The organism is Lewinella cohaerens DSM 23179 (genome assembly GCF_000379805.1).
Taxonomy (GTDB): Bacteria; Bacteroidota; Bacteroidia; order Chitinophagales; family Saprospiraceae; genus Lewinella; species Lewinella cohaerens.
In genome coordinates this window covers 115,343-173,013 of the sequence record NZ_KB903542.1, presented here as the reverse complement: position 1 = coordinate 173,013, position 57,671 = coordinate 115,343, and the positions used below count along the sequence as shown (strand labels likewise).

At 45.0% G+C, this 57,671-nt stretch carries 48 protein-coding genes (2 of these 48 running past the window's edge); 16 read left to right on the top strand and 32 right to left on the bottom strand.

Annotation, left to right across the window (positions count from 1 at the left end; all coding sequences use genetic code 11):
• From A3EU_RS0111970 to A3EU_RS0111945, 6 genes are all read right to left on the bottom strand, one after another.
• Positions 1-1,501 carry the 5' portion of a hybrid sensor histidine kinase/response regulator gene (locus A3EU_RS0111970; RefSeq protein ID WP_020536407.1) on the bottom strand. The gene continues 461 nt to the left of window position 1, outside the view, so only the first 1,501 of its 1,962 coding nucleotides appear in the window; the start codon lies at positions 1,499-1,501; its stop codon lies beyond the left edge, outside the window.
• Between the two features lie 5 nt (positions 1,502-1,506).
• Positions 1,507-1,890, bottom strand: coding sequence for a hypothetical protein (locus A3EU_RS0111965; protein ID WP_020536406.1), 384 nt, complete (start codon positions 1,888-1,890; stop codon positions 1,507-1,509).
• A gap of 54 nt (positions 1,891-1,944) precedes the next feature.
• Positions 1,945-3,360, bottom strand: a complete 1,416-nt coding sequence (gene rlmD, locus A3EU_RS0111960; RefSeq protein ID WP_020536405.1) for a 23S rRNA (uracil(1939)-C(5))-methyltransferase RlmD — start codon at positions 3,358-3,360, stop codon at positions 1,945-1,947.
• A gap of 111 nt (positions 3,361-3,471) precedes the next feature.
• On the bottom strand, positions 3,472-3,858 hold the full coding sequence (locus A3EU_RS0111955; RefSeq protein ID WP_020536404.1) for a hypothetical protein: 387 nt from the start codon (positions 3,856-3,858) through the stop codon (positions 3,472-3,474).
• A 208-nt stretch (positions 3,859-4,066) separates the two neighbouring features.
• Positions 4,067-6,601 carry a polynucleotide kinase-phosphatase gene (locus A3EU_RS0111950; protein ID WP_020536403.1) on the bottom strand — a complete coding sequence of 845 codons (2,535 nt, stop codon included), beginning with the start codon at positions 6,599-6,601 and terminating at the stop codon, positions 4,067-4,069.
• A 30-nt stretch (positions 6,602-6,631) separates the two neighbouring features.
• On the bottom strand, positions 6,632-8,032 hold the full coding sequence (locus tag A3EU_RS0111945) for a 3' terminal RNA ribose 2'-O-methyltransferase Hen1 (protein WP_020536402.1): 1,401 nt from the start codon (positions 8,030-8,032) through the stop codon (positions 6,632-6,634).
• A gap of 96 nt (positions 8,033-8,128) precedes the next feature.
• Here A3EU_RS0111945 and A3EU_RS0111940 point away from each other — a divergent pair, with 96 nt between their 5' ends.
• The gene (locus tag A3EU_RS0111940; RefSeq protein WP_020536401.1) at positions 8,129-9,151 is read left to right on the top strand and encodes a helix-turn-helix transcriptional regulator; all 1,023 of its coding nucleotides are present in this window, start codon (positions 8,129-8,131) and stop codon (positions 9,149-9,151) included.
• Positions 9,152-9,192: 41 nt separating this feature from the next.
• On the opposite strand, the gene A3EU_RS0111935 is transcribed toward A3EU_RS0111940, so the two are convergent.
• On the bottom strand, positions 9,193-10,620 hold the full coding sequence (locus A3EU_RS0111935; RefSeq protein ID WP_156825739.1) for a hypothetical protein: 1,428 nt from the start codon (positions 10,618-10,620) through the stop codon (positions 9,193-9,195).
• Between the two features lie 190 nt (positions 10,621-10,810).
• Here A3EU_RS0111935 and A3EU_RS0111930 point away from each other — a divergent pair, with 190 nt between their 5' ends.
• Together A3EU_RS0111930 and A3EU_RS0111925 are read left to right on the top strand one after the other, a co-directional pair.
• The gene (locus tag A3EU_RS0111930; RefSeq protein ID WP_169433344.1) at positions 10,811-13,780 is read left to right on the top strand and encodes a T9SS type A sorting domain-containing protein; all 2,970 of its coding nucleotides are present in this window, start codon (positions 10,811-10,813) and stop codon (positions 13,778-13,780) included.
• A gap of 436 nt (positions 13,781-14,216) precedes the next feature.
• Entirely contained in the window at positions 14,217-14,690 is a 474-nt protein-coding gene (locus A3EU_RS0111925) for a GNAT family N-acetyltransferase (RefSeq protein WP_020536398.1), read from the top strand.
• A 67-nt stretch (positions 14,691-14,757) separates the two neighbouring features.
• Here the strand turns inward: A3EU_RS0111925 and A3EU_RS0111920 are convergent, their stop codons facing one another.
• Positions 14,758-16,755, bottom strand: a complete 1,998-nt coding sequence (locus A3EU_RS0111920) for a carboxy terminal-processing peptidase (protein ID WP_425412679.1) — start codon at positions 16,753-16,755, stop codon at positions 14,758-14,760.
• Between the two features lie 478 nt (positions 16,756-17,233).
• Between A3EU_RS0111920 and trhO the strand changes: the two genes are divergently transcribed.
• Both trhO and rsmI read left to right on the top strand, forming a co-directional pair.
• Positions 17,234-18,277 carry an oxygen-dependent tRNA uridine(34) hydroxylase TrhO gene (gene trhO / locus A3EU_RS30225; protein ID WP_020536396.1) on the top strand — a complete coding sequence of 348 codons (1,044 nt, stop codon included), beginning with the start codon at positions 17,234-17,236 and terminating at the stop codon, positions 18,275-18,277.
• Positions 18,278-18,529: 252 nt separating this feature from the next.
• Positions 18,530-19,204 (top strand): 16S rRNA (cytidine(1402)-2'-O)-methyltransferase, encoded by a 675-nt coding sequence (gene rsmI, locus A3EU_RS0111910; RefSeq protein ID WP_020536395.1) that lies wholly within the window; start codon positions 18,530-18,532, stop codon positions 19,202-19,204.
• Positions 19,205-19,262: 58 nt separating this feature from the next.
• Here rsmI and A3EU_RS0111905 read toward each other — a convergent pair whose 3' ends face one another.
• Positions 19,263-19,664, bottom strand: a complete 402-nt coding sequence (locus A3EU_RS0111905; RefSeq protein WP_020536394.1) for a lipocalin family protein — start codon at positions 19,662-19,664, stop codon at positions 19,263-19,265.
• A gap of 130 nt (positions 19,665-19,794) precedes the next feature.
• On the opposite strand from A3EU_RS0111905, the gene A3EU_RS30220 reads away from it, so the two are divergent.
• The 3 genes from A3EU_RS30220 (at position 19,795) to asnS (ending at position 22,884) form a co-directional block, all read left to right on the top strand.
• Entirely contained in the window at positions 19,795-20,370 is a 576-nt protein-coding gene (locus A3EU_RS30220) for a TetR/AcrR family transcriptional regulator (protein WP_020536393.1), read from the top strand.
• A gap of 21 nt (positions 20,371-20,391) precedes the next feature.
• Positions 20,392-21,318: an alpha/beta fold hydrolase gene (locus A3EU_RS0111895; RefSeq protein WP_020536392.1), complete on the top strand. Its 927-nt coding sequence runs from the start codon at positions 20,392-20,394 to the stop codon at positions 21,316-21,318.
• 132 nt (positions 21,319-21,450) lie between these two features.
• Positions 21,451-22,884, top strand: a complete 1,434-nt coding sequence (gene asnS / locus A3EU_RS0111890; RefSeq protein ID WP_020536391.1) for an asparagine--tRNA ligase — start codon at positions 21,451-21,453, stop codon at positions 22,882-22,884.
• Positions 22,885-22,977: 93 nt separating this feature from the next.
• Here the strand turns inward: asnS and A3EU_RS0111885 are convergent, their stop codons facing one another.
• Positions 22,978-24,648, bottom strand: coding sequence for an FG-GAP-like repeat-containing protein (locus tag A3EU_RS0111885; RefSeq protein ID WP_425412678.1), 1,671 nt, complete (start codon positions 24,646-24,648; stop codon positions 22,978-22,980).
• A 265-nt stretch (positions 24,649-24,913) separates the two neighbouring features.
• Positions 24,914-27,040: an elongation factor G gene (locus A3EU_RS0111880; RefSeq protein ID WP_020536389.1), complete on the bottom strand. Its 2,127-nt coding sequence runs from the start codon at positions 27,038-27,040 to the stop codon at positions 24,914-24,916.
• Between the two features lie 358 nt (positions 27,041-27,398).
• Between A3EU_RS0111880 and A3EU_RS30215 the strand changes: the two genes are divergently transcribed.
• Together A3EU_RS30215 and yjjG are read left to right on the top strand one after the other, a co-directional pair.
• A complete protein-coding gene (locus A3EU_RS30215; protein WP_020536388.1) occupies positions 27,399-27,986 on the top strand; it encodes an HD domain-containing protein in 588 nt (195 codons plus the stop codon).
• Between the two features lie 8 nt (positions 27,987-27,994).
• Entirely contained in the window at positions 27,995-28,687 is a 693-nt protein-coding gene (yjjG, locus tag A3EU_RS0111870; RefSeq protein ID WP_020536387.1) for a pyrimidine 5'-nucleotidase, read from the top strand.
• Between the two features lie 8 nt (positions 28,688-28,695).
• Here the strand turns inward: yjjG and A3EU_RS0111865 are convergent, their stop codons facing one another.
• The 16 genes from A3EU_RS0111865 to yaaA all read right to left on the bottom strand — a co-directional run bounded on the left by A3EU_RS0111865 (position 28,696) and on the right by yaaA (position 42,005).
• Positions 28,696-29,247, bottom strand: coding sequence for a DUF6940 family protein (locus A3EU_RS0111865; protein ID WP_020536386.1), 552 nt, complete (start codon positions 29,245-29,247; stop codon positions 28,696-28,698).
• Positions 29,248-29,293: 46 nt separating this feature from the next.
• A complete protein-coding gene (locus tag A3EU_RS0111860) occupies positions 29,294-30,553 on the bottom strand; it encodes a sterol desaturase family protein (RefSeq protein WP_020536385.1) in 1,260 nt (419 codons plus the stop codon).
• A 58-nt stretch (positions 30,554-30,611) separates the two neighbouring features.
• Entirely contained in the window at positions 30,612-31,130 is a 519-nt protein-coding gene (locus tag A3EU_RS30210) for a DinB family protein (protein WP_020536384.1), read from the bottom strand.
• 199 nt (positions 31,131-31,329) lie between these two features.
• Positions 31,330-31,530: a hypothetical protein gene (locus tag A3EU_RS0111850; RefSeq protein WP_020536383.1), complete on the bottom strand. Its 201-nt coding sequence runs from the start codon at positions 31,528-31,530 to the stop codon at positions 31,330-31,332.
• On the bottom strand, positions 31,530-32,243 hold the full coding sequence (locus A3EU_RS0111845; RefSeq protein ID WP_020536382.1) for a YqjF family protein: 714 nt from the start codon (positions 32,241-32,243) through the stop codon (positions 31,530-31,532). Before A3EU_RS0111845 ends, A3EU_RS0111850 begins: the two co-directional genes overlap by 1 nt.
• Positions 32,244-32,254: 11 nt before the next feature.
• Complete coding sequence (locus A3EU_RS0111840; protein WP_020536381.1) at positions 32,255-32,671, bottom strand: hypothetical protein; 417 nt, start codon at positions 32,669-32,671, stop codon at positions 32,255-32,257.
• 68 nt (positions 32,672-32,739) lie between these two features.
• Complete coding sequence (locus tag A3EU_RS0111835; RefSeq protein ID WP_020536380.1) at positions 32,740-33,705, bottom strand: MFS transporter; 966 nt, start codon at positions 33,703-33,705, stop codon at positions 32,740-32,742.
• Complete coding sequence (locus tag A3EU_RS0111830) at positions 33,698-34,069, bottom strand: VOC family protein (protein WP_020536379.1); 372 nt, start codon at positions 34,067-34,069, stop codon at positions 33,698-33,700. The genes A3EU_RS0111835 and A3EU_RS0111830 overlap by 8 nt, the downstream gene beginning before the upstream one ends.
• 187 nt (positions 34,070-34,256) lie before the next feature.
• On the bottom strand, positions 34,257-35,546 hold the full coding sequence (locus A3EU_RS32740) for a glycine-rich domain-containing protein (protein ID WP_020536378.1): 1,290 nt from the start codon (positions 35,544-35,546) through the stop codon (positions 34,257-34,259).
• 340 nt (positions 35,547-35,886) lie between these two features.
• On the bottom strand, positions 35,887-36,069 hold the full coding sequence (locus tag A3EU_RS0111820) for a hypothetical protein (RefSeq protein ID WP_020536377.1): 183 nt from the start codon (positions 36,067-36,069) through the stop codon (positions 35,887-35,889).
• 115 nt (positions 36,070-36,184) lie between these two features.
• Positions 36,185-37,726, bottom strand: a complete 1,542-nt coding sequence (locus A3EU_RS0111815) for a hypothetical protein (protein ID WP_020536376.1) — start codon at positions 37,724-37,726, stop codon at positions 36,185-36,187.
• 11 nt (positions 37,727-37,737) lie between these two features.
• On the bottom strand, positions 37,738-38,646 hold the full coding sequence (gene porD, locus A3EU_RS0111810) for a type IX secretion system protein PorD (RefSeq protein ID WP_020536375.1): 909 nt from the start codon (positions 38,644-38,646) through the stop codon (positions 37,738-37,740).
• Positions 38,647-38,655: 9 nt separating this feature from the next.
• Positions 38,656-39,864: a bifunctional phosphopantothenoylcysteine decarboxylase/phosphopantothenate--cysteine ligase CoaBC gene (gene coaBC / locus A3EU_RS0111805; protein WP_026211357.1), complete on the bottom strand. Its 1,209-nt coding sequence runs from the start codon at positions 39,862-39,864 to the stop codon at positions 38,656-38,658.
• Between the two features lie 78 nt (positions 39,865-39,942).
• Positions 39,943-40,284, bottom strand: a complete 342-nt coding sequence (locus A3EU_RS0111800) for a DNA-directed RNA polymerase subunit omega (protein WP_020536373.1) — start codon at positions 40,282-40,284, stop codon at positions 39,943-39,945.
• Positions 40,271-41,089 carry an outer membrane protein assembly factor BamD gene (locus A3EU_RS0111795; protein ID WP_026211356.1) on the bottom strand — a complete coding sequence of 273 codons (819 nt, stop codon included), beginning with the start codon at positions 41,087-41,089 and terminating at the stop codon, positions 40,271-40,273. Before A3EU_RS0111795 ends, A3EU_RS0111800 begins: the two co-directional genes overlap by 14 nt.
• A 154-nt stretch (positions 41,090-41,243) precedes the next feature.
• Positions 41,244-42,005: a peroxide stress protein YaaA gene (yaaA, locus tag A3EU_RS0111790; protein WP_020536371.1), complete on the bottom strand. Its 762-nt coding sequence runs from the start codon at positions 42,003-42,005 to the stop codon at positions 41,244-41,246.
• A 303-nt stretch (positions 42,006-42,308) separates the two neighbouring features.
• Here yaaA and A3EU_RS0111785 point away from each other — a divergent pair, with 303 nt between their 5' ends.
• The 5 genes from A3EU_RS0111785 (at position 42,309) to A3EU_RS0111765 (ending at position 48,380) form a co-directional block, all read left to right on the top strand.
• The gene (locus A3EU_RS0111785; RefSeq protein WP_020536370.1) at positions 42,309-43,838 is read left to right on the top strand and encodes a hydroxymethylglutaryl-CoA synthase family protein; all 1,530 of its coding nucleotides are present in this window, start codon (positions 42,309-42,311) and stop codon (positions 43,836-43,838) included.
• Between the two features lie 16 nt (positions 43,839-43,854).
• Positions 43,855-46,389 (top strand): CHAT domain-containing protein, encoded by a 2,535-nt coding sequence (locus A3EU_RS0111780; protein WP_020536369.1) that lies wholly within the window; start codon positions 43,855-43,857, stop codon positions 46,387-46,389.
• A 13-nt stretch (positions 46,390-46,402) separates the two neighbouring features.
• The gene (locus A3EU_RS0111775) at positions 46,403-46,918 is read left to right on the top strand and encodes a class IV adenylate cyclase (protein WP_020536368.1); all 516 of its coding nucleotides are present in this window, start codon (positions 46,403-46,405) and stop codon (positions 46,916-46,918) included.
• Between the two features lie 7 nt (positions 46,919-46,925).
• A complete protein-coding gene (locus A3EU_RS0111770) occupies positions 46,926-47,804 on the top strand; it encodes a mevalonate kinase family protein (RefSeq protein WP_020536367.1) in 879 nt (292 codons plus the stop codon).
• 309 nt (positions 47,805-48,113) lie between these two features.
• Positions 48,114-48,380: a hypothetical protein gene (locus tag A3EU_RS0111765; RefSeq protein ID WP_020536366.1), complete on the top strand. Its 267-nt coding sequence runs from the start codon at positions 48,114-48,116 to the stop codon at positions 48,378-48,380.
• A 65-nt stretch (positions 48,381-48,445) separates the two neighbouring features.
• On the opposite strand, the gene A3EU_RS0111760 is transcribed toward A3EU_RS0111765, so the two are convergent.
• The 5 genes from A3EU_RS0111760 to A3EU_RS0111740 all read right to left on the bottom strand — a co-directional run bounded on the left by A3EU_RS0111760 (position 48,446) and on the right by A3EU_RS0111740 (position 54,449).
• The gene (locus A3EU_RS0111760) at positions 48,446-50,170 is read right to left on the bottom strand and encodes an erythromycin esterase family protein (RefSeq protein ID WP_020536365.1); all 1,725 of its coding nucleotides are present in this window, start codon (positions 50,168-50,170) and stop codon (positions 48,446-48,448) included.
• Between the two features lie 63 nt (positions 50,171-50,233).
• A complete protein-coding gene (locus A3EU_RS0111755; protein WP_020536364.1) occupies positions 50,234-51,121 on the bottom strand; it encodes an SIMPL domain-containing protein in 888 nt (295 codons plus the stop codon).
• 25 nt (positions 51,122-51,146) lie between these two features.
• Entirely contained in the window at positions 51,147-52,190 is a 1,044-nt protein-coding gene (porQ, locus tag A3EU_RS0111750) for a type IX secretion system protein PorQ (protein ID WP_020536363.1), read from the bottom strand.
• 2 nt (positions 52,191-52,192) lie between these two features.
• The gene (locus A3EU_RS32735; protein ID WP_169433343.1) at positions 52,193-52,810 is read right to left on the bottom strand and encodes a toxin-antitoxin system YwqK family antitoxin; all 618 of its coding nucleotides are present in this window, start codon (positions 52,808-52,810) and stop codon (positions 52,193-52,195) included.
• A 325-nt stretch (positions 52,811-53,135) separates the two neighbouring features.
• Positions 53,136-54,449: a UDP-glucose dehydrogenase family protein gene (locus A3EU_RS0111740; protein ID WP_020536361.1), complete on the bottom strand. Its 1,314-nt coding sequence runs from the start codon at positions 54,447-54,449 to the stop codon at positions 53,136-53,138.
• 2,708 nt (positions 54,450-57,157) lie between these two features.
• On the opposite strand from A3EU_RS0111740, the gene A3EU_RS0111730 reads away from it, so the two are divergent.
• A protein-coding gene (locus A3EU_RS0111730) for a hypothetical protein (RefSeq protein WP_020536359.1) crosses the window boundary here: on the top strand, positions 57,158-57,671 show its beginning. It continues 626 nt past the right edge of the window; 514 of the gene's 1,140 nt are visible here — the first part of the coding sequence; the start codon lies at positions 57,158-57,160; its stop codon lies off the right edge, out of view.

Here is a 57,671-nt window from a genome sequence, read left to right as displayed (position 1 = left end):
CAATCGTGAATTTTGATCCTTTTCCTAGTTTAGCGCTTACGCTAATTTGCCCTCCCATACGCTCTATGAGTTGCTTGGCAATACTTAACCCTAGCCCTGTCCCCTCTTGCCGCTTTCCTGTAGTATAGATACGATGAAAGGGTTGGAAAATGGCGGCTTGTTGGTCTTCTTTGATGCCGGGCCCAGTGTCCTGAATGATTAATTGCACATTAATTCCTCCTGAAGGCGCTTCTTTCCAGTTGATTTGTAGGTCTACCTGGCCTTGTTCTGTGAATTTGACCGCATTCCCGAGGATATTATACAAGACTTGGCTAATCCGCTGCTTGTCTCCTTTTACGCGATGTGCTAATGGAGGTGAAAGATCATAACGGAGTACTAAGCCTTTGGCAAGTGCTTTGGGCTTGAGCACATCAACGATTCTACGAATAGTTAGCGGCAGGTCAAAAGAGTCTCCCTCCATGCTTAGCGCATCATTCTGTAAACTAGAGGTGAGTAGGATGTCATTTATTATCCCCAGTAAAAGATGAGAGGCTTCTTGTACGGAGTATACATACTCCTCTTGCTCTTTGTTTAAAGGGGTTTTTATAAGTAAGTTGCTCATCCCTACAATGGCATTCATCGGAGTCCGCAGCTCGTGACTGACGGTAGCAATAACTTGTTCCCGTACCCTGGCAGTTTCTTCTGATAATTGCTGGGCCAGCTGTAATTCTTCTGTTCTTTTTTGTAGGGTAATATCTTGAAGAGTGCCCACGTAATAGCTTTCTTGTTCATTCCGTTCTACTCGCCGGCTATTTAAAAGCACATGGACGGTCCTTCCATTCTTTTGCTGGAAAGGGCTGTCCTGTTGAAAAGCTAGTTGAGCAGGCTCATGATCTTCCTGTGCTCGCAATAAATAAAAGGGGCAATCAGGTGACTGGATATCATTGTAGGTGTAAGTACATTCACCGTGGTTCATTCCTAGTATTCGATAAACTTCTTTGCTGGCAAAGAAAAAACCGTCAGAAGGCCGAAATTCCCAGTTGCCAATGCGGGCAATCTGCTGAGCCTCTTCCAAGCGCATTAAAATTTGCTTTCGTTCGATCGAAAACCGGAGTACCCGATATAGCTGAGGAGGTTCGAATTCGCCTTTTACCAGATAGTCCTGAGCACCAGCTCCCACTGCTCGTACGCCTTGATCGCGGTCACTCGTTCCTGTAAGAACAATAACGTTGGTGTTCGGAAAGGCATCAATTAGCCGCAAGAGGGTGTCGATGCCCGTACTGTCGGGAAGGCTGAGGTCCAATAGGACGGCATCAAAATCCTTCTCTCCATTTAATTGTTCCAGGCCTTGGGCGAGTGTGGCTGCAATAGTCGTTTCACAATCCTGTTCAGGATTAGCAGAAAGTAATACGCTGACTAGGCCCGCATAACTAGCTTCGTCTTCGATCAATAATACTTGCATCATCGCTCGTTTATCAAGCAAAGGTTGCCGTAAAGAACGCTGTGTAAGCTTATTGTCCATGGTTTCTAGTCTTCTACTATCTCGGCAGGGCCAGCGTCGGTAGCGGGTATAAATACGAATTGGGCGTTGCCTTCGTGCCAAACCAGACAGCAAATAGCACCTTCATTCGTCTTGTATACGGTAGTAAAGCGCTCAACGTTCTCCATTGCGACCACTTTTTTTGCAGCCAGCTCTTCTAAGGTCGAAGCATTAACCGACCAGCCCTCTGTTGTAGCCTCTGCAGCTACAACAGGTATACCTAAGCCAGCGGCTTCTTCTTCCTGGTAAACAACGAATACCGGATAGTTAGAAATATCCTGATCTTTAATGGTATTAGCAGTCTTTACCAAGAGCAATAAATAGGGGTGTAATTGCTTTTTTAAATCATGTAAACCTTTCTCACTCAACATAAGCAGTCTTTAGGATTTTGATTCCCAATTGCCGCAAGATACAGACTATTTCCCTTACGAACGTTTTACCAATAAGGCTACATTCTCTATGTGGGAGGTGTGTGGAAACATATCTACCGGACGCATTTTCTCTACGCGGTAAACCTCGTCTAACAATTGCAAATCGCGGGCTTGGGTAGCTGGATTGCAACTCACATACACTAATTTTGGAGCAGCCAGCTGGATAAGCATTTGTACGACCTTAGGGTGCATGCCGGCTCTCGGTGGATCAGTGATAAGTACATCAGGAGCTCCATGCTCTTGAGCAAATTCATCGGTAAGGATATCTTTCACGTCACCAGCATAAAAACGGGCATTTTCGATACCATTGAGTTCTGCGTTAATTTTCGCATCATCAATAGCAGCAGCAATTTCTTCGATGCCTACGATCTGCCGGCATTTTTTAGCCAGGTAAAGGCCTATACTGCCGATGCCTGTATAGAGGTCATAAACATTTTCTTCCCCGGTAAGGCCAGCAAATTCGGCGACGATATCAAAAAGTCGAGTAGCCTGACCTGTATTGGTCTGAAAGAAAGACTTTGGACCAATACGGCAGCGAATATGGCCGAGGGCTTCTTCTATATAAGGTGTACCCTGAAAGAGATGCATCTCCAAATCCATCAGGTACTCGTTGACCTTGGAGTTGACACAATAGAAGAGACTGGTAATTTCCGGAAGCTTCGCCTGTACAGCTGTTAGGAAAGACTTAATGGCATCCTGATCATCGACGTAGAAGGCAATTAGTACCATGGTCTGTCCCAGACTACTGGTGCGAATTACCAATTGGCGCAACGAGCCCGTACGTTCTCGCATATCGAAGAAAGGGAAATCCATTTCTATCGCGAGTTCTCTGACGCCTGTGCGAATAGCATTGGACGGATCCCCCTGAAGGTGGCAATGATCTATCTGGATCAGTTTGTCGTAAGCTCCTGGCCGGTGAAACCCGACTACTTCCGACATTTGAGAGATACTTTCATCTTTGACTTCTTCGTCAGTTAACCAGCGGCGATTAGCGCAGCCAAAATCGAGTTTGTTACGGTAGTAAGTCGTTTTTTCTCCACCTAATATAGGTTGCTTTTCCCCTACATCAACTTTGCCGATCCGTTGAATCGTATCGTAAACACCTTGTTCTTTGTGTTGCAATTGAGCAGCGTAATCTACATGCTGCCACTTGCAGCCCCCACAAACGCCAAAATGAGCACAGAAAGGCTCAACACGATCGTCTGACTTTTTGTGGAAATGGTTGGGTCTACCCCAAAGAACGCCTTTACGTTTTTTGAAAATCTGGACATCGGCAATGTCTCCTGGAGCAGCGCCTTCAGCAAAGACAACCTTGCCTTCTGGATCTCGGCCCACACAACGACCTTTATCGGCCATACTTGTGAACGTTACATTGTACAATACTTCAGGATATCTCTTGCGGCGTGCCATAATTTTCGAATTAGAGCGCAAAGCTAAGCATAATGTAGGATAGAATGTGGATCACTTTAAGAAATCCGTGGCCCGTCAAGTAGAGTAGGATAGAAGGCTGATCGAATAGGATTAGCTACTGTGATATAACCGCTCCAATTGCGTATGCAACCGCTGTACCAATAGCTGCGTAATTCTCCGATTGATTTCGGCTTCGTTCTTTAGATAAAAGTCAAGTTCTTCTTTCGTGAATTGCCCTACGATGATACCAAAGAGTAGCCCCCGTAGGCGATTGTCTTTGCCAATGCTGTGTTGTACTTGTTGTTTTTGCTGAGCAATGTCCATTGTTGCAAACCTAATTTTCCGCTTCACGAAAAAATGGCTGGTAATAGACAGGAATAATTCATTCTGAAGCTTTAAAACAGGTCTTAAAGTCTGATGCAAAAAAGCCTCTGCTGGATGATCAGTGGGCAAGCTTTCAATCTGTGGTCGTATTTGCAAGCGAGGATCTGGGGACATAGCATATTTTATCTTGGTTAAAGGGGGACATGGCGATTGTATCACAATCTTGGAGTTAGAGGGTAGAAACGAGCTTAAAATTCACCAATGTCGGATTTTCTTACCGACATTAGGAGTTATTCCTAGTCGTTCACTATCCCTCTGCACTCCAGCTTTAGGGCGCGAAGCAGCCCATGTCTTTATAAAAATAGGTAGGAGTGTCAGCTTTTTACAGGCTTACATCTACCTCTTCACTTTCCAGTGCGAGGATAGAAAACACGCATTTGTGTACATTGTTCAGCGCCTGACGAGCGACGAAACGTTCCATCGCCTCAATCCCGAGAGCGAATTCCCGCTCGGCGAGGCTGCGCTTCTTTTTGAGGTGCCGTTGACGTAAGCGCACCATATTGTCAGGCAGGGTGTAATCGGGGCCATAGATGATCCGCAAATACTCCTGGCCTCTGACTTTTAAGGCGGGCTGCACCAGGGAGTTCTTTTGTCTGGCCACGAAAGAGGCAGGTTTGACTACCATCCCTTCTCCTCCTGCACTGGTGAGGCCAAGCCACCATTTGGTAGTAGCCTGAATATCTTCTTCATTGTGAAGATTTACCCAGCGGTGATTCGTAGCCACGAGGCAAGGTTCCTCTTTGTTGCAAAAAGTGTCTAACTCTTGAAGGTGCCAAGCGTGATCTTTGTCGGTATGAACTTGACCTTCGGTCGCTAGCAAGTGGAAAGGAGCAATCCGTAAATCCTCCGGCCCCACCGCGTCCCAACAGTAATGGCGGTAAGCCTGGCGGAATTTCAAAACATTCTCTTGGCGTTGAGAGAGTCGGTCTTTCAATGGACCTAATTCCGGCAACCTCAAGAGGGCATTATCTACGGTCACTTGCGCCGCTGCCAAGGAAAGGTCGCCCGCAGTGGCGGTAGCGGCATATTGAGTTTTAAGCAGCTGGCTGGCTTTTGCTGACCAAGGCATCAGTTCGGCATCCAGTAAGACCCAGTCAGTTTGGTGGCGTTCCCAAAATCCGCTTCGACTTAGTTGCTTGTTGATTCTCGTAAGTAAAGCCTGTTCTGTAGTAGAATCACTGAAAAATTTTCTTCCTGTACGGGTGATTATCCAACCCAAGCCTTTCTCTACACCAAATCGTTTCGTAAGTGCTGCTGCTGTTTTCCCTATCGTAATAACAGCTCTGGAACCCATGTGTTTTTCTTGGCACACAACCCGATCTAGTCCTTGCTCACGATAGTAATCAAAGGCTTCTTTAGGGTGTTCTAAAAAGCTAGGCAGACTACTGGTTTTTACTGGCGACATGGTCGGTGGTAAGTAAATCAACTGACGAGGATCAACAGCAAATCGACTCATTGTTTCCAGCGCTTGAACGGCTTGGTTTGCTGGTATCAGGATTTTAGTACACAAACGTGTTTCAATGGTTTTCCTTCCTAATACATTGGCTGCTTTCAGGGTGGTACTGTTATTAGTAGCTGGTGGCTGAAAAGGTCGACTGCTATGGGCGTAGGTTTCGAGCGCTGGAACCTGGACGATCTCATTTTCCGGATAACGCAATGCTGTGAGCGTACCCCCAAACACACAACCAGTGTCCAGACACATGGTTTGGTTGAACCATTGTGGTTGGCTCACGGGAGTATGCCCATAAACGATTTTTGCCTTTCCCTGGTAGTCTTGTGCCCAAGGGTAGCGTTCTGGGAGTCCGTGCTCGTCTGTTTTGCCAGTAGTTTTGCCGTAAAGGCAAAAAGAACGTACGGCATTACCTTCTCGCCCGTGCATCGATTCTTCTAAGCCTGCATGAACAACCAATAGCTTGCCATGATCTAGTTCTAAATGCCAGGGGAGTTGCTGCAAGAACTGTAATGCTTCCTGTTGAAATTCAGGGGTGGTGGCAGATAGTTGCTCCAAAGTCATTTCCAAGCCATGAGCTATTTTTACCTGCCGGCCTTCGAGGTGTCTTTTGAGTTTGTCGTCATGGTTGCCAGGTACACAAAGAGCTTGTTCCTGAGCGACCATTTGCATGGCCAGCTTAAGTACCTTATGGCTTGCTGGTCCACGATCGACCAAATCGCCAACGAAGATGACTTTTCTACCAGGTGGCGTGCTGATCTTGAAATCACCTGTAGTGGTTTCTTCCACTTGGTAGCCGAGTTTGTTCAGCAAGGCAAGCAGTTCTTCGAAACAACCGTGTACATCGCCAATGATGTCAAACGGCCCGGTAAAGGTTTTATAATCACTGGGCATGGGATGATAAGTGATACTTGTTTCTTTCCCTTCCGGTAATAGCCAATACTGGCGAAAACCTTCTTTGCGCAACTGCCGAAGAGCTTGCCGTGCTCGCTGATGCTGGTTGACAATCACCCGCACCGGAAGCTGCCGATCCGGGCGTTGCTGATTGCGCGTTTTTAGCGTTTTTAAGTCAGGTTGTAGAACAATGGCGTAGGCACTTATGTGGTATTCGTGGGCTATTCTTACCAGTGCTTTCCTGCCCTCCATGTCAAGGTTAGTCGCATCAATGATCGTGAATAAGCCTCTTTCCAGCCGCTTGCGAACAATGAGGTACAATACCTCAAAGGTTGCTTGATTGGCATCCAGTACTTGTTCGTCGTTGGCAACCATTGCCCGACACTGGTCAGAAGACAGGATAGCCGCTGAATTAAAGTGGGTTTTAGCAAAAGTAGACTTTCCTGCTGAGCTGGCACCTACTAATAAAACGAGGCCTTTTTCGGGGAGGTTTATGTTGATTGAAGTATTCATTGGTATAAATTAATGCTAAGTTGTAATTGATCAAGTTCTAGTAAAAACGGCCATTTGCGAAGGTGCTCCATGTATGGGGTGTTCCTCACCAAGAGGATATAGGTCATAGCTGTAGCCTTGCCGTTGAGCTGTTTGTTTCGCCCAGCTCCGAAAGGTTTTTCGGTCCCATTCAAAGCGGTGGTCGGCATGGCGGAAAGTTCCTGCTGCCAGCTTAGGAAAGAGCGTATTGTATTCCACGTTCGGCGTTGTGATAACGACTATGCCCGGTTGAGCTGCGCCAAATACGACCTCTTCCAAAGCAGGGAGTCGCTCCGGGTCGAGGTGTTCAATAACCTCTACCAGTAAGGCTGCATCATAGCCATGAAAGCGTTCGTCTTCATAGGTTAGAGCGGCGTGAATAAGCCCCGTGCGGGGATCTGGATTTTGGTTTTGGCGGTGGTCCAGGTTTAATCTTCGTGCAGCTATGTGCAATGCTTCTGCAGCAACATCAGCACCTGTCAGGCGGGTGAAAGAAGTTTCTTGTTGGAGGCGTTGTAACAGTTTGCCGGAGCTACACCCCAGGTCGAGTACTGTTTTTACGCCTTTTTCTAAAAGTACTTGAGTGACGCGCTCGTGGCGTAATTGATGTAAAGTCAATGATTCTTCTTCCGTGTTGGCGGTAGTTTCCGCTGGTTTTTCTGTTGGTGGTTGAAGCACATTTTGGACGGCTTTCTGGTAGCTTTTTTTATAACCAAAATACCGTCGGGTAATCAAATCACTTTCTGGATGACTATCTAGCCAATTACTGGATTTGCTGAGTAATTTGCTAACCTCGTCTTCTTTAAAATAATAATGCTTTTGGTTGTCGAGAACAGGGAGTAGTATATAAAGCTGTTGGAGTACCTGTTGAATGGTGTTTTGTGTACGCAAATGAAGGTGGTAGTAAGGGCTGTTGCCCCAGTTGGGGAAGTTTTCATCGAGGAGTACTTGCTCGTATTTACATGTATAGCCGAGGGGAGAAAATAATCGTCCAATTAAATCCGCATTTCCTTTTACGCAAACGGTAGCAAGTTCCACCTGAATGTCCCATGTCCGATCGATCAGTTGTGGGTTAAACTTGCAAGTGCCATTGAGTGCACTAGAGTAGACCTTAGAGATAGCGGTAGTAAGCAGAGAAGAGGTAACGTAAGCCCGGTCATTGACGTACTGATCCAAGCCAGCTTTGATATTGGCATTGCGACCAAAATGATCACGACGACTTTGGCGCATTTCCTGCGTGGTGTCGATATCCATCAGTAGCGTAGCAGTGCAGCTAGTGGCATTTGCCTCAGGGAAGAAAATATGGGCCAGTCCAAAGTTGAGTTCCTTGGTTTGGTATTTGTCAGGGTGTTTGCCTAACAGGTAGCCTAATTGGGTGGCTTCAGGCCCTTTAACGGTAATGTTGAGTAACATTTTTTGACTTTGTCTTTTGTTCTGAGACAAAATTGCAGCCTTACTACGCAGAGGTGTTGCGTAGTAAGATGTTTTTTCGGATTTTTAAGAAAAAAAATGGCGCTCAACCGATTGGCTCTTATTCGTTACCGGACCATTGACAAATGTCTGCGTAACCGTTCACGCCGTTGGACATTAGATGACTTGATGGAGGCATGCTCGGAAGTACTCTACGAATACGAAGGTTCTAATCGTCCGGTAAGCCGCCGCACCATACAATACGATCTGCAGATGATGCGCTCGGATAAACTGGGCTATGAAGCACCTATTGTGGTAGAGGAACGAAAATATTACACTTACGCTGACCCCAATTATGGCATTTTACAAGGGCCTTTGAGTACAGCAGATTTAGAACAATTGGGAGAGGCCGTGTCGGTGCTTAAGCAGTTTCAAGGTTTTGGTCATCTCCAGGAATTGGGGGGCTTGGTTCAAAAATTGGAAGATAAGGTCAGTACGGCTGATTCAAAACAGCCTATTGCCATCATGCTGGAAAGCAACGAGGGGCTACGCGGATTGGAGCATCTTGAGGAACTTTACCGCGCCGTCCGGCAACAGCGAGTAGTGCGATTGACTTACCAATCGTTTAAAGCCAAACAGCCAGGATTGGTCGTGTTAAACCCTTTGCTACTGCGTGAGTTTAATAATCGTTGGTTTTTATTAGCAACCAAAGAACGGGAAACACGAATTCTTAGTTTTGCACTTGACCGTATACAGGGGATTACATTTCCAGGTACTCCTTTTGTCCCTTTGCCTAATTTTGACCCCGAAGCTTATTATAAGAATGTAGTGGGTGTAACGGTGAATACCTACCGGATAACAAAAATACGCCTTTGGCTTGATGCACGAAATGCACCATACGTGCTAACCAAGCCCTTGCATCCTTCGCAGGTGGTAGAAGAAGAATACGAGGATGGTAGTACGGTCGTTTGTATTTGGGTTATCCCCAATTATGAATTGGAAAGGCTGCTACTCGGGTTTGGTCCTGGGTTGCGCGTGCTTTCGCCAAACAGGATACGGCGAAGGATCAGGAGGCTGATCAAGGCCGCTTTGGAAGGGTATGAAGAACCGATGGATGAATAACTGTTTTCAACAGCATAATTCAAGTACTTAAAAGCTAACCATCAACCACCTCCCCCCATTTTATCAATCTGTTCCAAAAGCCAGGGGCGATCCGTCAAGGGGCTAGCATTTTCTATTTCCTGACGCAACACTACTCTTTTTTCTTTGTCAAATGGATTGATCCGTACGAGCTTTTTGGTGTATTTCAGCATGTTTTGGAATACATCTTTATGGTAGCCAATAACTTTCTTGCGTTTGAGGTAAACTTTCATGCTTTCTAATAGCGACTCCAGAGCATCGTGTTCATCTTCTTCGTAATAAATTTTCAAGAGCATGGTTTTTGCATTCATGCTAATAAGGATGTCGTTGGAGTCGAAAAAGAGGAGTAGCTGCTGAGCACGAGAATAGTTTCCTAATTCAAAAGCTAGTTTTGCTTCGCAAAAATCACGGAAGACTTTCTGGTATTCTGGTTCGAGATAATGGGTGTATTCTTTAATTACATTCTCTACCCAGTCAAAAGCTTTAAAGCGTAATGCAATCATAATAGCATTAAGGTAGGTGCGACGTGAAAGGACGTCGTTCTCCAGAATGATTTTACTTTCAAAGGTATCTTGATAGATTTCAAAGAGCTCTCGTTGGAAGTTAGTAGCTCCTTTGTTGATACGCTGGATGCAATAATTCAGCTTCATTAAGTAAATATCTCGTTGCTCACTTTCCCCAAAAACATCCAGATGTTTTTGGAGCGTGGATTTAAGAGAGAAATAGTATTCGTCACTGTCCTCGTCCTTTCGTTGTACGAGATAACCATAATAATAAATGGCAATGGCAGGATAGTCAAGTAAATCTGGCTCGGTCTCTACCGTTTTTATTACTTCTTCGAAAAACTTGCTTTCATACGTTGTGCGAAAAACCTGCTGGTGGGAAAGCGCAAGGCATGCATATTTCAGTTTTTCAGCAATAAAGAGGGTGTCAAAAGCATTTATGCACTCCTGCAAATGAATGTCTTTTGTCCGATCGATTCCACCTAATAAGGAGGAGTGTTCGTCGTATAGCGCAAAAGAATGCTTGAGTCCTGAATTGTCAAGAAGCTGACTACCTAGTCCCTGTCGCTTCATTGCTTTGAATTTATTTTGAAAAACTTTGGGTACGTTGCGCTTACGCAGGGCTCTCAAATAAGCTACAGCGTAAGCAAATTCATCCCGCTCAATCTCTTTGTAAGCAATAAACTGTTCCAATTGCTTGTATAGGAAATGCACAGTTTGTCGGAACTTAGCATCGTCATAGCTCTCCTTCGGGAATAGTTTTCGGTAAATTCGTTCTTTTAGTAAGAATTTTTCTTCTGTCAAATGTTGTCCGGCGGTCAGGTATTGGAACAAATCAATGACATCCTGACGTTGATTAAAGAAGGGAGAAGCCAGCCATTTAGAGAACTCTCGGCATTCTTTTTTATCAAGTGTTTTTAAAACAGGAATAATTGTAGAATTTTTCATAAAAAAATGACTAAAAATGATCAACAATCAAATATAATATAATCAACTGTTTTTCAGTTATTTAATTATAATTATGCGTCATAAAAATACGATTTTTTTCAACAAAACAGCTTTTTTGTCCTTGTTTTCGTTTCAACAATGGGGCACTTTTGTAATGTCAACAGAAGCAAACGACCTAATTCAAGCGCTAATGAAACGAGCAAAGGCTCATCGACTACTTAACATAGTGCAAAGCTTCACAATAGCTTTGTTACTTGTTTTATCTGGTCAGTCGGCTTTAGCGCAGGGATGGGAAGCGACTTTTGGAGGTGATAACGAAGACTACGGTACCGCTATTCTCCAAATGATCGATGAAGGCTATGTTGCAGTAGGCTATAGTGAGTCGTTTGGCAGCGACAATGATTTTGACATTTATTTAGTTCGCACAGATGTAGATGGTACTCCATTATGGGAAAGAATCTATGATGAAGGATACATCGAACATGCTTACGATATCATTTTACTAGATGACGGAGACCTCCTGATTTTAGGTGATATCAACGAAGCAAATGGCAGCGCCGCAGGAACACCTAGTGAAGTATACCTTTTAAAGGTTGATCCTTCAGGCGACATTAAATCATCTATTCGTTTCGAGAATAACGGTTTCTTCCAGAGTGGCCGGGAAATTATTCGCACCAATGATGGCGGTTATGCTATTATCGGGTCGAGTGCCAACCCAGCGATGGATCAGTCAGATATTTTGATGATCAAACTGGATGCCAATGCAGAGGAAGAGTGGCGCCGCATCTACGGCACTCCTTATCCTGATGTAGGCCAAGGGATTGTCGAAATCAACGGAGGTTATGCGCTTGCTGCGAACGTAAAAAATGGCGGAAATTTTCCAGACAATGATGTTGCCATTTATCGTTTAGATGCTGCGGGGAATCAAATAGCCGCGCGTTTCTACGGAGATGGACAGGAAAATAATGAGGATGTTAATGATGTAATCAAGACCCAGGACGGTAACCTTTTACTGGTTGGTTCTTCGAATAACTTCAATAACACTTATATTATAAAGAGTGATCTCAACGGAGATACACTTTGGACACGTGAACTTGAGGTTAGCCTCTTCGGAGAGGAATTGTACGGTGTGACCGAGTTGGAAGATGGTAGTATTGTTGCTACCGGTTATTCTGAACTCAACGAAAGTACACCAGAGATTTTGTTGCTTAAAATGTCTCCAACGGGAGAATTGGTTTGGCAACGTAATCTTAGCGAAGAATTTTCCGATTGGCGGTTCGGACTCGATGTAGTAGAAACTATTGACAAAGGCTTTATCATAGCCGGACACAATAGTCTCAGCCAGGGTTTCATCAATGATCTGAGTATTATCAGAGTAGATGGCGAAGGCAATTACTTTACGAATCTGATCCAAGGCAAAGTATTCTGGTCGCAGGATGGTTGTAATCCTTTCGAGGATGGAGACACTCCGCTGAAAGACTGGCTAGTAGAAGTTGATGGTAACAATGGCCGCTTTATTGGTACTACTGATGAGCAAGGGCATTACCGCATTCCGGTAGATATCGGCAACTACACTGTAAGTCTTTTACCTAAGAATAATGCTTGGAACATTTGCTCACCCGCAAGTTTCCCCGTTAGTTTCACGGCCAGTTATGACTCTTTGGTTTACAATTTTCCGGTACGAAGCATTCCGGATGCTTGTCCTGTTCTCAGTGTTGAAACAGGAGTCGGACCACTGCAAGCTTGTACTCAGGTAGATTACCTGATAGAATATTGCAACGATGGTTCTGCTATAGCAACTGATGCTTATGTGGAAATCTTCCTGGACGAAGAACTCACTTATGTGACGGCCAGCGTAGATACTTCACTGGAAACAAGCAACTCCATTATAGTAAGGCTTGGCGATCTCGCTCCGCTTACTTGTGGAAGCTTTACCATCACGGTAGATGTTGCTTGTGAAGATGTTGAAGACTTGCAATCAGTGATTGTTAGTACAAACATCTACCCCAATGAATACTGCGGCCCGATTGACCCTGACTGGGACATGTCGAGCATCGAAGTAACCGGACGTTGCGAAGGAAGCGACATTATTTTTACTGCTCGTAACGTAGGAGATGCTCCTACCGATGGCACACAAAATTTTGTCATCATCGAGGATCAGTTGCTTTTCCTAGATGGAACGGTACCTACGCTTGACCCTGATGAAGAGGAACCAGTTGGTGCTCCAATTCCGGCAAGTATGCTAGGTGCTACTTATCGCTTAATTGTAGAACAGGTTGAAGGCCACCCAGGCAACAATTATCCCACAGTAGTGGTCGAAGGTTGTACGCTGGAAGGCGAAGGAGGATACACAACGGGTCAAGTGACCCAGTTTCCTGAAAACGATCAGGATCCTTATGTTGACATAGATGTGCAAGAAATTTTAAACACTTTCGGTACGGCGAACTTATTAATCGGCCATCCCAAAGGCTATCAGGATTCGATCATTACGACGAATACCGATATTGAATACACAGTTTTATTCGCCAATACCGAAAGTGATACTTTAAATCGCTTGGTGATTCGGGATACACTTCCCGAGGAATTGAATTTAGCCACTTTGGCTGCAGGACCCGCAAGTCATCCCTACACTTTTGAAATTTACAACAGCGGAGTTCTTAAAATCACCTTTAACGATTTAAACTTGCTTCCAGCAGACGGCAGCGGATCGGAGACCGATTCCAGGGGTTATGTAAAGTTCACTTTATCCCAAAAACCCAACTTGCCACTTGGAACGGTTATTGAAAATCGTGCTGCCGTCTACTTTGATTACGTTGCTCCGGATATTACCAATAGCATCCGTTATTCACTTGCCTGCGAAGATTTCCTTGTTGAAGGATGTTTAGCAGTCGAATTAACAGAACCGCCGGTAAGAGAAGGACTCAATATACGGGTTCAACCGAACCCTTTCCATTCATCAGCCATCATCACTATCGATGACTGTGAATGCAACCAGCTGGAGATGGTTCTCCGTGATGCCACCGGGCGTGAAATGCGCCGGGAGAAATTCAACGGAACTAGCTTCACTTTACAACGAGATAATTTGCCTGCAGGCTTATATTTCCTGGAAATATACACCGACAAGCAGATTCTTCAGACAGGTAAGTTACTAGTCCAATAGCGGTCTAGTAGGCATAATCCCAAAAGTTTTTGAAACGGTTCCCCGCTACGGCGGGGAACCAACCCAACAAGAAGGTAATTTATTTTAATATAAACACCCTGTGTGACAAAGCTTTAGAAAGTACGTCTAACAGAGTGACCAAAGAATTTTAGGTCGTCTTTTTTTCATGAGATTATGATTTGTTGTGGAGCCGCCCCATTTGGGCGGCTCACTTTTTTTGTATACCTACGTAATATTGCGCAGAAGACAAAATGCGCTTCTCTTTAGGTTTTTCAAATAGTTAAAACACTTGAAGTGAACCGTTTATTCAACTATTATGAAAAACAGAATCGCATTTTATTTTCGTGCTGTTCTTATTTAATTCCAGCAGGAATATTTTATAAATATAGTTACCATCGATAAGGTACTTTTGCAGAGAAATAATAACCTGCAAGTCATGAGTACTCTAAATATCCGCCCCGTTGTAGCCACAGATATCCCCCGGTTAAAAGCCGTAATTGCTACCAGCGACCTTTTTCCACCGGATTTACTCGATGATATGATTGCGCCTTATTTGGCTGGCGAAGATGAAAGTATCTGGCTCACTGGTGAAGAAGATAATCCAACCTTCGTTGCCTTCTGTGCTCCAGAGCAAATGACAGAAGGTACTTGGAACCTCTATCTCATTGCGGTTTACTCAGAATTACAAAGTAAGGGTTATGGCCGGCAGGTTATGGGTTATCTTGAAGATCTCCTCGCCGAGCAAGGGGCACGAGTGCTTTTAGTAGAAACCTCAGGGTTGCCAGAATTCGAACGTACCCGTTCGTTTTATCATCAGTGTAACTATACAGAAGAGGCTCGGATTAGGGATTTCTATAAGGCGGGAGAGGACAAAGTTGTATTCTGGAAATCACTTCAAGAAAGGCAATAAAAAATCCCGAATGCCGGCAGTTGCTAGCATTCGGGATTTTTCCGAAAGTTGTCAAAACGAGGGGAACCTAGTTGCGATCATTAATCGCTACTCGTTCCAACTCAATTACATCGTGCATGATAGAAAGCACTTCGTTAATATAGACATCTTTAGAAACAGCTTTTAAGAAGTCGTCGTTTCTTGCCTTCTTACTTTCGTCTGCCTCGAAGATTGGGAGATCTACCTCTAGGTTACGAGCGCTAGTGATCACTACCTTATCGAAGAGGTTTTTAAAGCGTTCGGCATCTGCGGTCCGAGCAGCTTCGAGGTCTTGGTAGGCCTCTAAGTCAAGTGGGTAAGCCGTGAGGTCACGCAATTTTTGCATGCGAGCTGCATTGGCTTGTACCTTGCTAAATATCTCATTAGTGGCTACTCTTGCCTTGCTACGTGCTTCGATCTGCTCCATGTGGGTCATGTTAAGCACCTTCTGGTCATAATCTACAGCAGCGATCTCTGTCCAAGGCATGGGGTACTCCTGCTCTTTTTCACCTGTTTGAATATAGGCATAATTATCAGGTAAAATGATATCAGGCGTTACACCGCGCAGTTGGGTAGAACCACCATCAATGCGGTAAAATTTCTGTGTAGTCAATTTAACCTGTCCAAGTGGCTTGACGTCTTCAAAGCCACGGAGGGTACGATCTAGGTCAATAAAACGCTGGACAGTTCCTTTGCCAAAGGTAGAGTTACTACCTACGATAACGGCACGACCATAATCCTGTAGCGCTGCTGCGAGGATTTCGCTGGCACTGGCGCTGAAGTTGTTAACCATAACTACCAGTGGTCCGTCATATTGAACTTGTGGATCAACATCCATNAGTACTTCTGGCTCGTAATCGCGAGACTTTACCTGAACAACAGGCCCGCTTTCGATGAAGAAACCAGACATTTTGACTACGTCGCGTAGGCTACCTCCGCCATTGTTACGCAAGTCGAGAACGATACCATCAACACCAACGTTCTTGAGTTTTTCAATCTCTTTTTCAACATCGTCGGCACAGTGGCGGCCATTACGATCCTGGAAGTCAGCGTAGAAGCTAGGTAAAGAAATGTAGCCGATTTTTTCGCCTGGTGCCTGTCCGTCTATAATGAGAGATTTGGCAAAGCTTTCGTCTAAAATTACGATATCACGGGTGATAATGATTTCTTTTTCAGAGCCATCTACTTTTTTGACGGTTAGGATAACCTTGGTGTCTTTGCTGCCACGAATTTGCGAAACGACATCATCTATTACCATGCCCTTGATATCAACAGGAGCTTCTCCTTCTTGGGCAACCTTTGTAATAATATCATTCGCCTCCAATTCTTTGCCTTTCCATGCAGGGCCTCCTACGACTACCTCTGTGACCTTGGTATAGTCTCCTTCTGTCAGTAGGCGAGCGCCGATCCCTTCAAGTTTGCCGCTAAAGCGGATATCAAAGTTTTCCTTGTCAATCGGCTTGTAGTAGTTGGTGTGTGGGTCAAATACACCTGTAAAAGCATTGAAATATTGGCTCATCCGATCTTCACGATCTAGTTTGATCAAACGATCAAACCAGCGGTCGAACATGGTCAGAACATCTGCTCGTGCATCTGCTTCCAACTCCGTTGCGGTTTTCCCAGCCAATTCTTCATCCCCTTTTTCTTGCTTTTCTATTGCTTCAGCATACCGATCAAGTGTTTCGTACTTGAGGTACTGGTGCCAATATTGCCATAGTTCTTTCTCGTCGCTTGAATAGGCGCGCTTTTCGCCATCAAGTTCTACTGATTCTCCACCGGCAAAATCAAATGGGGTTGCAAGGATATCTTTGTAATAGCCTTGAGCACGTACCAATGCTTTTTCCATCAACTCTTGGCTGAGGTTGAAGAAGGTGAAATCGCTGGCATTAACCTGGTCGTCAATTTCGTGACGGTAGCGCTCTAGCTGGGCTACCTCTTTGGCTGTTAGGAAGCGTTTGCCACCATCAATGCCATTTAGATACAGGTCATAAATTTTTTCAGAGAAACTATCATCAATGTCCTGGGGACTGTAATGATAACGCTCCATGCTTTTCACTAAGGTCTGTAAGAGAACGGCTTCTTTTTGCTCGTCGCTCAACTGTGGGTACATAAATGCTGCGAGCATTAATACCGCTGCGAGCGAAAAGAAAATTGATTTTTTGAAATTCATATAACTGTATTTTGTCGGATCTACTTCTTGAGACGATTAGCAGTTCAAAAAGACACTGCTGTAATCTTTTGTAATTAACAAATATGTATCTTAAAAATTGTGTAAATGGGCGGTTAGCTATAACTAATGATGCCAAAAATAGCAGATTTGCATCGAATGTTACATTAGTTGAACTATTGAGTTGCCTCAATAAATACCATATTTGTTAATGAATGGTTTTCCAAAACCGTGCCAAAGCTCGATTTTAACGCTTATTTGACGAAGTCTGCCTATCTTTACCCCTGTAATTGGGCAGCAAGCCTGCAACTTGCCCATTCTGCTTTAGCAGAAATTAGCTTAACTACAGAAAAATAACATGTTTAAACGATTACACAACCTCGTCAATAACGACGAGCTGAAGCGCCGTATGGAAACCTCCGAGGAGGCGCGCACTACCCTTTCCTTTTATCAGTACCATCAGATCGAAGACCCGCTGGCTTTTCGCGACCAACTCTTTAGGGATTGGTCAAAGCTTGGAGTGTTTGGGCGTATTTATGTGGCCAAGGAAGGTATCAATGGTCAAATATCTGTACCTACGGATAATTTTGAGGCCTTCAAAGTAGCCATGTTCAGCATCCCGTTCCTGAATGGTATTCGCCTGAATATTGCGATTGATGACGATGGTAAGTCTTTCTACAAACTGAAGATCAAAGTCCGCGACAAAATCGTTGCCGACGGGCTCAATGATGATACCTTCGATGTTACCAAGCGTGGTAAGCACCTCTCCGCGAGAGAAGTGAATGAGTTGATGGCCAATGACGAGACCATTGTGGTAGACATGCGCAACCACTACGAAAGTGAGGTTGGCTATTTCAAAAACGCTGTCCGCCCTGACGTAGAAACCTTCCGAGAGGCGCTGCCTTTGGTCGAAGAGATGTTTGAGGATGCCAAGGACAAGCCGATCATCATGTATTGTACGGGCGGTATTCGTTGTGAAAAAGCCAGTGCTTACTATATGCACAAAGGCTTTGAAGCCGTCCACATGATTGATGGCGGCATCATTGAATATGCGAGGCAATGTGAAGAAGAAGGTTTAGAAAACCAGTTTTTAGGTAAAAACTTTGTTTTCGACGAACGACTTGGAGAGCGCATTTCAGAAGAGATCGTTTCAAAATGCCATCAATGTGGCAAACCCAGTGATACCCACAACAACTGTGTGAATACGGCCTGTCATATTCTCTTCATTCAATGTGAAGAATGTGCGGAGAAAAATCAAAGCTGTTGTTCCAGCGAATGCATTGATTTTATCGCCCTTCCGGAAGAAGAGCAGGAGCGTCTAAGGCCAACGATGAGTTTCAATGGGACTAAGTTTGGCAAAGGGCGATATAAAGCGAATCGCCAAAGTGATCCGATGATTTAGGAGCCATCCGACAAAAGAAAAGTAATATCCATTTTAGGGCTTACTTCAATCACGACCATTATCTTCGCAGATATAAGTTTGATGAAGATGGCCAATTGATTGATATCATCTACTAGTGTGGGTGAATTCGTATTAAGCGTATGGTTGGCCTTCTAGATGAGTAGGTTGCGCGGGCTTTAGCCCGCATTCTAGCGGACTAAAGCCCGCGCAACCTGTTGCTTTTGTCTAAACAACTTCTAATTCTAGTATACTATGTCTGGTAAACTCTATCTCGTTCCTACGCCAATTGGCAACCTTGAGGATATGACCTTACGGGCATTGCGGATATTGAAAGAGGTGACATTGGTACTTGCAGAAGATACTCGCACGAGTAAACGTCTCTTACAGCATTTTGAGATAGAGACGCCTTTGCGGGCTTTTCATGCGCACAATGAGCACAAGGTGACGGATAGGATAGTCGCCGAGTTACAGGCAGGAGCCGAGTGGGCACTGGTCACCGATGCCGGTAGCCCTGGTATTAGTGATCCTGGTTTTTTGTTGGTGCGAGCTTGTGTGGAAGCCGGAATAAGAGTGGAAGCATTGCCAGGAGCAACAGCCCTTATTCCAGCTTTGACTGCTTCAGGGCTGCCTGCTGATAAATTTCATTTTGAAGGCTTTCTTCCTCATAAAAAAGGCCGTCAGACGCGACTCTTGTACCTGGCAGAGCTTCCCGTCACCTTTGTGATGTACGAATCTCCGTACCGGTTAGTAAAGTGCCTGGATCAGTTGATTGAGCATTGTGGCCCAGAACGGATGGCTTGCGTAGCGCGCGAGCTCACGAAAATGTTTGAAGAAGTAACAACTGCTACCCTACAAGAACTTGCGGATTACTACCGCGAGAAAGATAAAGTCAAAGGCGAAATTGTATTGGTTGTGGCGGGGAAGTAGTCTTGTTAAGAGTTTGCCTTAGAACGATTTCGCAGTAGGAGCAAGTGCTAAATAAACCCTAAGGGCTAACAACCAGCCGGTTTCCTGTCAATTCTAAAACCTCTAAATCGAGGACCAAGGCCTGGTTCGCGTCATAAATTTTCAAATTTGCGTTCTTCGTATTATAATCCCAGGTTCCGGTAAGGGAATAATGAGCATCAACGGGAGAGAGAACAGAATAGGTGCAACTACCTCCTTCCTGGAGGTGGTAAGTGGCGCGGTATCTGCTGGCTGGGAGATCAGAAAAATCACAAGGTTGGAAATAGCGCCCCTCTTCTAGCACCTCTTCGTGGACGTGCGTCCAACAATTCAAGAACAAATTAGGATCGATAACACTAGGGTCTTTGGCCTGGTCACAGGCTGAAAAAATCAGAACAATTAAGATAGAGGATAAGCTCAGGAAGAAAGTAAGGGGCTTCATGTTTCGTGGTTTTCTATGAAAGACAGTCGATTATGCCTGTGGTGTTGGGTAAAAGGTAGGTTTTTTCGGTGAGAGACTTGCGTTAAGTATTAAAAAGGACTAACTTACCGATCGAACGGTTAGTAAAATTATGCCTGTACAAAAAACAACAAAAGAAGATATCCTACTGCGCTGCTGGGAGGTGATCAATTTACACGGTTATAAAGGCTCTTCGATCAGTATGCTGGCCAAGGCTGCTGGGCTGGGCAAAGCTGGCTTACTGCATCATTTTGGTTCTAAAGAAGACCTGATGCATGCTGTGTTAGTGTTTTCGATGGATTTTTTCCGTGGTTATGTGTTGGCTATAGCAGACGATGAGTCACTGCCTTTGGAGCAGCGGTTGGAGAAAATGCTTCGTCGTCAAAACCGTTTGGCCAAAATTGACCAGCGGGGGTGTTTTTTCACCAACGTAATTATGGAGATGGGGCAGGAAGGCATTCATAATAAACTACTGATGGACTTTTATGATGAGTGGAAGCAGATTTTCGCTCAATTATTAGGTAAAGTACTGACGGTAGAGCAAGCCAAAGATCAAGCTTACTTGATGCTTTTGCAATACGAAGGAGCTATCACTTTATACAAACTTAGTGGAGATGAAACACACCTTGAATCATTTGTAGGCCGCTATGTACAAATTCTAACTTCTGCCAAGAACCAATTGGTTTAACCCTCAAGAATCGGAAGCATCATGAATTATCAAAAACTTCTTTTCAAAGCGATAGGTGTGCGTATTAATTTCACCGCACTATTTAACGTGAAGAAGGCCGGACAACGCACCTATCGCCTTTTTACGACGCCTCCGAAACCACAGTTGCGTGAAAAAGAGCTTGATTTTCTAGCCACTGCTACCCGCCTTGATAGTATGCGTGCAGGACGGAGCATTGTGGAGTATCACTGGGGAGCAGAAGACGCTCCTTATATATTACTTAGTTATGGTTGGGGGTATAATTCTGGGCGTTGGCGTTATTTTGTAGAACCATTGATCAAGGCAGGTTACCGTGTGATTGCCTATGATCCCCCTGGGCATGGACAGGCAGTAAGGGAGCGACTTAATTTTGTGGAGAACGTCGATATTATTACAGGTTTGATTCGCTATTATGGGCGCCCGGAAATAACAATTGGTCATTCTTTTGGAGGGGCATGCAGTGTACAAGCTATGGCATTGTTACCTAAGTCTCTGCACCCTCAGCGGATGGTGGTGATGGGGGCTTTTAGCAATGCTCAAACCAGCGTCTTCAAATCGCTCAAGGATGGTTTGGGCTTAGGACAAGCTGTTTATTCAGCGTTTGAAAATTGTATTAAAGAAGCGGCGGGTGATCGCTTTACTTCCTTTGATATCGGGCGAGGGTCGGCAGCGTTAGGGCATATTTCAGCATTGATCGTCCATGACCCTCAGGATGAGGTTACCGCAGGGAATCAGGCTTTGGGCTTTCATGCTTACTGGCCAGGCAGTGCCTTGTATTTGCCTCTCGGCGCTAAACATCATTTGGGTACCCCCAGGGTGACGAATGCAATTATTGATTTTGCTGTGCGTGGTGATTTGCCTCAAACTGCGACTGTGCAGGAGCGCCCATTGCCCAAAAGCTACGAATTAGCGAGCTTTTACAAAAGGTAAGAGGCATTAATAGTTACGCAATTCCCAGCTTCTTTCTATCTTCGCGCTTTATTTTGAACGGCCTCCGTCGTGGTAAAGGGAACAGTATCCTGCCTTTTCGCGTTAGAGTCTGCAATAAAAAGATAAGCGGGAATGATTACCAGAACAGAAATCGCAAAAATCTTACAGACCCCCCCCATTGATTCCGATGTAACGGTTATGGGCTGGGTACGTGCTTACCGAGGCCGGCGCTTTATAGCGTTGTATGATGGCTCTACTTCAGAAACATTACAAGTTGTTGTAGACTTTGAAAATTTCCCTGAAGATTTGATTAGTAAGATCAAATTTCACGCGTGTATCAGTGTTACTGGCACCGTTGTTGAAAGCCAAGGAAGTGGTCAGGCTGTGGAGATTGTCGCTAAGGAAGTTGAGATTCTGGGTGAGAATAATCTGGAAGATTACCCCTTGCAAGCTAAAAAACAAACGGTAGAGTTTCTACGAGAGCAGGCTCACCTGCGGATGCGTACGGCTACCTTTAGTTCTGTTTTTCGTATTCGCCACGCCGTGGCTTACGCTGTAAATAAGTACTTCAACGATCGTGGTTACTATTACCTACACACACCTATTATTACAGGTAGTGATGCTGAAGGTGCTGGGGAAATGTTTCGGGTGAGTACATTGGACCCTGAAGACTTGCCACGTACTGAAGAAGGTACTGTTGATTACAACAAAGACTTTTTTGGTAAACCCACCAATCTGACGGTTTCTGGTCAGTTGCAGGCAGAGATTGGCGCTATGGCATTGGGCAAGGTCTACACTTTTGGGCCTACTTTCCGTGCAGAAAACTCTAATACGACCCGTCACTTGTCGGAGTTTTGGATGATTGAGCCGGAAGCAGCCTTTTTTGATCTAGAGAATGACATGGATTTGGCAGAAGATTTTGTCAAATACCTGATTAACTATGTCCTAGATAATTTTGACAGCGATCTTCAATTGCTGGATAAGCGTATTCAGAATGCCGAGAAAAATCTGCCTCAGGTTGATCGTCGTCCGATGGGGTTGATTGAGATGCTTCGTTTTGTGGTAGAGAACGATTTCGAGCGTATCACTTATACGGAAGCAGTGAATATGCTGCGCAACAGCAAGCCATTCAAAAAAGGCAAGTTCGAATTTGAGCCGGTTTGGGGCGTTGATCTACAGGCCGAGCATGAGCGCTTTTTGGTAGAGAAGAAATTCAAAAAGCCAGTAATCGTTAGGGATTACCCTAAAGATATCAAGGCCTTCTATATGCGGATGAATGACGATGATAAAACCGTTGCCGCAATGGACGTTCTTTTCCCTTACATCGGTGAAGTAATCGGTGGTTCACAGCGGGAAGAGCGCCAGGATATGCTCCTCAAGCGGATGGGTGAGATGAATGTTTCAGAGGAAGAGCTTTGGTGGTACACAGATTTGCGCCGCTTCGGAGGAGCACCTCACGCAGGTTTCGGTCTTGGCTTTGAGCGTATGGTACAATTTATCACGGGTATTACCAACATACGTGATGTAATTCCATTCCCTCGTGCTCCGCGTACAGCAGAATTTTAAAACGCTCAGAAATAACTCAATTATTAGCTGGTCTATACGATCGTACTGGAGTGAAGTTTTCAGTACGATCGCATAGAGGTATATGTAGGTTTTTTATTCTTTCAAGACTTTAAATGTTTNTGATGTACCATTGATCGTGGCCACCAAAATGTAAATACCTTTTGGATAGTTTGATAAGTTGATCTTGGTTTGTAGCGAATTTATTTCTGCTGAATAAAGCTGATGACCAATTAATGAAAAAAGAGTGATTCTATCATTACTGGTAAATGAGGCATCATTGATTTTTAAAACCACTTCTGAACTGGTTGGATTGGGAAATACGATTACTTGATTTGCAGTAATTGGGTCATTAGTATCAGTGGTTATAAAACTATTACATTCGTTAGTATATGCAGTACTCAATTCAGTACTTACTGCTAGAATGGCGGTAGAGTCTTTACAGATACACCTTCCGTCATTAGAATTATAAGTCATGTAGGGTGCATTTGTTTCAAAAGCCTTGAATGTGCATTGTTCGAATGTCAATGCGTCACTTGTAAGCATTTGGGCCGTATGATTCCAATTTGTGAAAAGTGTATTTCCCCCAGTCCAATGATTTAAACCAGCTTGTTGATTGAATTCACAGGGTTTGAAAAACAATAAATATAAAGCTCCGGCACTACCTGCTCCTGCTCCCCCACCATAGTTTACTGCTATTGTTCCATCGCCTCTCAAATCACCAATAAAAGAAATAGAACGGGAGAATCTGTCTTCAGGGGTTAAAGTGAATCCAAAACCACCATCCGTATTATTGATTCGAGTATACGTTTTTACTGTCTTATCTTCATTGAGGTATAAAATGTAGCCCCAGTCTTCATTTTGCTGGTTTGCTCCGGTCATCAAATCAGGCACACCATCTCCATTGAGATCTCCAACTTTGCACAATGCATGCCCAAAATTTGCACCTTGAGATCCATTGGGATTCGAACCAACCGTCAGCGTATCAGTAAAGCCATTGAGTCCTTCTGTGATTTTAAGTTTAGATGCGACATTAAAAGTTGAGTTATTCAAGGACAATATCCAGATTGCTCCTTTTCCACCATCAGATTTAAAAGCACCCACAGCTAATTCTTTTGTTCCGTCACCATCGAGATCTCCTAGCATAGCTACCTCTCTTCCTTCAAACTCATCCCCTGGAAGTAGCCCTGTTCCTAATCCACCACTTAAAGGGTTTATTAATACTGTTTGTTCGGGTATTACTTGCGAGTCATTATTCAAAAAAAGGATACTAATAGCTCCAGTATTGTTACCTCCAATATCTGAACTTGGGTCACAAGCAACTAAATCAATTCTACCGTCATTGTTAATATCACCAATAGCTGAAAGCCCTTGTGCAACAATAGCTGTGTTTTTTACAAAATTCTTTACTGTTCCATCGCTGTTTAGATGAATAATATATAAAGCTCTATTGGTTGAAGCGGGTGCCGAAGCTGCTATATCTGGAATGCCATCATTATCGTAATCACCTATTCCTGCAACCCCGTAACCAAAGAAATTATTTTCAAGCAAGGTTTCATTAAATCCCCCTTCTAGCATTGATATTTTTTGATTAGACTGAACTGTTCCATCATTATTCAAAAACACAATATAAACGGCACCTGCGTCTGTTGCACCATCATCATCAGAACGAGCACCAATGACAAGGTCTATAACACCATCTCCATTAATATCCCCGGCTTGGTCATGATCACGGCTGAACCTATCGCCAGGTTCTAAGTCTGCCATCATACCACCTGAACCATTTTCGATTTTCACATATCCATCTGGCCCCCATTGTGTATTTATTTGAGCACCAAGGTTGTTAAATGAAGATAATAGGATAAGCACAAGTAATTTGAGTAGATTAAATTTCATAATTCACATATCTTAGATATTGTCAAAAAAAACATTTGACTCATCAGTAGTGAAAAAAGTTTAATCCTATTACTTGATTCTATTAGCCTTTGTAGTTTCTAATGGACGTCAGGTTGTTTTTTATAATAGTTTATAGCTACGCTTCGGCTTCTTCTTCCTCGTAACCCGCCATTAATTTTTCCTGAATATCAAAAGGTAATGGATTGTATTCCGCAAAGCGGCGAGTGAACTTGGCCCGCCCTTGGCTTAGTGACCTCAATGTAGAGGAATACTGGTACATCTCAGATTGTGGCACCTTGGCGATGATTTTTTGGTAATGCCCATCTGAATCCATCCCAGAGATCATTGCTCGACGAGTTTGGAGATCTCCCATTATATCTCCCAGAACCTCTGCATCACACAAGACTTCGAGGTCGTAAATAGGTTCCAGAACTTGCGGGCTGGCATTTTTGAAAGCATCTCTGATGGCCATTTTTGCTGCAATCATAAAGGCCGTATCATTGGAATCAACAGCGTGCATTTTTCCATCGTAGACCGAAACACGTATATCCTGACAGGGGGAACCCGTAAGTGGCCCTTCTTCCATTCGTTGAAGGATACCTTTTTTTATCGCATTAGCGTATTTCGCGTCGATACTACCTCCAACAATACACCAATAGAAGGAAAGGGTGCCTCCCCAGGGAAGTTCTTCTGTCTCTTTCTTACGCACGTTTAATCCTTCTGGCTCAGGCATTCCTTCGTGATAAGGCTCAACACGGAGGTGGATTTCGGCAAATTGGCCCGACCCTCCGCTTTGTTTTTTATGTCGATAGCTGGTGTCGGTAGCTCCTGTGACCGTTTCGCGATAAGAAATGCGAGGACGGATAAAGTTCATTTTAATGCCATTGAGTTCTTCAATCCGGTAGCGTATCAGGTCCAGGTGTAACTGTCCTTGGCCATGAACCAGTGTTTGTTTGAGTGCGGGTGACTGTTCCACGTGAAGGGTGGGGTCTTCTTCTTCGATAATATGAAGGGCCTTCATCAGCTTTTCCATCTCTGCTTTGCCCGGTGGTTCGAGGGCTACACGAATGCGTGATTCAGGAAAGTGCATAGGCTCAATGCTGCGCTTATGACCTTTAGCATTGAGTGTTTGATTGGAATGAGAGTCTTTTAATTTTAGTGTAACCCCCAAGTCGCCGGCACGTACTTCTGTTGTACTAGTGCGGTCCTTGCCATTGGCTAAAAATAATTGTGTGAAACGTTCTGTTTGCCCGGTGGAAGCATTCTCTAGCTCATCGCCGGCGGCTAAGACACCACTGAACACCTTGAAATAAGAGACGTTACCTACGCGAGGTTCGGAAATGGTTTTATAAATGAAGATGGTTGTATCACCGCTTGCTGAGCAAGCAAGTTCACCGCCATTTTCCAGGGCTGCTGCTGGTCGATCTGCTGGACTGGGGCATACATCATTGATGAATCCCATAATTCTGCCACTTCCCATGTTGTGTTCGGCGGCACAGCAAAAGACGGGAAAAAGCTCCTGGTTGGCAATTGCAATTCGGAGGCCGGTGGCAAGCTCTTCTTCCGTCAGGGTGCCTGCTTCGAAAAATTTTTCCATTAGGCCTTCGTCATTCTCTGCGGCTGCTTCAACGAGGGCATTGTGAAGCTCCATTGCCCGGTCCATTTCTTCGGCAGGGATAGCTTCTTTGGTGGGTTTGCCACCATCTTCGGGGAAGACATAGAGGGTCATCCGTAAGGCATCAACAATAGTGTTGAAGTCTCTGCCAGGGTTGAGTGGATATTGCACGGGGATTACCTTGTTGCCAAAGCGAGCTATTGCTTGCTCAAGGGTATTGTCGTAATCGGCTTTTTCATGATCAAGGTGATTAATGGCAAATAGGGCGGGCGTTTTAAAGCTTTCGATGTATTCCCAGATCAATTCTGAGCCTACTTCGACACCACTGCGTGCATTAAGGAGCATGACTCCTGTATCTGCAACCTTTAAAGATGAAATAACTTCTCCTACGAAATCATCGTAGCCGGGCGTATCGATAATGTTGATTTTACTGTCCTTCCAGTTAGCGTGAAGAAGCGCTGAAAAAACGGAATTGCCCCTTTCCTTTTCCAGGTTGGTGTAATCAGAGACGGTATTCCCTGCTGTAGAGGATCCCCGGCGGGAAAGACTCCCTGCTTCGAAGAGCATACACTCCGCCAGGGTAGTTTTTCCCGAACCAGGATGTCCTAGTAAGACTACGTTACGAATATTATTGGTGTCATATCCCATAAGCGATTGATTTTAAATGATAGAAGAACAGTAAAATCAGATTAGGATTGTAAGTCGGAATTAAATTAGGTATTTATTCTATTTTTTCACAATATTATTTTACGATAATTTAGAATTGTGGCTTTTGGTTGTGTTTTTTGTTGTTTGGTGATTAGCGTGGGATTGTTTGTTGCTTTTGAGAAAGCAACTTATCGATCATTAGGGGCGTTAAATTTTTAGCCCTGGCACATTGAGTTCATAGGAAGTAATCTAATTGTGTAGAGCCTCAAATAACTTTGTTGTACTGATATATAGTGATACTCCCTTTGTAATGTTGTATTTTGTGGGCAGGACTTGGTCAAGAACAGGCTTTAGCTTCATGCGCAATAAAACATCAGCGAAAACAATCGACTTAGCCGAGGAACTCGGCGTAGAAACGGCCTTGGAAAGAGCGCTCATTGGGCATCCTCTAATGATAGAGGGGATGCTATGGGGACTTCCTCGTTATGGGCATCCGGAAGGGGAGGTTTATAAGCATGTCAAAGAAGTTTTAGCAAATATCGATTGTTTAGAGATTACAGACAAAGAGCGCGAATGGCTGCGAATAGTGGCGCTGGTACACGACACTTTCAAGTTTCAGGAGGATAAACGTGAGCCCCGAAATTGGCATCGTCATCATGCCGTTTTAGCACGCCGGTTTTTGGAGGAGTTCGTTGACGATGAAGCATTGCTCAATATTGTCCAAAATCATGATGAGGTCTATTACATTTGGCGGGATATGGTTCTCTTTAAGCAACCTGAGCGCGGCGCACAACGGATGGAGCGTTTAATTGATCGTCTACAGGGGTACAATCAACTTTTTTATCTGTTTTTTAAATGTGACACCCAAACTGGTGACAAAAATCCAGCACCTATTAAGTGGGTAGAAGAAAATTTTCCAGGGGTGACTCCAGTGAAATTGAAATAAAAACAACTATGCCCCAATTCCAATGGTTACTGTTTGATTTTGATAATACCTTGGTAGACTTTACCAATACCAGTAAGCATGCTTTGTGGCAAAGTTTCCGTGATTTTGACACGACCTGTACAGAAGATATTCATGAAGTGTACAAAACCGTCAACCACCAAGTGTGGACGGCCTTTGAGAAAGGAGAAATATCAGCGGAAAGGTTACGTGTTGAACGATTTGAATTGCTTTTTCAGGCAATAGGATCAGTACCTTCTGAGCCTCAGGTTTTTAGTAAAAGATTTCTGGATAATCTGGTTCAATTAAGCGAAGCTTATGAAGGTGTACCCGCATTGCTTGAGCAACTTGGGACGCAGTATCACCTTGGGGTTATCACCAACGGGCTGAAGGAAGTACAACGCCCTCGCTTGGATTTGTTAAAGCTGCGTGACCATTTCAAGAGCATCGTTGTGTCAGATGAAATAGGCGTGGCCAAGCCGCATGCTGCTTTTTTTGAGCACGTTTACCAAAATCTCCCGCACCCTGTGGCCAAAGAAGAAATTTTGGTGATTGGCGATAACCTCCATTCAGATATTAAAGGAGGAAACGACTATGGCTGCCCAACATGCTGGGTCAGTCATGAGCGAGACAACAAAACCGATATCCTACCCAATTTTACAATTACTAAAGTTCAGGAGTTGGTTGGCGTATTGGAAGACTAACAGAAAAGCTAACTACTGTATTTCCTGAAAGTATAATACTTGGGCCTCTTGTCCCAGCGAATATGTAACCAGTATACTCCCAAGCCTGAGGTGCTCAGCCAATGTTTTTCATCAGTGACTTGCGCTGCGAGTAGATCACCAAGAGCTTGCCAGTACTGATGCGTATGTGCGGTGGTAGCCGTACGGCAAAATGTGGCCAGGTGAGGAAATTGGGCGTCTTGTACGGGACAGGGCGCTAATAAATGAGCATCACCCCTTAAGTTTGGGAAATCAACAACCATTTTGTAAGTATCAAAAAAGGCAGAAAAGGGCTTAGGTGTTGCCTGAGCTTTTGCTAGAGAGGTACTGTTTACCAAAACAAATTCATAATCCTGTCCGAGAAGATTCAAAGACAAAGGAGGGTGTTCCCAAAAATAAGCAGGGAAGGGACTGTCAACTAGTGTACGGTTATAGAATTGCCGAAACGCTGCTGATGTTTGCCAATAGTTGATGACCTTAGCAAAGGATAGTCGCTCGTTTTGATCGCTGATCTTATAATGCTGGGTTCTATCATCCAGCACGGTTGTTTCAAGAGAGAAAGGAGTTTCGATGATATCTGAAGTTTGATTATGCTAATTTTCGGTTAACGGAAGACCATACTTCGGTACGTACAAAGTATAGGCAACATGCCAAAGAAATCACTAAGTAGGCTACAACCAGCCAGCTTCCCATAACCCCTAAGCCAAACCATCCTTGAAAGAGGTAGATTGCTGCCAAGCCATAGACAAACTTCAAGCCTTCCAGTGGAAGTGATAGTCGATGACGATCCATCAGGGTAGTGTAGGCAAAAACAGAAAGCATCAAAAAGCCGCCATAGCATAGAATCTCAATAAAGGTAAGCGTGCCAATCTCAAACATGAGGTGGTACATCAATACAAAGTTGATGGTCAATTGCCCCCATGACCAATAGCTTAGTGGGCGTGAAAGGTGGCTGTCGTATTTTTTCTGTTCGCCTGCTGTTTTGTAATATGGGATCGGGTATTTCTCAAGTACATCGGTGGGGCGCCAGCCGGTGGGCATAAACCAGATGCGGGCCTTGTCCCACCACGAGCGGGTATGCCAGGCATCTTGCAAGATGCTCCAAACGTGCATGAAATTGATTAAAATGGGGTTCCATGTACCCGCTGGACGCTTGGTGCCGTATACTGGTGGTACTTCTTTAAGTTCTTCCTGAAATGTGCCGAACAGCTTATCCCATATGATGAATATTTCGGAAAAATTCTTGTCCAGGTATTCGTCATTGATAGCATGATGTACTCGGTGATGGGAGGGCGTAACCATGATGGATTCCAACGGCCCCATGCGGTCGATCAGGCGTGTATGGTACCAAAATTGGCTGAAAAAGTGGATGGGTGCAATGAAGGCAACCACCTCTGTGGGGACACCAAGTAGGGCCATAGGGATATAGAGAAAGAAATAAACACCAACAAAGGCAGAGACATCCTGCCGTAAGGCACAAGAGAGATTGAATTCTTCGCTACTATGATGAATGACGTGGCGGTTCCAGAACAGGTTGATTTCATGGTTCCAGCGATGTGACCAGTAGCCCTTGAAATCAAGGCCAACAAAGGCCAATGCATAGACCCAACCTGCGGCAGGCAGATCAAAAAGCGCCAAGTGCCCGACCATCCATTCGTAACTAAGGATGATGACAGCCAAGCCCATGAGGGTCTTTAGCGTGTTGGTCATGCCAGAGCTGAGGCTGGAGATGGTATCCGCTGCGTGATTGACTTGCACGCCTCGCCAGCGAGCGACCAGTGATTCAATGAGAATCAAAATCAGAAAACCCGGGATAGCATAAGCAAGTACAGTGGCGTATGTTTCCATTGCAGTAATATTCGGTTAGGATCGGCTAATTTAGCGAAAATTCGCTAAATGAAAATATTTACCAATTTCCTGCGTAATTCAAGTCTATGCCCGTTGTTTGTTGAAGATAAGCTCTCTTGATACGATTGATTTGCCGAATATGCAGTTGATCATGTGCTAACCAGTTGGCTAAAAACAAGCCGGCACTCATAGGGCCGAGTTTGGGATGTTGATAAGTGTTGTCCCAAGCTGGTGAAGTGAGTGATTGTAGCCAAGTTATAGAAGCCGTTCTTTCTTTGAGGAATGCAGCTATTTTTACCGTGTAATCTTGGGCAAGATAGGCGCGTTCCTGCACCCATTTTGTGGGATCAAATGGTGGCAGTGGTTGCGTAGGGTCTTCCAAAATAAGTTTTATCCGCTGCCGGAAATCTTCCTTTTCTTCATCATAAAGGTGGCAAACGACTTCCAAGAGGCACCAATGCTCTGGTTGTGGTCGCCAAAGGATCATCTCCGGATTGGCGTCTTGCAAAAGACCAGCAAAGACCAGCTGGTTGTTGGCCAATTCTTGAATGATTGGAATAGCTTGCTGGATGGTCATAACTTAAAGGGTTAATTGCAAAATGGAGGTATCAACAAAAACTCTCAGAGCTAAAGAATAAGGCATTGGGTAGGTGTCCCAACAAGCTCTTAAATAAATAGAATCAATGAGTTTGTAAATATACAAGGAGTGGAAATCTGAAAAGGTCGAACCTCAGTCTTAATGTGGTTGACCAGAATTTGAACCGATTTGTTACACGTTACTCCTGTTGTGTTTCTTCCTCTTTCTTCGAAGAAGGTAAATTACGAGCGATTAATAAGAGCGCAATGCCCATCAAAAAGGCCCCTCCTGCACTGAGTAAGGTACTGGCCCCTTTACGGTAAAATAGAAATACTAAAACAGCCCCTGCAGCGACAAGCATTCCTGCTAGGATTTGTAATACCGTTTTTTGTCCATTCATTATTCAGCCATTTTACGTTTACCTTCCACGGTGATGGCCGACCCTTCGGCGAGCATGACGGTAGAAGGTTTTTCTTGGTTTAAAAAGGCAAAGTCTGGTCCATAAACCTTACCGTAATCTACATCAATTTGGTAGTCATTTACTTGGTATTGCTCCCATTTTGGGTGTGTTACCTCGTATTCGTTGCTTTTCTTGGGGCCAGCATGCGCATAACCCCAGTAGTGTTCGGTGATGAATTCTGTTTCACCACCGGGTTCAATGGCGCTAGTCGCCCGATCAGCATTTACCATGAAGGTGAACCAATCTTGCTGCATTTTCCATTGGTATTCTACTAGCCTGGTGGCATCGGTTTCTTCCCAGCGGTGGCGCATTTTTAAGGTCTGGTAGTTTTCCTGGTAGATGGTGTTGGCTACAAAAGTGATCGCTGGTTTGGGGACAATCTCTTTGATAAAAACAACGCCGCGCTTCCATTCTCCCTCCTCAAGTCGACGGACATAAAACCGTAGGTTGACTTCCTCGAAATTGACATGAAAGGGAATCTTGACCCCTAGTAAGCGGACATTTACAAACATAAACCCCACCAAGCTTACGTAACATTTGCCTTGCCAGAGGTCTAGTTCGGTGCCAAAGGGAACATAAGGTTCCAATACCTTAGGGTCGATAACATAATTTGCGAAAGCCAATTTTCGCCATTCGGCAGTGAGAAAACTCATAGGTGTGCTTTTTAGGAAAACAAGACAATAATAGCGATAAGTCCAATTGTTCCCAGCGTCGTAGTCGTAATTCCTAATCGCTTTGATCTCAACCAACCAGATGCTCCAATGGTGAACATTAGCGCTAAAATACCTCCCATGTGAGCGAGGGTGCCGAAAGTACGGGCGCGTATCATTTCTCCTTCATCGACCTTGAATGGAAAACCAGGGGTAGTAAACATTACCAGCTCGGTCATGGCAAACGTAGCAATGATAAACAGGATGGCTGCACTTGCTGAACTGACAATTAGGACCTTCATCATTTTACGCTCATTATCAGCGACCAGGAGAGTTACCAATAGTGTAGCAGAGAACCCACCCAGGAAGACACTGATGAAAATGATTTGCGTGGCCAACGCATTCATATATTCATTTGAAAGAGAGATCATATTAGGTGTTTGTTATGGAAGGAGGGACAAAGGCAATTCAAAAATAACAAATTTAAAATAGTCTTCTATCACCTCAAACCACCACTTAATGTTGGCCATTTTTTTCGAAAGAGGAGCATTGCAAGACCAATGATTAGCGCTAAGCAAAAACAATGGATCAGTGAAATCTCTACAGAGAAGCTGTTTTCTAGATAGCTTACTCCTTCCGTCCAGAGGTAGCTGAGGAGAAAAAACACACCAATCGTCGTAGATGCATATTTAGGTTCACTCAGACGAGTAATGTAAGATAAGGAGACCGCACTCATAGCTACTTCTACGCCTGCTATCAGGATGCCAGCACCTATAATGCCTATTTGTAGAGGGACTTCGGGGAGGTAGTCAACGCCTATGAGTATTAGGCTAACCAAAAGGACGCCGAAAAATGCAACGGTGATTCTTTGCCAAGAACTAAGGCTAGATTTTTTGCGCCAGATAAATAACAATGCAAACCCCATTATTATGGAACTAATAAAGTTAAAGATACCGGCTAGCCAAATAGATGATTCTTGTTCAAGGAAAAGGAATCTAGTGATCTGGTTGAAGGCATCGCTAAAAAAAGATAAAGCAGTGCCGGATATTTTTGAAAAAATAAATAAAAGAAAAGAAATAATTAGAACAGTATAAAAAGGGTTGCGCTGAGGCTTAATGTCCTGTTCCTGATCAAGAATTAATGGATCAGGTAGAGGGGAAAAGGGCAATGCTTTTTCTTGGATGTCTAGCTTATTTCTGATAATTAAGAAAAGTGTCAAATAGCTAAAAATAGCTAAGGCAGCAAGGCTAAAGCCATAAGTATAGCCCATTGCCTCACCGGTATAACCGATAGCTAATGCGCCTAGAAAGGAGCTGAAGTTGATGGCTATATAACGGAGAATAAACGCTAAGTCACGCTTTTGGTCTTCTTTGCGAAACAAGCGACCCAATAAAACGATTAGATTGGATCTTACAAATCCAGTCCCAATATTGAGCAGTAATACGCTTGCCTTACGACTATACATGCTGATCAATCAAAATGGGATTACCGTCGGGGTCCATGACCACAAAGCTGGCTGGACCACTGGTAGTTTCATCGGCTTCGGTAGCGAGTGTTACGCCTTTGTTTTTAAGGTCTTTCTGTATGACTCTTACATCATCAAAAGTATCCAGAGGGCTGGCATTCTCGTCCCATCCAGGGTTGAAGGTCAGAATATTTTGCTCAAACATTCCCTGGAATAAGCCGACGAGGGCATTCCCGTTTTTCATAATCAAGTAATTCTTCTCCTGCTGGCCGGCGTAAACCGTGAAACCCAGCTTTTCGTAAAAGTCTTTAGAGGCTTGAAGATCTTTAACGGCAAGGCTAATAGAAAATGCTCCTAAGTGCATGGTGAGGTGGTTTTAGTCAAGAAGCCCTATTGGAAGAGCTTGGACTTTGTAACTCTTCTTGTCGGGTGTAGTTGCAATCAAGTTACGGAAATAGGAGGAGTATTCCGATAGAGAAGATGAAAAAAGCCCCCTTGTTTGCTTCAGCAAATAAGGGGGCAATGTAATCTATGGACTTTTGTAAGAAAGATCAGTACTTGAAGATTCTTTCCTGATAAGTCTGGCTACTTGTTTCTACTACAATCAAGTACGTCCCATTGGGTAAGGAAGAGATATCCAGCGGTAGGCTGTTACCATCAAAGGTTTGCTGCTTCATAAGGCTGCCATTGATATGAAATACTTTTACAAGAGAGCTGCCCTCATCTTCGGTCACGATATTTATCATTCCATTAGTAGCGGTAGGGTAAACATTGATAGCGCCCTTGCGGGTAAATGTTATGGCTGTTACCGAGCTATAAGTAAACTGGCCGTCGTAGTCCATTTGCTTGAGGCGGTAATAATTGAGGCCTGCTACAGGTGCCTGATCGGTAAATTGGTAAGCTTGAGTTTGTTGGGTAGTCCCTTGGCCACGTTCTTCGCCAATCATACTAAAGGTACGACCATCGGCACTGCGCTCGATCTCAAATTTTTCGTTGTTGAGCTCCGTAGCCGTTTCCCAGTTGAGTTGGATCGCTTTTGGGGTAGCTTTGCCGGAGAAGGAGAGGAGTTCTACGGGGGTAACTGCAGTTACTGTGACGATTACGCGGCCTGGAGCACCAGCGCCAGATGCAGATCCACCTGTACCTGTACCTCTCCCACCACCACCACCGCCAGGACTCTGCCCAACTAGCCCTGAAGCACCGTTATTTCCTCCATTTCCACCATTTTGGAGATCACTACCATCATTACCCTGTCCGCCGGCTCCTCCAGTAGCTCCTGAGGCATTTCCGCCGTTCATATTGGTAACAATTCCCATATAAGGGCCAGATCCTCCGCCTCCGCCGCCTCCGGAATTATTTCCGCTACTACCGCTACCACCGCTACCACCGTCACGAGCATTTCCCATTCCACCAGCTCCTCCACCGACGTTTCCAGTCCCTCCAACTCCACCAGTTGCAGAAGAGGTCAGGAAACTAGAAGTTCCTCCATTATGTGTGGGGCCATCAGCAATACTGGGTGTTCCGCCTGCCCCAACCACCACAGAAGTAGAAACTTGCATCATAGACGCATCTATCGTGTGCACACTTGTAGAATAGCCACCACCGCCACCGCCACCTCGACCGGAGTTAGCGTTACTATCACTTCCCCCGCCACCGCCACCGCCCCAAACTTGGACAGATACAGTTACGGAATAACCCGCAGGAACGGTGAAATTCCCACTGGTATTAAAGGTACAAACGTCATTCACCAACGGCGGTGTAGAAGTCGCGCAATCTTGCCCAAAAGCATAAGTTCCAAAGAGTGCCATCAAAAGCACCAGTGTAGAAATCTTCGTTTTCATAAAAATTGGTTTTTAAGGATGAGTTGTTAATATCAGTTTTAGTATCATTTGGGCAAGAGCCCAAATAATGTTAGTTGTGACGGTAGTGAATCGTGAGGTCACTCACGTTCATTGAGGAGGGGGGGACGTAAAAGTTGTAAAAAACAATAATTAGAACAGTGGTACTGACACTGTGGAATACTAAAATGCGGTTTACTTAGTAAGCGGGCTTTTAAATACTAAGACAGACTATTACCGGAAAAAGCGCGTGATATGTGGTACAAATGTAAACTTATTCCCTCAATAAGAGTGACTTATTTAGTTTTTTTGTATTCATGAAATAAAGAACTAAGTGGTTGTTCTATTTAGCTTTCCCTGTACCATTACAGGTTTTACAGAAGTTCTTTTCTCCCCGGGTTCCTTCCCAATAGCCGTGGCCATCACAGTAGCTGCATTTATTGGCATTTACTAGGCCGACCAGAAGGTTGAAGAGGTAATAAGCGACAGCACCGATGAGAACGAGCCATAAAAGTCTAAATAACATTAAGAGCTGTTTGTGTTTAGAAAATTGGTGGTTTGAATACTACAATATAATGGAATAATACAATAACGATGGGTTTAGAATAGACCAAAGCCTTCGTTTTTAAGATGTAATACCCCTAAAGCTTGAGGAGGCCCAGCCTGTAATCCCGCCCATCTTCTCCGTAAATAAGCACAAGGCGAGCACCAATTTGATGGCAGCGGCGGGGGTGAGTAATTACATCAGCATCTTTGCTTACATAAAGAGGGATGGTATTCAACTCTCCGTCGCGGCGAATCTCACTAAGCGCAAGTACAGCGTCGCGGCCATCCATCTCTGAAATACGTTTGCTGTCCGGGTTAAAGTTTTCTGGGTTGTCATTGTAAAGAAAGATGAACCGGTCTTGTACGGTTACCTGTGTAAAGGAGGAAATGGCCCCTCCATCATTGGGCGTCTCTTGCCGTTTGGGGATGCGCTTGAGCCAGGTGTAGGTACCGTCGGGAGCAATGTTGGCAATGAGGATGTCATTGAAATTATCGAAACTCGTAAATTGCGGGCCCATCATTGGGCTCATCTCTGTGCGGTTTTGTCGGAAAAACTGTTCAGCCACTAAGACAATTCCACCATCAGAGCGCAGGGTAAGATCTCGGAGTTGGTACCGGATAAGTACGGGTGCTGCTCCTCGCTGCAAAGATTGTCCGGCCTCCTCCAGAAAGGCTTCTGAAAAAGGAAGAAGGTCTACCTTGGAGGCTTCCTTCATGAGCGGATTAATTCTGATATGCCCGATGCCTTTACTGCCAATCTGCCCTCCGATACCGTAGAAGCCTGCACAAACGAGGTCGCCGTTATTGGCTAGTTCTAACCTCAGGTTAAGAAAACTTATACCTTCAATGTCAAGTTGATAAGCGACTTCTTCCTGTCCGTTGCGTCGGTATGCATAGACCATATATTTAGGCGGTATGCGGTCTTCCTTTGTACCTGTAACCTGACGGCAGAGGAGGTAGACATTCCCCTCTGTGTCTACTTGATAAGAACGGATACTAAACCCCTGATCACGATAAGGGAGGGTCACATCTCGCGACCACAGGAGCGAAAAATTGTCAGAAAACACGCGTAGCGTAAAGCGTTCGGGGCCCTCTTTTTCAGGGGGAAGTTGATTGTATAGTAAAAGGTGACTGCTGTCACGGCTGTATTCAATGTCGAATTGTTTGCGGCGAAATTTTTCATCTTTCTCCATGTCCGCCAACAGCTTCTCGGAGCCTGTAACCTGTGCTCGAGGACTAAGAGAGCGGGCAAATACCTGGGTTGCTTCTGCTACGGTTCTGCTGGTGATCAGGTACAGTTGTCCTTTTAAACTTATGAGGTCCTCAAGCTCCGCACCTTTGGGAGAAAGGTTTACCTCATGCCTTGCGCGGAGGCCAAATCGCGCGTCAAATTCTTCTAACCAATACTGTTCTTTGTTGAAGCCACGGGCTGGGCGATAACGCAAGAGGAAGGCCCCCCATTCGCCGGCGGCGACTACCTTGGTAATATAGCTGCCCGAAGGACCTTTTTCAAGACTGCCCCACTGTAATTCGGTTTGGATGTCGCGCATTTGCGCGTTGAGTTTCTGCGAAAGCGGGCCAATACCTATCAATAATAGGAATACGATTAAGCGTATTTGATGCCAGCGAGAAAACATACCTAATAGTGTTAGAGACTTCGGTAATCCGCACCATTGGCGGGGTCCACCCTGGTCATTACCTGGCGTACTGTTGTTCGTTCCGTATTAGTGCCGCGCCGGAATAATTCGATAACCTCTTCGCGTTTCGCATTGAGAAAAAGCTGGGTAAGAATAGCATTCGGGTAGGACTGGTCTACTTGGCCAAGGGTGCTGATCACTTCGGCAATCGCCGCTCGTGCCTGTACAATATCCTGTGTCATCATATCGAGGCCAAGGCGGTGATATTGATACATTCCAAGGCGTAGAGGTTTCATTCTTGGCGAAAGGAAATTCTCCATAATCCAGTAGCGGTTGCGGCTGCCCCGGCTGTTACTGGCATCCGTAGATGACCAGCCAAGGTAAGTACCATAAAGACCTGCGGGTACATTGTTGACAATCTCCTGCGCCTTCTGAAAGAAAGGGTCACCACCTGTAGGGGAGAAGGAGTCGTAATCCATCCCAAGGATGACATTAACATAAAAAGCGAGTACAGAAGTCAGATTGTTGTCAAATCGGTTTTCGCTAAATTGCAATGGCTGGTACTGTTCGTAGTCGAATGTTACGTAAGCGTCAATGGTGTTAAGTAAGGGCGTGTTTTGGTCGGTGCCAAAAATGGGGCGAGAGGATTGTATCGCCAAATTCATTTCGAAACTTGTAGCGGAAATTTCTTTTTGGAGCGTCAGGATAAAATTGCAGTCAATACGCTCATCGAGGTCGTAGATGTCATCAGTCCATTTTTGGTTAATGAACTCTGTCACCGCCTGTTCCAATGTAGCAAAGACGCTGGGGTCTACCAATTGAACTTGCTGGTAGTTAACTTTTACGGTAGCATTTAGTTCTTGTGCCTGTACCAGGCCGGTAAAGCCCACGAGGAAGGCCAAAAGTATCCAATTTCTCATGTTGTATTTTTAGTCTTTAGACTTGATGTCGAGTAAGGTGGTTGCGACAATATCTTGGGCAACAGCGTCCTTGGTTTTTAACTCAAAATGGTAAACTTTATTGTCCGAACTGAAGATACTAACCTTGTTGGTGTCCACACCAAATCCGGCACCGGAATCTTGCAGGGAGTTCAATACGATAAAGTCGAGATTTTTGCGGGCCAGTTTACTTTTGGCATTGGCCTCGCCTTGGGTAGTTTCCAGCGCGAAGCCAATGAGGCGCTGGTGTGCCTGTTTTTGACGACCAAGCTGGGCTGCGATATCCGGGTTTTTGACCAACTCGATGGTCATCTTGTCGTCGGATTTTTTGATTTTCTCAGTCGCCATATTTGCCGGGCGATAATCGGCAACGGCTGCCGCCATAATACCGGCCTGGCAATCGGGAAAAGCTAATACTGCAGCATCATACATTTCCTGCGCAGATTCTACCCGGATAAGCTGAAGGCCTTCTCCTTCTGGTTTTAGTGCAGAAGGGCCGAGGATTAGTATTACGTCTCCTCCCTGTTCAATAATCGCTTGTGCGAGCGCAACGCCCATTTTGCCGGAAGAACGATTGCCAATAAATCGTACAGGGTCGATGCCTTCGTAAGTAGGGCCAGCAGTGATGAGTATCTTTTGCCCTTTGAGTAGTTGGCTTTTGCCAAAAAAGCGCCCTAGGTAATCGACAATATGCTCGGGCTCTGCAAGGCGCCCTTCTCCAACGAGGCCACTCGCGAGTTCACCATTTTCCACAGGGATTAGATGATTACCGTAGGTGACTAAAAGGTCGATATTTCTTTGGGTGCTGGGATGATGCCACATGTCTACATCCATGGCAGGAGCTACAAATACGGGGCAGCGAGCAGAGAGATAAACCGCAGCGATGATGTTGTCGCAAATGCCATTGGCAAGACGAGCCAGCGTATTGGCAGTGGCAGGAGCTACCAGCATGGCATCAGCCCAAAGGCCTAATTCTACGTGGTTGTTCCAGGCTTCGCCAGCGGTCACTTCCGTAAATACAGGCCTTTTACTGAGTGTGGCAAAGGTCAGCGGTTGAACAAATTTGGTAGCCGCAGGGGTCATAAGTACTTGTACTTCTGCACCTGCTTTTACCAACAAGCGAGTGAGTACCACTGCCTTGTAGGCCGCAATACTACCGCTAATTCCGAGTACAATTTTTTTGCCTTTTATCTCTTTCATATAAGCAAGAACAGTCGACAAGGATGGAAATACCCTGTCGACTGCACTGATTTAAAGCGTTATAAAACCTGAAAGATTTTACTCTTCCACGTTCTTTTTGTCGTTATACCGGTGGTACAACTCATCGTTGAGGTATTCTTCCGTAGCAATGATTACCGGGTTCGGTAAACGCTCGTAGAATTTAGAGATTTCGATTTGCTCTTTGTTCTCGGTAATTTCTTCGATGGTATCAGAAGAAACCGCAAACTCTTCGAGCTTCGTGTTTAGTTCATGCTTGAGGTCAACAGCCAACTGACGTGCACGCTTCGATATGATGTTGAGCGTCTCGTAGATGTTGTCTGTGTTGCTTGCCAATCCGTGCACGTCACGTGCGCGAACGTTAGGATCAAGCCCCTGCACTTTGTTCTTAATATCTGACATATTCCAGTTGTGTTAATCGATTTTGAGCTTCGTCAATCATTTTCTGTACCTCTACTGCATTTTCGCTACTGCGGTAACGGGCTAGATAGATTTCGGCTCGCTTTAACATATCATTGTAACGCTCTTCTTGCTTTTCGACAAAACTGTTTTGTGCAAGCAGGTAAGCGGAACGAACAATCTTATAACGAATTTCTTCGGCCTTCTTAGTATCCGGAAATTCAATCAAAAGGTTTTCAAAAGAACGTATAGCTGCCTGGTATTGTTGAAGATCGAAGTACAATACTGCTGCTTCGAAGTCTTTTACTTCCAGTTTCTTACGCATTTCGTCAATCAGGGTGTTGCATTCTGCTACCCTTTCGCTAGCGGGGTGCTGATTGGCAAATTCTTCAAAAGCCTCAATGGCGGTCAAGGAATAGGATTGATCCAACCGGAAAGTTGGTGACAGTTTGTAGTTGCTGTAAGCATGCATAAACTGTGCTTCCTCCTGGTACTGACTAGCCCCGTAGGTAGACGAAAAGTTTTTGAAGTAATAAGCTGCCAGAATGTATTGCTCCAGATTGTAGTAGGTGTAAGCATACTTGTAGGAAATGCTTTCGGCCTCCGGGCGACCCCGGTAGCTACTAATAACCAATTCGTACAAAGTCTGTGCTTTGAGGTATTCTTCTGCGTCGTAATAGGCGTCAGCCTTGGCGAGAATTTCAGTAGGGTCACCACTTGTACGGATACGCTCAAACTCGCTTTTGCAAGCAGTTGTAAGCATAAGAAGCAGAACAGCGGATAAACTTATTAATAAGCTATTTTTCATAGAAGCGCAAAATTACGGATTTTCAAGGAATTAGCTAGGTTTAGGGCGGAATTTATTATCAATGCAGTATAAAGAGCAAAAGAGAAGGAGGAAGGTTGTTTGAACGAGGAGTATTAGTAGCTGTTAAATAGCCTTCCTTTTCCGCCTTAAGAGCTTATTTCACAAATAACCAGTCGGAATCCGTAGAACCTTCCTTTTGGTAAATGTAATCGTCGGCGACGAGTTCCTTGATTTGTTCGGCTTCGGTGATTTGTTCTTTGACGATGAGTTGTGCCATTTTGCCGCGGGCTTTCTTGGCATTAAAAGAGATCACCTTTAATTTGCCATCACGATCTTCTTTGAAGTGAATGTTGATCAGCCGTCCCTTGAGTTTATCCGTCTTCACCGATTGGAAGTATTCCTGTGAAGCGAGATTCAGGACAGTATCACCTGTTGCTTTATCGAGGTCTTGTTGGACCAGTTCTGTGATTTTATCACCCCAGAATTCGTAAAGATTTTTTTTGCGACCTAGCTTAAGAGAAGTACCCATTTCCAATCGGTAGGGTTGGATCAGGTCTAATGGGCGTAGTAATCCGTACAAACCTGAGAGAATACGGATATGCTCTTGGGCAAAAGCCAACTCTTTATCCGTGAAGCTATTGGCCTCCAGACCCGTATAAACATCACCTTTGAACATAAGTGCTGCTGGCTTGGCATTTTCCTCCGTAAAGGTTTCTGAATACGTTTTGTAGCGTCCTTTATTAAGTACTGCTAGCTTTTCGCTAATCTTCATCAAGCCCTGCAAGTCTGCAACGGACTTACGGCGCAAATTCTTAATCAACTGTGCACTTTGAGGAAGTAATCGAGGTTCCGTGTGAGGGATACCGTGTACAGGAGTTTCATCCAATGTTTTCGCAGGAGAAAGGAGAATAATCATGCTGTTAGTTTTCTGGAACGCAAATTTACTACTTAGTAGTCAATTTATTTCAAACAAGAAAAACCGTCAGGGGTTGAGTGAATTGGAGGTTTCCTGTTGGAGACTGCTGCTTAATCGTTCCTGATTGTATACTATATATCTTGTGAAGTAAGGAGATAAGTAATTGATTGTCAGTTTTGTGTGTGTGGTTTTGTGTTTTCAGGAATCGTAATTAACACCAGCTAGCAATTGGCGTTTATGAACCCAAGGCATTCCTTTTTGTTTGGTTCCTGTTAATTTTGATTTTTTATCAGGATAGTTATTATGGAAAAGTACGAGCAGATTCCCGCAGGTATTGATGATTTAGCAGCTTATATCCCCGAGGTGTATCTGCCTATTGCTACTTTGGCGGACGCCCGGGGTATCGAATACGCTAAACTGAATAAAGGTTTGGGATTAACAGCGATGGCTGTTCCTGATGTTGGCGAAGATGCCGCTACCATGATGGCAAATGCTGTACGTGAGCTCATCGAAAAAAATGACCTCCGTCCTCAGCAGATTGGTCGCTTGTATCTAGGGACAGAGAGTGCAATTGATGGTGCAAAACCCACGGCGACCTATGCGTTGCAGATGTTGCAAGCCTATTTTGCGCCGATTTATGGCCCAGATTGTTTCCTCAATTGTGACGTAGTCGATTTGACTTTCGCCTGTATTGGTGCTGTTGATGCTTTGCAAAATACACTCGATTGGGTAAGGGCTAAAGAAGGACGTTTAGGGATTGTTGTTGCTGCTGACAATGCTAAGTATGAGCTGGGGTCAACGGGTGAATATACACAAGGAGCTGGTGCTATTGCCACTTTGGTGAAACGTCATCCTCGCCTGCTGGCTATTGATCCAGATTGGGGCGTAAGCACCCGAGCCGTTTATGATTTTTACAAGCCATTGCGCCAGGTAAAGAAAAGTGATGTGATCGCAGAAGCGCTTCAGCTTGCCAGTCGTAATCATGTTGATGTTGAACAACTTACGGAGCAGCTTCAGGATGGTATTGAGGTGAAAGGCGTACTGGATAGCAATGAACAACTCTTGACTTTACACAAGGATACGCCTGTTTTTGATGGGCCTTATTCCAATGATTGTTACCAGGAGCGCATCAAGGATGCTTTGATCAACTACCGTCACGAAACCAATACGACAAGCGATGAGCCTACGGCAATTCGATGGGATCGGCTCATTTTTCACCTCCCTTATGCTTTTCAGGCGCGAAGAATGTTCGGCGAAATCTTCTGGCAGGAAATGCAGCAAACAGGGCAAGCAGCTGCTTTGGCAGAGCAAATAGGCTTGGAATTGCCACAAGCCACTGATTTTGAAGACGAAGTTGTTTATCAAAAAGCACTCACCGGCTTTTGGAGAGCCGTAACCAAAACACCGCTCTACCGAAGCTTTGTAGCAGAACGTATAGCCCCCAGCGAAGAAGCATCAGGACAAGTAGGTAATATGTACGCTGGGTCTGTTTTCTTGGCCTTGTTGGGTACGCTCGAAGCAGGGCTGGAGCAAAATAATTTATCGCCTGATGCTGTATTTGGATTTTTCGCCTATGGTAGCGGCTCCAAGAGTAAAGTCTTTCAGGGGCGCTTGCAAACAGGATGGGAGCAGGTGGTACAAGGCTTCAAATTGCGACAACGCCTCGATGAACGAACGGCCATTGATTATGCTACTTACGAACAACTGCATCGTCAGGCACTCGATAGCCCGGTAGTGAAGCGTTCTTCGTATTTTCGGCAAACAAATATCACCGAAGACGGCAAACGGGAATACTTTATCCCAGCCAACAAGGAAGCTATGCGGCCTTCTTGATTAACTCCTTTATCTATTGTTTGCTTTTACCAATTATCAGGCGGTTATTAGAAGTTTTCTCTTTTTCTGGCTGTTGTTTTCTTGTATTGGAGCCAAGTTAGTCGGGCAGCAATTGCAAGAAGAGCGTGCGCGTTTTCAGGCCTTGTCTATACAAGCGGATCAAGCCACCACACCAAGCACTATAACAGGTGTTGTTAATATGCTACGTGTTGAATTACCTCCGAACTTATCAACGGATATCTTTCGTTCAGAGGTCTTTCTGCTGGCTTCTCAGGTTTATCAAGAACAGAATGATTTTCCTGCTGCTTTTCAACATATAGATAGCAGTATGCAGCTTGTTCGGAGGCATTATCCGGAATATTCGCTAGCTGTTTTACCACAAATGAACCAGTATGCTTTTCTGCTAGACCTCTACACTGGGCAGTATGAAACGGCTATTTCTTTGCGGGAGAAAATTTGTGAATACCTCGCAACGATTCCACTAAAGCAACAAATCGAGCACCATGAGGAAGTCTTGGTAAGTAACCTGATCCGCCTCGCAGACTTAAAAGACCGTACCGGTGAGGAAGAACAGGCGATCAGGAGGATGCAAGAGGCGGCACAGATTGTCCAAAATCCAGCGGTAAGCGATAAGAATTACTATCGCTTTCAGTTGTTTCGATTACATTTTTTCTACCATCATGGCAACCTTGAGAGTGCGAAAAAATTAGCTAAAACTCTATTGGGAGGTGCCTCTTTACGAGAAATTAGCGATCAGCAATTGCCCGCGCTTCAAGCCTTGTATGGCAATGCCCTCTATGGCTTAGGGCAGCTGGATAGCGCTGAGTATTTTTTCGAACAGGCCTTGAATAACTATCAGCAATTAGCAGCGGGGCTTACTTTTGAGCAGGAAGAGCTTAAGCGAGATTTGGCCCTCTGCTATCAATCGCAGGGGCGATACCGTGAAGGGCAAGCCTTGTTGGAGGAACAAATAAATGCGGTGGCGGCTAATGATCCCAATCGTGATCTTCGATTAGCTGATCTTTATGCAAGTCTTTCCGGTAATTTCTTTCAGCATTTTCTGGTTAAGCAGGAGCAGCATTTACTACAGCAAGCGCTGAAAACGGACCGGTTGGCCCGCCAGCACCATTATGCTTACCGAGAGCAGCTTCTTCACCTCCGAGATATTCAAATCAGTGCTGGCATAGAAGATTTTAGTCAAAGTTTTTCCTTGGCCATTCTTCAGCAGGCTTATCAGCAAACTAAGGAGGCCAGCTACTTTTTTGAAGCACTGGAGGTGCTGGAACAGAACAAAAATATTCAGTTGCGAGCACAACTTCGTGTTGGGCAAAATCGACGAGCATTTTGGGAAGAAGTTGCCCTTGATCCAAAGGCATTGCAAACGAGGCTTCGGCAAAATGAGCAAACACTGGTAGCTTTTTACTCAACAGAGGAGGCGCTGTTTTTGCTGGGGCTAAGTGATAAAGGTGTGGTTTTTAAGAAAATCCCCTTTGGCGAGAGGCGTTTAGTGGAATTGGTTGAGCAATTACGTGCAAGTATTCACGACCATCCGAGTGAGGCTAACATGGAGGACCTTCATGTTTTGGCTACCATTAGTTATGAGTTGTACCAGTTATTACTACAACCCATTGAAGGTATTGCAACATCAAGGCTGTTATTGCTGCCGGATGGCCCCTTGTCGTATCTGCCTTTTTCGCTGCTTTTGCAAGAAGAGGCCGCAGGAGACTTGCCTTTGAACTTATGGCCATTTGCTATCCGTAGCTACAGCTTCAATTATCGCTACACGCTCGAAAGTTATTTGAGTAAAAAAGCCTCAAGGATAGCTGCGTCACGACAAGAAATCTTGGCATTTGCTCCAAGGTTTAAGGCGGGTTATCTCCGAGGAGATGGTACCCGTTCTTCCGGGCCTTTGCATGAAAATGCAGCAGAAGTCGCCTATCTAACCGGAAAATTCCCTTGTGACGCCTTTATTGGAGATGCCGCTCGGCTAGAAGTATTTCGGACGCTTGCACCTGATTATTCTATCCTTCATTTGGCGACTCACGCAGTGGCCAATAATACTCATGGCGACTTCAGCTTTCTGGCTTTCGCCGAAAATGACACCGCTGATTATCAGCTAGAGGTAGAAGAAATATACCAACTGCCTATCGCTGCCAAACTCGTGGTGCTGAGCGCTTGCGAAACCGGTTTGGGAGAATGGCAGGCTGGGGAAGGCATTGTAGGCCTGGAGCGTGCGTTTACCGCCGCCGGCGCACAAAGCATGGTGACGACCCACTGGAAAATAAGCGACCGAGCCTCGGCGCAGCTCATGCAATATTTTTATGATCACCTTGCTAATGAGTTGCCCAAAGACGAAGCTTTACGGCAAGCTCAATTACAGTTTATGGCTAACAATGAAAGCTGGTTGAGCCACCCCTTCTTCTGGGCCGGGTTTGTACAAAAAGGAAGCACGGAGCCGTTGAACTTTATTCAGCAACGACCGTTCTGGCAATGGGCCGGTTTTTTGTTGTTAGGCCTCGGTGTAGTCGTGTATATTTACAGCAAGCTCTAAATAATTTCGATCCATGCATTTGAACATAGAAATAAAAGCACGCTGCAAGCAACAACAGGAGGCCATTCGTCAGTTGCTAATAGAAAGGAACGCCGATTTTCGGGGCACCGATCACCAAATTGACACCTACTTTCAGGTAGCCAACGGCCGGTTGAAGCTCCGCGAGGGCAATATTGAGAACAACCTCATTCATTACCAGCGCCCTGATCAGGCAGGCCCCAAAACGTCGGAAGTACATTTGTACAAACCTACCGATAGTGAATCGCTAAGAGTTTTGTTGCAAACGGCTTTAGGCGTAAAAGTTGTAGTCGACAAGCAGCGCGAAATTTACTTTCTTGATAATGTGAAATTTCATCTGGATACCGTAAAAGAGCTGGGCACCTTCGTCGAAATCGAGGCCATTGATGCAGATGGCAGCATCGGCGCGGAACGCTTGCACGAGCAATGCCAATTTTATCTCGACTTGTTTGCGATAGCGGAGGAAGACCTTTTGCAAAATTCCTACAGTGATATGCTGTTGGAGAAATAAATTGATAGTGGACAAAAAAATCCCAGCCAAAGTCTTGCTTTTCGGAGAGCATACCATACTGCGCGGCTCTAGTGCACTGGCTGCTCCGTTGTGGGCACGGCACAGCCAATGGAAAACAGGAGGAACGGCCGCTCAGCAAGCGGGCTTGGTGGATTTAGTCGCTTATTTGGAGGAGCATTTTCCAGGAGCATTTGACCTTGTACAATTTCGAGAAGATCTTGCTGCTGGCCATTATCTGGATTCTAATATTCCTGTGGGTTATGGTTTAGGAAGTTCGGGGGCTGTGTGTGTTGCGGTATACACCACCTATGTTACACCACAGGGAGAAGCACAACTGGAAATAGAAGGGGCGAAGGCTTTCTTTGCCCGAATGGAAAGTTTTTTTCACGGTACCAGTTCTGGCACTGATCCTTTGATTATTTATTTACAGCAGGCCATACGCTTACTTCCCGATGGTGGTTTTCAAAAAGAAACGATTCCGTCTTTGCCATCGGATTGGAAGTTGTTTTTGCTGGATACGGGCAAGGCGCGACAAACGGCTCCATTGGTCAACTATTTTACACAGCGTTTTGATGAAGAAGAGGCTTTTCGAACTGCTGTTCGCGCAGATTGGATCGCTCCTAACAATGCAGCTGTTGATGCCTTGCTCACTGGTCAGCAGGAAGCATTATGGCAACATTTCCGCCAAATCAGCCAGTTTCAAATCGACCAGCTTCCGCCCATGGTGCTGCCTAGTATTGAGGCTGTTTGGCAACAAGGCCTGGCCAGCGACCGCTACCTCCTCAAAATTTGCGGTGCTGGCGGTGGCGGCTACTGCCTAGGCTTGAGCCGCGATTGGCAAAAGACGCAGGGTGAGTTGAAAGATTGGGATTTGTTGGGGATTTGAGGCTTAGGTTTTGAAAAAGCTGGATCACCTTGTACCATTAAAACCAATTATGAAGGGGGGCTAGTACATTGTATCTATATGAACGGCCCATTTGCGCGAAGCGCGCACTCTCCAACCGTAGATCGCATTGGTATGATTAGCCTCTTTCTTCCGCTATCCAGTTACTTGCCTTCTTCTAATCTCTCCCTATCTCTCGTCGATAATTTCAGTATTCTTGCCGAAAGAAGCGGCGCAGTGCTCAGATTTACAGCAACTTAGCGATGTGCAAAGGGGACTGCCCTTATTCTTTCACCGCTAAATACACCCATTATGAGCTTCATGATTTCAGCCAGCCAGATGATCAATAGTAATCGTCGTTTACAGCGTAAGCGTAATGTAGGCTTCCGCACAACAGGCTTACCGTTAGCTAAAACAAGCAACGAAATTATGGAGCCGGTGTCTCCGTTGGTCGCTCAGCGTTTTAAGGCGCAAATGGAGAGTGATCGCAAAAGAATGGAAATGGCCACAGGCTTGGTGTTGATCCTTGTACTAGGTCTGAGTACAGCTGCCTTGCTTCTGATGACCGGTTTTTTCTAAGATAATTATTTGATAGTGTAGTATTATTGTCGTTGCCTGAACTGGGAAACCGGTTCAGGTTTTTTTTATAGCCGTTGCGATGCTGAGGATTCTCTGATGAAAAGGATCAGGTCAAAATCATCATAAATTGCCGCTTCCTGGAATTCCTGTGATTTTTTCATCGCGCCTACTGACCGAAAAGGCAAATTGGCAAAAATCCACTGTGCTGCTGCTTCATTGCGGTCAATGTTACGGAGGTCAAGTAGAAAGATAGGCTCGTCGGCAGCCTCAAAGAAATATTCGTAAGTCCCGGAATAAGCGGTTTGGGCCGGATAGGTGTTAAGGCCATTTTCGCCCACCGCGGTGTAGCTTCCTTCATAAAAGGAGAAACCAATGGAGAGGTAATCGTCACCGAAAACCTCATCTAGGTAATCCCCCATTCGCCGGTCCGTTTGTTGAACATGGCCATTGTGTGCCCAAAGAACGATTTTTTCTTCTGGTGACTGTTGATGTATCCAATGGAGGTTTTCGGCCATGAACTTGTCGCGACTCAGAAAGCTGTTCATTTGAGCGTACTGAATTAACAGTCGAACCTGCTGGTGAGCCCAAAACAAGGTTTTAGTATCAAAGTCTTGCTCATTGATGAGCTGCTGAATACGAGAAAACTCTTCCCTGACATAAGTCGACTGGGCCGGAGAAAAGGATACGCTGGAATTCTGCTGCTCTCGTAAATTTTTTAAATATTGAAATTCTTTGCTGACTCCTTCCAGTTCTTCTTCTCCCAGTAATTGCGACAAGGCTGAAACAGACCCTGCAAAATATTGCATATCGAAACCGGTAAACTCCAGGTCGCTGGCCGTTTGTTGGTTGTAGTCGCTCATCCACTGGATGAGGTCGCTTACCTCCTGCGTGTTCCAGGTCCAGAAGTACATGTCTGACAGCAATTGTCCAATAGAAGGCTGATCATTGCCTTGTAGGAAGCTATTAACGGCATAGGCTTCCGTCATGTTGGCTTCCAAGGCAAAGCGAGTAAAACCTAAGTCTTGGTACAAATAGCGAATGAGGCGGTGCTTCATTTGAAAAATTTCGCTAGAGCCATGCGAAACCTCACCTAGTGCCACCACTTTTGCGTTTTTAAAATCTTCCTCTAGCTTTAGGATTTCCTCTCCGATAGATTGTGCCGGATCAACTGTACTGAGAGGGATAATTCGGGACTTGAGCCAGGCTATTTCTTCCGTCGTAGGCGCTCGCTTGAGAGGGGCTGGGCTATCGTACAATTCGCCGTCAAGAAAAATTTCCAGGTTATCAAACCAGGCATGGCCTATGCCAGAATGGAGTGCTCCAAAATTAATATTGGCAGCTTCTTGAGGCACATCCAACACCATTTCATATTTGGTCCATTCGGTGTCTCCTTTTATCTTTTTATTGTCCATGTTGTCAAAGGCCAAGACGCCTTCGGGGCCATCTACCCGCATCCATAAACCAGCACTTCCTTTGGTAAGGTTGCTCGTTTTGATGTATCCACTGAATCGTATTTGTTTACCGCGTGCTATCGCGACAGGGAAGTTACCCGTTGCTACACCAAAACTTTTTGGAGAAGACTTGTCCGCAAACATTCCAAGGCTATAATCCCCCTGGATGTGCTCCTCCTCGTCTAATTCCACGATGTAACCATCGCCTCCAGCATACCATTTTTGTGGTGAAGCGGAGCCTTCCTGAGCGTGTTCAAAATCCAAATTCAGAAAAACCTGGGCCGTTAGAAAACAAGGAAGGCTAAGTACTATTAAAGCAGAGAGAATACGGGTATTCATTTCGAAGGGTATTAGTTTAGATAGACTTTTGCAGAAAGTCCAGGGATTGAACATGAAAATGCTCTACCGAACCAAGTCATAGATTATACTCATCTGCAAGCTGTACTGAATACCAACGACTGGAGATATTTCATCAATCACCTTGTCTACGGCTAAGCTATTTTGCGCGCTTTCATAAAAGAAGGTCTTGTCTTTCCTGACAGATTCTTTGATGTAGTTTCCTGAATAGTGGGTGTTTACAACAGAGCTTTCAAAAGCTTCATTGTATTGTTTGTACATGTTTTGGGGGTTATGTATGCCGAAATGATCTTGGATAATTCTGTATCGATCCGTGACAGTGAAGGAGCTATGTGCTGAGAATCTCGCTTTTCTGTTTTCAATAATCTTCATGGCCTCGTCAAATAGCTCGTCATATATTTGATCAAGGTCATCATTAAAGTATTCGACTTTGACGATATCAAAGATTTCTTGCTTCGAGGCCAACTCAATTATTTCGTCAATGACCGCTAGCTCTTTTAGTTTTATGATGAGGTTTTTTCTTATTTCGAACCCATCGAAAAACTCCGTAATGACATTGCCTTCTATACTGTGATCGTATAATTTGGTTTGAGAAATAAAATCAGCATAAACATCCTCTCCTTTGATGCCCGCTTTCGACAAGTCGGATAGAAAGGAGTTGATTCTTTGATTCAACTGTTGGTTACATTCAATAACCGTTTTTGCTTCCTCTTTGACACCAACGGTCATCAGGTAATAGTCGGCTTCTTTATTCAACAGTACACTTGCATTGATCGTCAAGTTAGAAGCTGTTGAAACAATACTACTCTTGTTGATGGAGGCAGGGCTTTGATTCCTGTTGTTGTTATTTTGATAAACTTGGTTTCCTCCTACCTGGGCATAGGAATGTGCACTAAATATTATGAGGCAAATAATAGTGAGATAATTTTTCATCTAATTCCTTTTTTATTGAGAATGTCTACCGAAACTCTTTGATGTTTGTTCCGATTGTCAAATGATTGACGCCGCCGCCAATGTGAAAGTTGGTTCTACCGTAGTCTAATCGAAAACGATTGATCTTTACTCCCGCGCCAAAGGTGAATCCTCCGAGGCTACGGTACTCTTCTATACTCAGTTCTTTGCGCAATAGATGGCTGTAGCCAAAACGTAGGCGGAAATTATCTTTTTTACCCACAAAGAGTTCTCCGTTGAAAACAAAGTGGCGGGCAAAATTATCAAACCAGATTTCTGTATTGGTCTGTTCTGAATCCACATCCCCAAAAAGAAGGGTGGTTTCTGTTGAATTTGGATCATCGTAAAGAATATTCCAACGATCGAGATAGCGATAGATGAGCGAAAACTGGAAAGGCAAATGTTTCAGTCGCTTGCTGATCCCCGCCTGAAGTTCAAAAGGAAGCGGTTCTACATTATCTTCTCGGTAAGTACTCAGTTGGCGGCCAGCATTGCGGGCTACCATGGTTATGATCAGGTTTTTAGCGGTATCCTGATACAAGAGGCTCAGGTCCGCTACGATTCCTGCTGAGTTGTAGCTTTCCAGACGAGAAGTGACAAACCGGAGGTTGATCCCCCCGCGCAGTCGTTCTGCAAGCTGTCGGCCAGCACCAATGCTGATGCCGTACTCTGCTGCTTTGAAGTCGCCCTCAACTTGGCCAAGGTTGTTGGTCAGGTCAAAAGTACCGTAGTTGGCATAACGAATGCCACCAGAAAAGGTGGTTTTTAGCTTTTTGTGGTAATAGCCCCCCGCAGCATAGCCATATTGAACGCCGCCAGGATGAAAAGCATGGCTAAAAGAGAGCTGTTCATGCATCAGCGGATTGAGGGCTGCCGGATTGTTGGCGGCAATATTGATGTCATCATCAACCACTGCAATATGTGTGCCCCCGAGTGCCGAGACCCTGGCAGAAGGTGCAAAGTTGAGAAATTCGTAGGTAAACAATCCGCCGACCTGAGCAGCCAGTGCGGATGAAAAACAAAATGCTAAGGAGAGTAGTAGTAAGCGCATATTTATTCCTGCTTTTCTTCTGCCGACCAAGTGGTACTACATCGTCCGCTAACGCATTGCATGGTGCGGGTAAGCTCCCCTTGTTCATCATAAATTTTTAATTCACCGTGTTCAAAATCCCCGTTGAGGTAAGCACCTTCGGCAGCCAGATTACCATTGCGATGATATTCTATAAAAGGACCATTCTCCAGGTTTTTTGAAAATGCTACGGCTTCTTTAAGCTGGCCGTTGTCGTAATAGGTTTTCCACTTGCCGGTCATTTCGTTGTTGACGTAATCTCCTTCTTGTTTTAGGATACCATTTTCATGGTAAAGGCGGTAAGGACCATCGAAAATACCTGTACGATAATTTTCAATAATACTGGTGTCTCCGGTAGCGGTGAAAAGGATGCGTTGCCCATCAAGGGTGTCCGACCGATAGTGAGCGACCTCTACCAGCACTCCATCAGGAGAAGTGGTATAAGACCAACCTTCGCGAGCAAAATCGCTTTTGCGGCGTTCAAAACGAATGGTATTACCGAATTCATCTTGTTCAGTGATCTCTTCAATATTGCTTTCGCAAGAAGGGAAGAGGAAAACGGCTGTGATTAAGCCTATGAAAAACGCGAACCATCTGTCCAAGGTCAATATCATTTGGTTAACAATTATGCCAAAGGCCGTATTGGGATTCGGGATGCTTCGCGCCCTGTGAGTATAGGGTAGAGAGATAGAAAGACCGTTTACTTTTTGTTTTCCAATATCCGTATGATCTACTAATATTAGAAATAAGAAGAACAGCTTTCCTCTTGGATTTACAAAATCTCTCTACCCTCTACCTCAAGGGGCGATAACATCGCCCCGCATCTCTCTACGGTTAAAAATAACCAGCATAATTGAATAACGACAACTGTTGGGGTAGATTGTTCGCGTTAACGTGTGTAGGCGGACTAAAATGTCGCCTTCAATTCTATTCGACGATTGTTCGACCGATACTTTCGTAGGTGAAGCCTTTTTCCTCCATCAGTTCTAATGGATAAAGGTTGCGGCCATCAAAAATGATAGGCTCCTTCAATAATTCTTTCATCACCTGGAAGCTAGGGGTACGGAAGACACTCCACTCTGTGGCTATCGCCAAGGCATCGGCACCAATTAAGGCTTCGTACTGATCTTCACAGAAGTGAACCTTGTCTCCGAATATGGCTTTTACATTATCCATTGCTTCGGGGTCAAAAGCTCGAACTTTTGCACCTGCTTCCAGCAATGCTTCAATGGTATAGATGGCTGGAGCTTCACGAATGTCGTCGGTATTGGGTTTGAAAGCTAAACCCCAAAGCCCGATTGTTTTTCCTTTCAAGTCATCACCATAACGAACTTTGATCTTATCGACCAAGCGCATCCGTTGCTGATGATTAACAGACATAACTGACTTCAGAATACGAAAATCGTAATCGTACATATCAGATGTCTTGGCTAGTGCTTGCACGTCTTTCGGGAAACAACTGCCACCGTAGCCTACGCCAGGAAAAAGAAAGCGTTTGCCAATCCGGGTGTCGCTGCCCATGCCGTGGCGTACCATATCTACATTAGCGCCTACTTTTTCACAAAGGTTGGCGATCTCGTTCATGAACGTGATCCGGGTAGCGAGGTAAGAGTTGGCTGCGTACTTGGTCATTTCTGCCGAGCGCTCATCCATAAAGATGATGGGATTTCCTTGGCGGACGAACGGTTCGTACAGTTGACGCATATTCTTCTTAGCACGGTCCGACTCTGTACCGATGACCACCCGATCCGGTTTTAAGAAGTCTTCTACCGCTACCCCTTCTCGTAAGAATTCGGGATTGGATACTACATCGAATAAGTCTGTTGACAAATTTTTAGCCAGCGTAGCATGTACGCGCTCGGCGGTACCTACGGGTACGGTGCTTTTGTCAACGATGGTTTTATAAGAAGTGATAATATTACTCAGCTGATCTGCGACTCCGAGGATGTAGGATAAATCGGCAGAACCGTCTTCCCCCGGAGGGGTAGGCAATGCTAAGAAAATGATATCAGCGTGTTCTACTGCTTCTGCTAGATCAGTCGTAAAAGATAAGCGCCCCTGGCGGGTATTGCGCTCAAAGAGTATCTCAAGGCCAGGCTCGTAGATGGGAACCTCTCCAGCCTGCATTCGAGTTACCTTTTTGGCGTCGATATCGACACATATAACATTATTGCCTGTTTCGGCAAAGCATGTACCGGACACTAAACCTACATAACCGGTACCAACTACTGCAATGTTCATGTTTTATTCCGTTTTTTGGGTATATTAGGCCGCAAAGGTAAATAATTGCCGGGGCTTATTATACTCTTGCTGGTAGCAGTCCTTCAGAGGTCAATTATTCATAATAGATACGTGGTGTATATGCGCCGATTTTTTCAACAGCTTTACCATTCTTTTCCAATACAGTTGCTTTTACTGCACTTGCGGAGCAATTTGCTATTGCTCTCCCTTTGGATGGTTTTGTTGTTGATGATGTCTGGTAGCCTGGGCCGCAGGTTGGGTCTCCAATATCTTTTTCTTGACCCAGAATATTTGGGGCAGGTCAATTTTCTTAGCTTTTACATTGTTGGTTTGGCATTGGGGGGCTTTTTTATGAGCTGGAACCTTACGACTTATTTACTTACGGCACAGTATTTCCCTTTTCTTGCTAGCCTTACCCGCCCTTTTTCCAAGTTCAGTATCAATAACTTACTCTTGCCACTCGCTTTTGGTGGGTTTTATCTGTTGTTGATTGGCTATTTTCAGGACCATTACCAGGAAATGTCGCTGGCCCAAAATGCTTGGCATTTACTGGCGCTGATGCTGGGGAGTTTGACGCTTGTGATAGGGTATTCTGTGTATTTTAATTTCACCAACCGCGACATTTCCTATTATCAGCGCAAGCAGTTGCCGCCCAATCAGGTGAGTTTACACATTACGCCAGGGCACCGTCGTGCGGACTTGGATTACCTGAAACTAGATCGTAATCGACTTAAAGTCTGGACTTACCTTGGCGAAAACCTTCGTCCTAGACTCGTGCGTAGTGTGGCCCACTATGAATCGCGTTTGTTGCTCAACATATTTAAACAGAATCACCTCAACGCGCTCGCTTTGCAACTCATCAGTATGATGTTGTTNTTGGTTTTGGGCTATCTCGTTGATTGGGAGATTTTCCGGATTCCTGCTGGTGCTAGTATTATCATTCTCTTTAGTTTGTTGATTGCATTTATTGGTGCACTTACTTACTGGTTTGCTGCCTGGCGGGCTTTCGTGATTATATTATTGCTCTTTGGCATCAACTACATTACGTCTTTCGGAATCTTCAATCATCCTAGTGCGGCTTATGGTTTAAACTACGAGGGAGAACGGGCAGCATACAGCTATGATCGGCTTCAACAAATTTGCTACGAAGATCAGGTAAACAAAGACCTTGCGGCCACTCAGCAGATATTGGCAACGCGAGTAGGCTTGATGGACACGGGAGGAGAGAAACCCAAAATCGTTTTCCTTTGCGCCAGTGGCGGCGGCCTTAAAGCTGCTACCTGGAGTACCCATGTTTTACAAAAAGCAGATAGCCTGAGCAGTGGACGTCTGTTTGATCATACCGTTTTAATGACCGGCGCCTCTGGCGGAATGCTGGGTATGGCCTACCAGCGAGAACTGTATCGCCTGAACAAAGAAAACCGGAAGAAAGTCTACGAGCGTGAGTATTTGGACAGGATCAGCTTGGATTTATTAAACTCTATCGCTTTTACACTGGTGGCCAATGATATTTTTGTGCCCTGGCGCCGCTTTGAATATGGCGGGCATAATTACTTCCGTGACCGCGGCTACGTGCTGGAAGAACAGCTCAACGAAAACACAGAAGGCATACTGGATCGCCCATTGGCGGCCTACCGACAAGAAGAGATAAATGGTGAGGTGCCCTTGCTGTATCTGAGTCCTGCTATTGTGAATGACGGCCGCCAGATGATTATTTCGCCACAAGGGGTGTCCTTTATGATGTTGCCGCCCGTAGGTTTTGAACAACCCAACGCTTATGAAATCGACGCGGTGGATTTTCGCTGGTTGCTGGGCGCGCAAGATGCCGACAGCCTTCGGTTTTTAACAGGCTTACGTATGAATGCCACTTATCCTTACGTACTGCCAACGGTGCATCTGCCCACTCAGCCGACAATTGCGCTGGTAGATGCGGGGTTTCGCGATAATTACGGTATCCAAAGTGCCACTCGCTTTATTCAAGTTTACCAGGATTGGATCAAAGAAAATACGAGCGGTGTAGTTTTGGTGCAAATAACGAGTTCGGAACGAATCGAAAGCATTCCGGCCAGTGATGCCAGCGGTATCGTAGAGTCGTTGTTCAACCCGCTGGGAATTGCTGGTAAGGTACTTGATGTTCAAGAACTTCAACATGATAACACCCTTAGCTTTATCCATGATCTGCTAGGGCCTGAGCATTTTGAGCTTATCCGCTTTATCTATCGGCCCACGAATGAGAAGAAACTGGAAGCCTCTGTTTCTTTCCACCTCACGCAGCAAGAAAAGGAAGACGTATTGGAAGCCTTGGCCTTGCCGGCAAATAAGGAGAGTATGCGGCGGTTGTTGGAGAGCTTGGGGAAGGTGGAGTGAGTGAATTTGTCTTAAGGTTGGGGCGCAAGGCAGCGCCTGAAGCCCGGCGGATCCCGATCTTTCGGGAGAGCAGGACGAGGGATGGGCAGCCGCTCCGTAGGGTCGGGTTTAAAACCCGACCCTACGGAGCGGCAGACAGCCCGGTGCCAATCCCGTCCCGACTAGAAAAGTCGGGACGGGAGAAGGCACGGCCCCTAATAATCAATCATACGGTAAAAGCAGCTCGGAAGAAGGAAGGTGCCTGGCTGATGGTTACCTTTGCCCATCTCACGCAATAGAAGGTTTGAATATAAAAGACAACGATGCTGAAAACTATACCATTAGTAATACTGTGTGCTCTTATGAGTTTTGCCAACGAGGCTAAGGCCCAAATTGGCAAAGAATACTGGGACCTGGAAGTGAAAGGACCGGTGCGGGAAATAGTGATGACCAATATTTTCAATTTTACAGATGAAAATGGGGAGGTAGCGGAAGCACCACGCAATGAGACGACGATTTTGGTGAAAAACGGGCACCATATTGCGAGAGAAGATAGGATGACCGTTGGTACCATTACCAGGTCTAGCCATGCGGAAATGGACTGGGATGGTGATCGACTCACTATGGTGCGCGAATACAGCAGCTATAGCGAAGGTAAAAAGCGCCTGACCAAACGCTACCAACCACTTTACGATAGCGAAGGGCTATTGGTTGCTGAAAATATACTAGACAACAAGGATAAACTGATGGCCAACCTCGTTTATGCACATAGCGTAGCGGACAATGGCAACGAGATTGTGCAAATGACCATGTACAAGCCGGACTACACGACCCCTCAAGGGCATTATTACATAGAATCTGACGAATGGGGTGAGG

What these genes read in the sequence shown, in the direction of transcription:
- A3EU_RS0111950 (WP_020536403.1), bottom strand. Translation starts at nt 6,601, where the DNA reads ATGAATACTTCAATCAACATAAACCTCCCCGAAAAAGGCCTCGTTTTA.
- A3EU_RS0111925 (WP_020536398.1), top strand. Translation starts at nt 14,217, where the DNA reads ATGAGTACTCTAAATATCCGCCCCGTTGTAGCCACAGATATCCCCCGG.
- rsmI (WP_020536395.1), top strand. Translation starts at nt 18,530, where the DNA reads ATGTCTGGTAAACTCTATCTCGTTCCTACGCCAATTGGCAACCTTGAG.
- yaaA (WP_020536371.1), bottom strand. Translation starts at nt 42,005, where the DNA reads ATGATTATTCTCCTTTCTCCTGCGAAAACATTGGATGAAACTCCTGTA.
- A3EU_RS0111765 (WP_020536366.1), top strand. Translation starts at nt 48,114, where the DNA reads ATGAGCTTCATGATTTCAGCCAGCCAGATGATCAATAGTAATCGTCGT.
- A3EU_RS0111835 (WP_020536380.1), bottom strand. Translation starts at nt 33,705, where the DNA reads ATGTATAGTCGTAAGGCAAGCGTATTACTGCTCAATATTGGGACTGGA.
- A3EU_RS0111965 (WP_020536406.1), bottom strand. Translation starts at nt 1,890, where the DNA reads ATGTTGAGTGAGAAAGGTTTACATGATTTAAAAAAGCAATTACACCCC.
- A3EU_RS0111785 (WP_020536370.1), top strand. Translation starts at nt 42,309, where the DNA reads ATGGAAAAGTACGAGCAGATTCCCGCAGGTATTGATGATTTAGCAGCT.
- coaBC (WP_026211357.1), bottom strand. Translation starts at nt 39,864, where the DNA reads ATGAAAGAGATAAAAGGCAAAAAAATTGTACTCGGAATTAGCGGTAGT.
- A3EU_RS0111940 (WP_020536401.1), top strand. Translation starts at nt 8,129, where the DNA reads ATGGCGCTCAACCGATTGGCTCTTATTCGTTACCGGACCATTGACAAA.
- A3EU_RS0111820 (WP_020536377.1), bottom strand. Translation starts at nt 36,069, where the DNA reads ATGTTATTTAGACTTTTATGGCTCGTTCTCATCGGTGCTGTCGCTTAT.
- A3EU_RS0111945 (WP_020536402.1), bottom strand. Translation starts at nt 8,032, where the DNA reads ATGTTACTCAACATTACCGTTAAAGGGCCTGAAGCCACCCAATTAGGC.
- A3EU_RS30220 (WP_020536393.1), top strand. Translation starts at nt 19,795, where the DNA reads ATGCCTGTACAAAAAACAACAAAAGAAGATATCCTACTGCGCTGCTGG.
- porD (WP_020536375.1), bottom strand. Translation starts at nt 38,646, where the DNA reads ATGAGAAATTGGATACTTTTGGCCTTCCTCGTGGGCTTTACCGGCCTG.
- A3EU_RS0111845 (WP_020536382.1), bottom strand. Translation starts at nt 32,243, where the DNA reads ATGAGTTTTCTCACTGCCGAATGGCGAAAATTGGCTTTCGCAAATTAT.
- A3EU_RS0111935 (WP_156825739.1), bottom strand. Translation starts at nt 10,620, where the DNA reads ATGAAAAATTCTACAATTATTCCTGTTTTAAAAACACTTGATAAAAAA.
- A3EU_RS0111880 (WP_020536389.1), bottom strand. Translation starts at nt 27,040, where the DNA reads ATGGGATATGACACCAATAATATTCGTAACGTAGTCTTACTAGGACAT.
- A3EU_RS0111930 (WP_169433344.1), top strand. Translation starts at nt 10,811, where the DNA reads ATGAAACGAGCAAAGGCTCATCGACTACTTAACATAGTGCAAAGCTTC.
- A3EU_RS0111815 (WP_020536376.1), bottom strand. Translation starts at nt 37,726, where the DNA reads ATGTTTTCTCGCTGGCATCAAATACGCTTAATCGTATTCCTATTATTG.
- A3EU_RS30215 (WP_020536388.1), top strand. Translation starts at nt 27,399, where the DNA reads ATGCGCAATAAAACATCAGCGAAAACAATCGACTTAGCCGAGGAACTC.
- trhO (WP_020536396.1), top strand. Translation starts at nt 17,234, where the DNA reads ATGTTTAAACGATTACACAACCTCGTCAATAACGACGAGCTGAAGCGC.
- A3EU_RS32740 (WP_020536378.1), bottom strand. Translation starts at nt 35,546, where the DNA reads ATGAAAACGAAGATTTCTACACTGGTGCTTTTGATGGCACTCTTTGGA.
- A3EU_RS0111840 (WP_020536381.1), bottom strand. Translation starts at nt 32,671, where the DNA reads ATGATCTCTCTTTCAAATGAATATATGAATGCGTTGGCCACGCAAATC.
- A3EU_RS0111740 (WP_020536361.1), bottom strand. Translation starts at nt 54,449, where the DNA reads ATGAACATTGCAGTAGTTGGTACCGGTTATGTAGGTTTAGTGTCCGGT.
- A3EU_RS0111795 (WP_026211356.1), bottom strand. Translation starts at nt 41,089, where the DNA reads ATGAAAAATAGCTTATTAATAAGTTTATCCGCTGTTCTGCTTCTTATG.
- asnS (WP_020536391.1), top strand. Translation starts at nt 21,451, where the DNA reads ATGATTACCAGAACAGAAATCGCAAAAATCTTACAGACCCCCCCCATT.
- porQ (WP_020536363.1), bottom strand. Translation starts at nt 52,190, where the DNA reads ATGCGCTTACTACTACTCTCCTTAGCATTTTGTTTTTCATCCGCACTG.
- A3EU_RS0111760 (WP_020536365.1), bottom strand. Translation starts at nt 50,170, where the DNA reads ATGAATACCCGTATTCTCTCTGCTTTAATAGTACTTAGCCTTCCTTGT.
- A3EU_RS0111860 (WP_020536385.1), bottom strand. Translation starts at nt 30,553, where the DNA reads ATGGAAACATACGCCACTGTACTTGCTTATGCTATCCCGGGTTTTCTG.
- A3EU_RS0111830 (WP_020536379.1), bottom strand. Translation starts at nt 34,069, where the DNA reads ATGCACTTAGGAGCATTTTCTATTAGCCTTGCCGTTAAAGATCTTCAA.
- A3EU_RS0111895 (WP_020536392.1), top strand. Translation starts at nt 20,392, where the DNA reads ATGAATTATCAAAAACTTCTTTTCAAAGCGATAGGTGTGCGTATTAAT.
- A3EU_RS30210 (WP_020536384.1), bottom strand. Translation starts at nt 31,130, where the DNA reads ATGACCATCCAGCAAGCTATTCCAATCATTCAAGAATTGGCCAACAAC.
- A3EU_RS0111775 (WP_020536368.1), top strand. Translation starts at nt 46,403, where the DNA reads ATGCATTTGAACATAGAAATAAAAGCACGCTGCAAGCAACAACAGGAG.
- rlmD (WP_020536405.1), bottom strand. Translation starts at nt 3,360, where the DNA reads ATGGCACGCCGCAAGAGATATCCTGAAGTATTGTACAATGTAACGTTC.
- A3EU_RS0111850 (WP_020536383.1), bottom strand. Translation starts at nt 31,530, where the DNA reads ATGAATGGACAAAAAACGGTATTACAAATCCTAGCAGGAATGCTTGTC.
- yjjG (WP_020536387.1), top strand. Translation starts at nt 27,995, where the DNA reads ATGCCCCAATTCCAATGGTTACTGTTTGATTTTGATAATACCTTGGTA.
- A3EU_RS0111755 (WP_020536364.1), bottom strand. Translation starts at nt 51,121, where the DNA reads ATGAAAAATTATCTCACTATTATTTGCCTCATAATATTTAGTGCACAT.
- A3EU_RS0111955 (WP_020536404.1), bottom strand. Translation starts at nt 3,858, where the DNA reads ATGTCCCCAGATCCTCGCTTGCAAATACGACCACAGATTGAAAGCTTG.
- A3EU_RS0111905 (WP_020536394.1), bottom strand. Translation starts at nt 19,664, where the DNA reads ATGAAGCCCCTTACTTTCTTCCTGAGCTTATCCTCTATCTTAATTGTT.
- A3EU_RS0111800 (WP_020536373.1), bottom strand. Translation starts at nt 40,284, where the DNA reads ATGTCAGATATTAAGAACAAAGTGCAGGGGCTTGATCCTAACGTTCGC.